We start from the raw sequence: 56,104 nt of genomic DNA on the forward strand, positions 1-56,104 counted from the left end.
ACCAGATAACAAAAAGGTATGATAATTATGAATCAATTAGTTAAAAAACAAATTTCCGCAAAAACCGTGGTAGGAGTGGCGGTCGCAGCGGCATTGGGCATGCTGTCATTGTCGGCGTTTTACACCGTCGACGAAGGCCATGTCGGCATTGTGAAACGCTTTGGGGAAGCCCAGCAACAGGTCAACCCGGGATTGCACTTTAAGATCCCGGTGGCCGATCAGGTGCAGAAGCTGGAGATTCGAACCCGCAAAAACGTCGAGAAACTCAAAGCCGCCACCCACGAACAGATGCCGGTGGACATCGATGTCTCCATCAACTGGACGGTGATCCGCTCGGAAGCCTTTGAGCTCTATCGTAACTATGGCGGCCTGGATCAGTTTGAAAACCGCATTCTCGACCCGCGCCTGCGCTCGGCAGCCAAGGATGCCATCGCCCGCTACAAAGCCGAAGAGATTGTTCAGAATCGCGGTCAGGTGATCGGCAAAATCGAGGAGATTGTCATCCAAACCATGAAGGAGTTCCCGGTCAAACTGGACAGCGTTCAGATAGAGAATCTGGGGTTGCCGCAGAAGTATCTGCAAAGCATTGAAACCAAGCAGACAGAAAAAAACCTGGCGGCGGCGGAGAAGCACCGTCTGGAACGTCAAAAGCTGGAAGCGATGCGGGAAGTCAACACCGCTGAAGCCAAACGCGATGCCGAGAAGGCCCGGGCCGACGGTAACGCTTACGCCATTACCACCGAGGCCCAGGCGGAATCGGAAGCGATTCGTATCAAGGGCCTGGCGGAAGCGGAAGCGATGCAGAAAAAAGCCGAAGCCATCAACCAGAGTCCGCTGCTGGTGGAGTACGTCCGGGCGCAGAACTGGGACGGCAAGATGCCCTCCACCATGATGGGGGCCGACCAGAACGTGCTGTGGAATATGCAGAGCGTTAAACACAATCCATAAATCGACCAATGGCCGCCGTTCCAGCCGGAACTCCCCCTGGAACGGCGGCCATTTTGGCGCATTTATTAACCAAGTTGTCACCCATTAGGCATTGTGCCTTACCTAACGGCCAAGATTCGGTATAATCCGTCAAATTAGTTGCAAACGGTGACCTGTACTCACCCCGTTGTAGGCACGCATGACATTTAAGACCGATGAATTACGGACCACGCTTCTGTGCAAGGTGATTTCCCCTGCCGAGCTGGCCAAAGAGTTTCCCTTATCCGATCCAGCCGCCGAAGCACTGCTCAGTGCCCGTCGCCAGGTTGAGGCCATTCTCAGCGGTGAAGATTCCCGCCTGCTGGTCATTATCGGCCCCTGTTCCATTCACGACGCTGACGCCGCGCTGGATTACGCCAAGCGCCTGGCGGTACTGCAGCGTGAACTGGCCGATGATCTGATGATTGTCATGCGTGTGTATTTCGAAAAGCCCCGCACCATCGTCGGCTGGAAAGGCCTGATCTCCGATCCGGATCTGGACGGCAGCTTCAGCGCCAACAAGGGCCTGCGTCTGGCACGAAAACTGCTCACCGACATTACCGAACTGAAACTGCCCATCGCCACCGAGTTCCTCGACATGGTCAATGGCCAGTACATCTCGGACCTGATTACCTGGGGTGCCATCGGCGCCCGCACCACCGAAAGTCAGATCCACCGCGAAATGGCGTCGGCGCTGTCCTGCCCTGTCGGCTTTAAAAACGGCACCGACGGTGGCATGCAGATCGCCATCGACGCCGTCCGCGCTGCCCGGGTACCACACATCTTCTACTCGCCAGACAAAGATGGTCAGATGTCGGTGTACCGCACCCATGGTAACCCGTTCGGCCACATCATCCTACGCGGCGGCAAGACCCCCAACTACGATGCCGAACACGTCATCGATGCCAGTAACAAGCTGTCTGAAGCGGGCATCAGCCCGCGTTTGGTGGTGGATTTTTCCCACGGCAACAGCCAGAAAGATCATCGCCGCCAGCTGGACGTGGCCGCCGATATCATGGCGCAGATGGAGCAACCCCATGGCGGCATGATCGCCGGCATCATGGCGGAAAGTTTCATCAATGAGGGCAACCAAAAAGTGGTCGCCGGTCAGCCACTGACCTACGGTCAGAGCATTACCGACGCCTGCCTGCACTGGCAGGACAGTGAAACCCTGCTGCGGAATCTGGCCCAGGCCAGCCGCCGCCGTCGCCAGCGCTGCCCCTGATTCCCCGTTTCTCAGATCCGATCAGAAGGGGCCGCCATGCGTGCCCCTTTGTTTTTGATTAAAATTTGCATAAAGTAGTGGCACTATAATTACAAGGACCTACGCCGCCATGGATCAGCCTGACCGCTCAATCATCATCGCCGACGATCACCCCCTTTTTCGCCAAGCGTTGAAACAATCATTGAGTCTGTTCATGGCAGACACCCGGTGGCTGGAGGCCGAAAGTGCCGATACCCTGGAGCACTGCCTCAACCACCACCCCGGCATCGACCTGATTCTGCTGGATCTGCAGATGCCCGGCAGCCACGGCTACTCCACCCTTATCCACCTGCGCAGTCACCACCCGGCCATCCCGGTCATGGTGATATCAGCCCATGAGGACAGTCAGACGGTGGCCAAGGCGATGCAGTACGGTGCCCAGGGCTTTATTCCGAAATCGGCACAGCCGCAACAACTGGCGGAGGCACTGCAGCGGGTTCTCGAGGGTGACATCTACCTGCCCCAGGGGATGGAAAACCTCAATGAAGCGCAGAGCAGCGATGATGACATCGGTGCCAGGTTGGCCGAGTTAACCCCGCAACAATACCGGGTGCTGCAGATGTTTGCCGAAGGTCTGCTCAACAAGCAGATCGCCTATGAACTGGAGGTGTCTGAAGCGACCATCAAAGCCCACGCCACCGCCATTTTTAAAAAGCTCGGCGTGCGCAATCGTACCCAGGCCGTCATCGCTCTGCAGGGGCTGGACATGGACAGCCGTCCGGTCTGATCGGGCTGGGAGTGCCGGTGGCGTCCATTGCCACTATGTGATATCCCTGATTTTCACACTCACCTGAGTGAGGCGCCCGGTCTGCTCGATGACATTCTGGCACTGCTGCCATCCATGGTCGCGCAAAACCTTTACTGGCCCTGGCCTGGCTCAGGGCGAAGACTCACTGGGCGGTGGTGCCAAACCACTGCTGCAACTGCTCCGATGCCCGCTGCCAATGGGCACTGGTGACATGAGCGGCCACCGTGGCCAATGCCACCGTCAAGGCGCCCAGATCATCGCTGAAGCCCACTCCGGGCGTCAGATCCGGAATCACGTCCAGGGGCAAAATCAGGTACCCCAGCGCCGCCACAATCACCGTCTTTGCCTGGGTTGGCGTATGCGGGTCGGTCAGACAGAAATAGAGCACCAGCGCCTTTTCCACCGCTTCCCTTCCTATACGAACGGCATAACGGCGCAGGGTGTCCCAGAATGAGTCTTCATTGAAGTACTTGCCATAATCGTCCATCACTTGCCTCAGGGTTCACACGTTACTGCCAATACAAGGTATACTACGCTATTGCGACGGAAGGTGGCAGCGCCCGTGCCCTTTCTCCGGCCCACAATCTAAGGTAACACCATGAATTTGAAACAAGAGCTCCAGCAACTGAACAACCGGCTGGATAAAGTCCGTCGTAAACTGAATGCCGCCCACGAGCGCGGTGACGTGGCGATGATCGACAAGTTCTTTGAAGAGAGCCAGGCTCTGACCAAACAGATCGAGAACGTCAAGAAAACCCAGACTCGGCAAATCAGCCAAAAAGGGAACAAGGTCAGTAACCTGCCCTTTAAACGCGTGCTGACCAAAGAGGAGCAGGCGGACATGGGTAAGCTGAAAAAATCGGTCCGCGGGATCGAGGTGGTTCACCCGATGACCGCCCTTGGCCGCGAAATGGGCATCACCGAAGTCACCGGTTTTGCACCAAAGAAGTTCTGATTCCAGAACGACCACAACCCGCGCCGGCTGAATGCCGGCGTGGTTGTTTCTGGGCCGGGAATCGGCTTTCCGGGCACCCCGCCCTCTGCGCAACGACTCCAAACCCCCCCGTAGACAACGGTTCCCATCGGCGCATTCAATACCTGACAGCACTTATAACACCATCTCTCCCCGGTTATGACCCGGTAGACAATCGCACCGCAATGCCACACCCTGAGCCCTTGACCTGACTCATTGAGACCCCGCCATGTGGATCGCCTTTACTCTGCTCGCCGCCTTTGCTCAATCGTGGCGCAACGCCCTGCAGAGTCAGCTCAGCAAAGAGGTTAAGGTCGCCGGAGTCACCCTGGCACGGTTTCTGTATGCCGGCCCACTGGCGCTGCTGTACCTGGGGACACTGCAGTTATGGCGCCCGGCACCGCTGCCCCCCCTGTCTTTGACATTGGTCGGCTACGTTGTGGGCGCGGCGGTGATGCAGATAGTGGCGACCGGCTTGATGGTGCGGCTGTTCCAGATGAAAAACTTCTCGGTCGGCGCCGGACTGGCGAAAACCGAAGCACTGATGGCCGCCATTCTCGGCACCCTGCTGTTTGGCACGCCCCTGTCGGGCCTGGGCTGGCTTGGGGTCTGCATCGGCGCCGTCGCCGTGGTGCTACTCAGTGGCCGGGGCCACTGGCGCCGGTTGTCGGGGGCGACCCTGGTTACCGGCCTGGCCTGCGGCACCACCTTTGCGCTGACCTCGCTGTGGATTCGGGAAGCCAGCCTGGTACTGCCCCTGCCCTTCCCCCACCGGGCCGCCTGGGTACTGGTGCTGGTGATCGGCCTGCAAACCCTGCTGTTACTGGGCTACCTCGGTTTGCGGGACAGGCCCACGCTGCTGGCTTTGTGGCAGCGCCCCAAAGCCACCTTTCTGGTCAGCCTGTGCAGCTGCATCGGCTCCATCGGCTGGTTCTCCGCCATGGCGCTGAACGCGGTTCCCTACGTCAAGACTCTGGGCCAGATAGAGGTATTCTTTACCCTGGCCATCGCCGCCCTATGGCTGAAACAGCAGGTGCAATTGAAAGAAGCGGCCGGACTGGTACTGATCGCCGTGGCCGCCATCATGGTGATGTGGAGCTAAAGCAGCAGCCGCACCTCCACCCGGCGGTTACAGCCAAGTTTGTCGTTATCCGCACTGCTGCACACCGGGCTGCCTTCGCCGTACCCCACCGACTCAAGGTGGAGATCCGGACGCACCTCGGCGATAAACTCCGCCACCGCGCCGGAGCGGCGCCGGGACAAACCGAGGTTGTACCCCGAACTGCCCAGACGATCGGCGTGCCCGGCTACGCCGATGCCCAACTTGCCCTCCTGCTCCACCATCACCAGCAACTCAAGCAGCGCCTGTTTGTGCTCCAGAGACAGCTGGAACCCGTCCAACGGGTAGTGCAGTACCAATGTCAGCCGCTGCGGATCAAAGGCGCAGCCCTGGGTAAGCGACTGCTGCTCGGAGGTTTCGGCCACCGTTGCCACCGGCGTCACCGCCAGCAGTTGACCACGATCATGGTGACTCAGTTGATAGGCTGCCCGTTCGCGGCTGCTCTGCTTATACAGCGCCAGGCTGTCCATGCAGCCTGCCAACGCCGGGGCACTGGTGATGGCGGCCATCAGCACGCCGGCGGCCAAAAGGTGCGTCGATATTGTCATTCCAATCGTCCCGTTTCTTCATTCAGCATCTGCAAAATGTACTTGTATACGTCCGGCCCCTGACTGGCGTGATAGATGTTGCGTTCGCCCACGCAGTCGTAGAAACCGTTGCTCTCTTTATCCAGCAAGAAGTCCACCCCGATGACCCCGGCCTTGACCGAAATCGCCTCGCCATGACGGCCGGTTTTGCCGCGCATGTTGTCAAACAGCTGCTGGCACAGCCCCGCTCCCACCAGCATCTTCAAGTAACGATTGGTCTTAACCCCGTTGTAGGTTTTGGTATTGTCATGGCCATCGGAGAGTACGATGAACACTTGATCCGGGTTGAGGTTGGTGGCTTCATCGGACACCACCGCCGCCCGCAGCATCCCCTGCCAGGAGTAGGTGCCGGCATTGCGGGCGTTGGCGGTCATGGTATCCAGTTCGGCAAGGAAATGGTCATAATCCTCGGTCAAAGGGATATCGTGAAAATTCTTCGGGTAGTAGTAGCTGTATGACTGGTAATAGTTGGAGGCCGCCGGCTTGTCCTCAAACATGTGGGCCACGGTTTCATTGATGTTGTCGTAGATGTCCATGTTATACAGGGTGCGGGTGCCACCGACCTTACGCACACTGAAGCGGTTAAAACCGATCAGGGCGATGCGACTCTTCTCCTGATTATATTTGTTGTACAACTTCAGCTGATCCACCACCCGCGACAGGGTATCTTTAACGATGGCGTATTTCGTCTGACCATCGGTCCAGGCCCAGCTCATCGAGTAACTGAAGTCGACAATCAGGTACACATCCACCGGCTTGGGCAGGTAACGCTTGGACAGCGAGCCGCCCTTAAGCTCAAACTGCTCCTTGATGCCGATGGCGTCAAAACTCAGCCAGCTGTCGTAACGGGAGTGCACCTGCACATCCGTCTGCATCGATGGTGCCAGTTCACCCGCGTCCTGCATGCAACCACTGGCGTAGGTGCAGGCGTCCTGACCAACCGTCACGGTCAGGGCACCGACGTTGTCCTTGATATAAAAATCGACCACCTGCTGCGCCAGCTGCTCCGACTGGGACTGGGTGGCTTCGTGCTGGGCCGCCACCGCCAGGCTGGCCACTTCGGCCGCTTCCAGCAAGCGGGCATGGGCCAGCATCTGCTGAGCCAGATGCATGGCAAAAGCAAACAGCATCATCATCACCGGCAACATGCCGACAAAGACGATCATCGCCGCCCCTCGCTGTTTGTGTAATGCTGGACGTTTCATCAAAACCTCGCGTATGAGATGGAACTGGCGACGATGTTGAACGGGTCGCCCTGCGCCACGCCAATGAGATTAAAGTCGGTCCGGTAACAGAGCGACACCTGATAGACAGGTAATTTTCGAGCCTTGGAGGTCAGTGGCGACAAGTCGTCCATGGCACTGTTATTGATGGAGGCAAACCCACAGCCATCAACGTTGCCGCTGCTGCGCACCGCATAGGAGGCGGCTGGCGGCGCCGGAATGTACTCCTCCACCACCACCACCAGAGCGCCGGCGTCAAAACTGGCCATGGAGCGCGCCAGGCCGGCAGCCACAATGGCCTCGATGTCACTGACCAGGCTGGCGCATTTGCTGGCGTCGTTGCCGTTAATGCCACACATCTGCCCTTCGTCATCAAAGAACTGCCGCCGCTCCGACACCAGGGTCACCGCCGAGAAGGCCGCCCGGTCCAAGGCCCCCTTTTTGGCCACCGCAATCATGTAGTTCACCTGCATGGCGAAGAAGCCGGATAACACCAGCAACACCATCGCCAGCTCAACGGTAAAGACCCCTTTGCTGTTACCCATCGCAGCCATCCCAGTACTTAAACTTGCAGCGCTGATACTCCTGCACCGCCACCACCTCGCGGTGCACCCTCAGCTCCGGCAGATAGACGTTAAACATCGGCTGGTAACGGTAATCCACCTGATACACCGCCACCGCCGCATTGAGGCCGGAGCTGGAGGCCAGAGCGCAGCTTTGCAGTTCACCGCCGCCCTGGCTGCACTGGGCCAGTGCCGACAGATCGCGGAAATAGACCACCTCCGCCCGCACGGCTCCCAACTCCTCGCTGCTCATCCACCACTGGATGCCGTTCTCCCGCAGGGCCTGCAGCAGAGCGTACTCGTAATCCGCCACCACGGTTGCGCTGAGGCTGCCCTGTCGTTTGGCGGCATTGACCGCGGTCGCCAGGGCATGGTCGGTGGCAGCCATGGCGTAGGTCAGGACGCAAAATTCCAGCCAGGCCAGCACCATCAGGATCAGTACCGGCAGGCCCAGCGCAGCCTCCACCGCCACGTTTCCCCGCTGGCGTTTCACAGCGCGGCCTGCTGATGACAGCTGGACTGAGTTACCACAAAGGCACCGGGCTCACTCACCTTAGACAGAAACTGGCTGGCTTCGCCGACGGTATCGAAATCACCGACACAGTAGCGATACCGAGACTGGGACTGCTGTTCAAACAGCGAGCCGTAGCGCTGGATAAAATCACGGCGCATACGCTGGCTCAGGGGCCGATCCCAGGAGGTCACCTGAATGCAGAATCGCTTGTCCTGGCCTGCACCGGGCAGGGTGCAGGCGGCGGGGCCATCGCCGGGCTCGGTTCGCCCCTCCGGTTGCGACGGTGCCGGGGCGGCGGACTGAGGTTCGGATAACGCCTTTGGCGGCGCCTTGCGCCACAGCACAGGCTGACTGTCGGCTGGCAGTACCCCGGCCATCAACGCCTGCAGCTGCCGCTTGGCCTGCTGCTCGTCGTCGTTCTGACGCAATACCTCCAGCGCCACTAGCGGCCGCTGCGCCTGTATCGCCGCCACGATCAGGTTGGCGCGAATGCCGCCATCCTCCGGGTGCCTCAGGTACAGGGGTTGCAGCAGCGCCAAAGCCTGCTGCGGACGCTGCTGCATCAGGTGCACCACCGCCTGGTTGTTCAACACCTGCAGATCACTGGCTCCGAGACGACGGGCCTCCTCAAACTGGTCGATGGCCAGTTCAAAGTGCTGCTGGGCGGCACTGGCCCGCCCCAACAGCAGCAGAGTCTGCACCGGGTCACCACCGGCCTGCCGGTACTGTTGCAGCTGCGACTCACACTGCTGCCACTGTTGCTGCAGGCACTGTATCCGCGCCAGCGCCAGTCGTGCCTGAGGCTGTTGCCGCTCCTGTTCGCTCAGCAGGGTGGTGTACAGCTGGGCCGAACGCAAATCCTGCTGATCCAGGTAGAGGCTGATCAGCCGTTGTTTATACTCTGGACGCTGGTTCAAGTTGGCCTTGTAGTGCGCCACCAGGCCGGCATGATTGCCCGACGCCAGCAACAGCGCTTCGCGGGTCTCCAGCGGGTCCTCGGCGGGACGACTGGCACAGCCGGCCAGGATCAGGGTCAGCAACAGCCCGGTTACGACGTTATTCATGGCTCCACCTCATGGTTAACTCATCATCCGGACGATGCCCGGTGCGGCGATCAGCACCACAATGGGCACCATGATGAACAGGATCAGCGGAATCGACATCTTGGCACCCAACTTGCCGATCTTCTCCTCCAGGTTCATCATGTTGATCTCTCGGATGTCCGTCGCCAAAGACGACAATACCGGCCCCACCGACGAGCCATACTGCAGGCTCTGCACTATGGTCATCACGAAACTCTGGGTTTCACTGGTGGGCACCAGCTCATAAAATTCATTGATCGCTTTCTCGATGCCGACCACCTTGGATCGCTCCACCGTCACCCGCACCACCCGGGCCAGATGAGGATCCACCATCACCAACTCACCGGCCAGATGCGCCAGCGACGCTTCGATGGTCATGCCGGTGTGAACACACACATTCATCAGATCCAGCAGGAAGGGCAAACGACCGCTGATCTGGCGGACCAGGCGCTTACCCCGCATCTCCAGATACAGATCCGGCATCACCAGAAAGCCCACCGCCGATAAGCTGATCAACAGCACAAACCGGGTCGAGCTCAAATGGCCCCGCAGCACCAGATACAGGGCAACGGCCAACACCACGACAAACGGGATAAACTTCAGGAAGTAGTAGCTCTGTGCCACCCAGCGCGGATAGATGCCGGCGGCATTGAGTTTTTTCTCCACCTCGCCCTGATTGAAGCTGAAAGGGGACACCAGCCGATCCCACCCCTGGCCCCGGCTCCGCTCTGAACCGCTGCTGCCCAGCAACGAGTTAACGCTCCAGCGAATGGCAAACCGCTCCCAGACCCGGACTCCGACCCAGGCCAGCAACAGCGCACACAGCAGCGCCACCAGGTAGAACCCGTAGGGAGGCAGGCTCGCCATCTACTCCACCCCCCGCAAAATCCAGGCGATGCAGGCAAAGCCGATCAGTTCGCTGATCAACACGTAGTAGAAGATCGGCTTGCCGCCCTCTTCAAACATCACGAAGTGGTAGTTCTCCGGACTGGTGTACTTGAGGATCAGCAGGAAGATCAGTGGCAGCGCCGCCACAATTTTGGCCGACGCCCGCGCCTCGGAGGTCAGGGCGCTCTTTTTCTTATCCAGACTGCGGGCGTCGAACATCAGGCGGTTAATGCGGTTGATCACCTCCTTGAGCTGGCCGCCGCGACTCAGGTTCAGGCGAATGGTGGAGACAAAGAAAAAATACTCCACATAGGGAAACGACGCGCCGCTGCGCCGCAGCACGTCATCGGGGTCCTCGCCAATCAGCAGTCGCTCCGACATCAGCTTAAATTCGCGCCCCACCTCATTATCCAGCTGCTCACCCACATACTCGAAGGCGTGCACCACGCTCTGGCCTGCCGACAGCGCGCCGGAGAGGATGTTGAGGGCATCGGGAAAGTCGTCCTGGAACCGCGATTCGCGGCGCTTTTTCAGTTGCAGTACAAACACCACAAACGCCAGCGGATACCCCCAACCCAGCACCAGCACCAGGCTTTGATGCAGCAGCATCTCATTGATGGCACCCAGTCCCACGGTGGCCGCAACGACAAACAGCAGCATCTTGACCCCGGGCTTGGGAGCCATCAGTTTCAGCAGCGCCTGCCAGTGCAGACGCAAACGGGTCTTCAGGCTGGCATCGAAGCGAGAGGCATCGATCACCATCCGGGCCACCTCCATCGGTTCGCCGCCCCGCTCCAGGCCAATCAGCTGATTGACCCGGCGTTCGCTGCAGCGGCGGCGCCACCACAGCCACAACAGCGCCAGCAGCACCACGATGATGGCCAGGCGGATCATTCAAAGATCTCCCGCAGCTCATTCTCCAGGCCGAAGAAGCGGGCCCGCTCATAGATCACCGAACGGGTGGACAAGCCCGGAGTGCGAAAATCGCCCTTAATCCGGTTACCGGAGAAGCCATCAATGCCGGTCTCAAAGCGGAAGATGTCTTCAAGCACCACACTCTCGCCCTCCAGCCCCACCACTTCGGAGATGTACATCACCTTGCGGCTGCCGTCGTGCAGGCGCTTAACCTGAACAATCAGGTCGACGGCACTGACGATGGAACGGCGGATGGCCGCCAGAGGCAGGCTGGCGGTGGCCATCATCACCATGCTTTCCACCCGGGCAATGGCATCTCGGGGGCTGTTGGCGTGCAAGGTCGACATCGAGCCATCGTGGCCGGTGTTCATCGCCTGCAGCATCTCGAACGCCTCACCGCCGCGACACTCACCGACAATGATGCGATCCGGGCGCATCCGCAGGGCGTTGATCACCAGTTCACGGGCATCCACGGCGCCGGTGCCTTCCACGCTGGCCTGGCGGGTTTCCAGACGCACAATATGGGGTTGCTGCAACTGCAGTTCGGCGGCGTCCTCGATGGTCACCACCCGCTCCCGCTCACCGATGAAGGCCGACAACGCGTTCAGCAGCGTGGTTTTGCCCGAGCCGGTGCCCCCGGAGATCAGCACGTTGCACTTACAGTGGGACGCGATGGAGAGCAACTTGGCCATCTCCATGGTCAGGGCGCCAAACTCCACCAGGTTCTCCATCTTGATCTTCTGCTGCTTGAACTTGCGAATGGAGATGGAGGTTCCGTCGATGGCCAGCGGCGGAATCACGATGTTAACCCGGCTGCCATCCTCGAGGCGGGCATCGCACAACGGTTTGGCCTCATCGATGCGCCGGCCGACGTTGGAGGCGATGCGCTTGGCGATGGTATTGAGCTGCTTTTCATTGACGAACTGCACCTCGGAGCGCTCGACCTGGCCGCCAATCTCGATAAAGACATCGTTGGGGCCGTTGATCATGATGTCGGAGATGTCATCGTTCTCCAGCAGCACCTGCAGTGGCCCCAGGCCTTTGAGTTCGGCAAACAACGCCCGCACCAGCTCCATGCGCTGAATGTTGGTCACCTGCAGTTGACGCTGATCCACCAGCAGATCCACCGACAGCCGCAGCTGCTCCTGCAGCTCTTCGTGGCTGACGTCGGCGATGCTGGCGGCATCGATGGCATCGAAGATCTCATCCCGCAGATCGATGTAAATTTTCTTAAGCACACTCATCGCGACAACCATCTCAGGCCACGACCGCCATACAGGCGCTTGCCTGCCAGCTCATCGACGATCACCGCCAGGCTGCGCAGCAACTTGCGTGAACTCCAGTACGCCTCGCCTTTCTGAATCAGGCCCTTTTCCAGGCCCGGTTCATAGGCCAGCACCAGCGCCGACTCCATCTTGAGCTTGTCTCGGGCGTCGGCCAGCGACAGGGCATAGTCGCCATTGGGGCGGGACTGGTTGAGGATCACCTGATGGGGCACCTTGTCCAGTTTGCGCTTCATCTGCTGGTACGCCCGCAGCGCCGACACCGAGGGGTCCAGCACCAGAAAGATGCGGTGATAGCGCTCCACAAAGCCCGGGTCATTGATCTCGTCAAACAGTGGTGCCGGTACCGAATCGACAATGAAGTTGTAATCCTGGGCCAGCTGCCTCGACAGCTCCAGCAGGTTGGCACCGTGAAAACCGACGCAGCTGTTGACGCTCTCCAGCATCAGGCTGTCGGCACGGTCATTGACCCGGTTGAGGTAGGTGCGGGCGATGGAGGCGTCAATCTCCTTATGGCTGAGGTCGGCGCTGTTCTGACGCACTTTCAGCCCCTCGATTCCCAGGTAAAGATCGCTGCTGATGGCGCCGTTATCATGCTCCACCAACAGGGTGGGCAGACCGGCCTTGGCTGAAAACAGATGCACCAGGGCACTGCTGATGCAGCTGACACCGACGCCCCCCTTGCAACCCAGCACCAAAATCCGTTTGGCGGTACGGGCCCGCACTCCGGCGGCGCTCGGGCCCGGGCGCCTGAGCTCACCGATACAGTGAATCAGGCCATTGAGGTTGCCCTCCCACAGCAGGTAACGGGCTCCCTGGGATTCCACCCAGTTTTTGAGCCTGATGGAATCCATCAGCCCCAGAATCACCACATTGATCTGCACATCCAGCTGAGTGGTATTAGCTTCCACCACCAACCGCAGTTCATCCTCATCGCAATGGCGCAGGTCCAGCACCAGGTTGCGGTTGCCGGTCTCTTTATCGGCCCAGCCCCGAATCGACACCAGCGCCGACTGGGTCTGCGGCTTACCAAAGCCCTCGATGGCATAGGTTTCGGTGACCTTTTCCAGCAGTTCGCTGTCGGCGGAGATCACCAGGTCGCCGCATTGACGGACGGTTTTCTTCTCCGCCGCACCGGCTTTAAAAATGCTGCTCAGATTCATGGCCGCAGCCTCCGTGGCAGGGGGTTAACCAGACTATTGACCCGGTTATGCTCCAGCGAACAGCCAAAACGATAGTGTTGACCGGATTTGAGGCTGATCACGCCGCACTGCTGGCCTTCGATCAGCAGGTAGTCGGCGTCAATGGTCAGGGCATCGGCCCCGCCGGCGAACAGGGGCACCAGGGTCACCGATCGTGGCGACAGGCCGGCATCGATGGCCGCCTGCTTCAGGGTCTGTGCCAATGGCCGGGCACCGGGGCCGAATGACAGCCTCAGGGTCAGATGATCGCTGTGCTGGCGCAGTTGAGCCAGAAATTCACCGGCCCGCTGAGGGGCGCCGGGCAACCGTGCCGATGCCAACTGCAGCTGGCTCTCCATCTGCCGGACGGTGACCCGGTTAGGCTCGGACGTGGGCACCGAGCAGCCGGCCAGCAACAGTGCCAAAATCAGTATCACGGGTTTCATCTGAATCCTCCCTCGGTCAACAGCGGTTGCAGGGCCTGGCGCTCAGATGCGTTAAACTCCAGCCCCAGCAAGCGCTCAATGTCACTGCTGGGTTGCATCATCGGCAGGCGAATCCGCTCCGGCGAGATGGGCTGCACCAGGTTGACGGTGGCGACGATGATCAGCTCAGTTTTGCTGTAATCGGACTCGGTGCGACTGAACAGGCTACCCAGCACAGGAATGTCCCCCAGCAGGGGAATCCGCGACAACAGCTCGCGTTCCTCGGAGGTCAGCAGTCCCGCCAGCACAAAGCTCTGGCCATCTTTCAACTGCACCGTGGTGTGGGCGCGACGGGTTTTCAGGGCGGGAATGTTGGCCAGGGTGCCCTCATAGGAGTTCTTGGCGTCGACGGAGCTGACCTCGGGCATCAGCGACAGACGGATGTTGTCCGAGTCCATCACCTTGGCGACGATGTTGAGTTTGATGCCGTACTCCTTATAGGTGACGGAGACGGTGTCATCGGTACGCACGGCGATGGGGATCTCGCCCCCCACCAGGAAACTGGCGGACTCGCCGGAGATCACCGACAGGTTGGGCTCGGCCAATACCTGCCCCAGAGTCTCGTCCTTCTTGGCATCAATCACCGAGATGATGTCCTCGGCGGAAAAGTCCAGCAGGTAATCCACAAACTGTCCGGTATCGGCACCGGCGGAGCCATAGCTGACCCCCAGTTGGCTCAACAGGCCACTGGACACCTCAGCCACGGTCAACTTGACATTGATCTGTTCGGTGGTCAGCACCTTGAGGTTGTTGATCACCCCCCGAAAAACACTGGTGCGGCCGAACTCCAGATTGGCCAGCTCATGGCCATTGCTGTCGTTGACCACCATCTCGTTAACCTGAACCTCTTTGCTGAGCATCTCCCCCACCAGCTCGTACACCGATTGCTTCACCGATTCACTGGAGACCGTACCCTCGAGTACCACCTGCTCCAGCACGTTGCGGATGGTGATTTTTTCATCCGGGTAATGAGCCGAAATCAGCTGTTCCAGCACCACCGGATTCAGATTGACCACCAGGGTATGGTTGGCCAGCTCATTGCCGGACTCGTCGTACAGGATGATGGTAGACAGGCCCGGACTGACGCCAAACACCACCACTCTGGAGTTATCCACTACCTTGTAGTCAGCCACCTTGGCGTTGGACACAAACACCGTATCGATGGCGGTGGTCGACCGCAGCGTGGTGGCCGCGCCCTGATCCAGATTGAGTGAGCCCGCCAACACCTGCCACGACAGGGCGGTCGCGACGATGGCCATTATGCTCATGTGCCAACTGAATCTCATTGTGCCTCCCCGGCCCGCATCTCGCGCACGCCACTCAACCGCTTAATAATGTCGCTGCTTTTGACCGACAGGGTTTTGCCGGTCAGGTGCGACGGCACCAGGGTGATGTCACCCAGTTTGCCGGCCATCTCCAGATGCAGGATCTGCTCCACCGTCAGAGCGATCAGCAGGCTGGCACTGCGCGATTCCGATTCACCGGCCTCCCCCGGAGTGCTGAGCACCTGAATCACCTTGGCGCCATCGACAATCACCCGACTGGTGATGTCTGCCATCTCGGCGTAACCGGCTTCCTTGATGTTGTGGGTCGATGAGGTAGTGGAGACAAAACTGACGCGATCGCCAACGGCAATGGGCACCGTTTCGATTATTTGATTGTCGTTGGACGAATAAAAATAGGGAACAAACTTATCCCCGATGGACAAAGCCAGATAGCCGGCATCACCAGGATTAGAAACCATTTCCGCCGATAGGAATTGCCCTGACTTAAAGTTACCCGTAAAGACACTGCCCTTGGTGAGGTTCAAAGACTGTGCTGTTGAGATGTTTTTACTCAACACCTCTTTTTCATTCAGTGATAAAAACTCTACTGACTCCGAAGAGATCGACTCTGCCCGTGAGGCATCACGGGTTAACCGCGCAACTTCCACTACTCTGATCGGTTGTTCCGCTGCCTTTGGTTTCGACTCTGGAGCAATTAACATTCCCTCTAAAGAGAAAATGGTAAACAGTACCACCCCAAATATCATCAAAAAAATTAATAACCTACTCATGGCATCTACTAAAAAGGAGGGACAACCTCCTCTCTGCTCTTATTCGATATTTGGTTCGGCTGCCGGCAGACTGTTTAAATATCTAAACAGTCTGCCGGAACCACCTGCGCCGAAATGATGGACGGACGATAATTTTTTGACAACGTTAATTAGTTGGCGGTACCGGCCGAGGTCATGTTGCCCTGGATCGAGGTGATAGCACTGGTCAGCGCCGTTTTCAAGGAGCCATCATTGAATACAACCAGAATGATCGCCGACATGGCAACCGCAATAATAGCGTATTCCACTGCCGTCACACCACGCTCATCCTTAATATACTGACCGAAAGAAAGGTAAAATTTAGACTTGATGAAATCGAACATAATCAGGTTTCCCGAATTTAATTTGGCTACAGTTAGTTAGTATTGCTTTGCCGTTCCAATACTAGGGTTTCACCCCAAATCTGACATAGCAATTTATGCTTATATTTTTATAAGAAAAAATGAAAAAGAAATGTTAAAGTCCGGTCTGCCTTGGCCGATAGGGTTTTGATTGGCATTATTTCTAACGGGGGTGGAAAAGTGTGGTTATTTGCTTTAGGGGTTTTTAGCCTGATGGTCATGGCTTCTGACTTCAGAGAGAGAAAAATACCAAATATAACAGTGGCTTTAATTGGAGTAATCACTGTAATTATTACACTGCTGTCCGGTTCAGAAACGCTTGAACAGCAACTGATACAGACAATAATTACAATTACTGTCGGCTTCTTGTTAACCATTCTAAATATATTCGGAGGTGGCGACAGTAAATTACTGGCCGCCTACGCCCTTGGCATCTCCCCGGCTCTCTACCCCGGTGTGCTGTTTGTAGTCTGTGTACTTGGTGCCCTGGTTGCCACTGGCTTATGGCTGCTCAACCGTCAACAGGTACGCCAATACGGTGTTCCTTACGGACTGGCCATCGCCCCGGTCGGATTGACGGCGGTAGCACTGTCTGCCATGGCCTGAGCCCGGCGCCCCACGATTAAGCAAAAGCCCAATTTTCGCTCTAAAATCAAAGGGAGACTCAGGAAGGGTCATGAACAAGGGTAGGGAAAACACAACCATCAGTACTGGTCTAGGCACCGCCTGCGGTGGCGGCGACCGCGGTCAGCGGGGCGATAGATGAAACACTCCATCGATATTAAGTTCCTGAAAACTTTCGCTTGTGTCGCCGATAAACGCAGTTACAGTGATGCCGCTGCCACCCTGTTCATGACCCAGCCGGCGGTGTCTCAGCACGTCAAAAAAGTCGAGCAGCATTTCGGAAAGCGGTTGCTAGAAAAGAGTGCCGGCCTGCGCCTTACCCGTGAAGGACAGTTGGTGTTCCTCTATGCCCAGAAAGCGCTACGACTGCAGGATGAGATGATGAGTGAATTTGCCAAGCTGGGTCAGCAACAGAGCCTGAGTATCGCCATCGATGATGGCCTGAGCCCGGACCTGGTGGTGGCCATCGCCCGGGAACTGTCCGACTTAAGCAGCCTGAATCTGACCATCCGCCGTTTTAGCGCACCACGCCGTGCCGGCGCCGAGGAAATGGACCTGGTGATGGGGATCGGTCGCCCTGCCGACCAGATACCGGCCCGCGATGTCTTGCATGAACAGCCTCTGCTGATGCAATACAGCGCCGCTGAAGATGGCAGCGACACCATCTCCCGAATCTTCTACTCCAGCGCCCTCGAGCAGCAAGAGGTCAACGCCATCGCCGCCGATCAGGCGTTGGTCATCAGCGACAACTGCCTATGGGTACAGGCCGCCGCCGCACCGTTGCTGGAAGACGGCCACGGCCGCCCCGAACAGTTGCTGATCGCTCCCCCGTGGTCACTGCCGTCTCGCCAGCATGCCACCGAGATCGCGGATTACCGTGCCAGCTTTTACCTGCGGGCGTCACAGCAATTCAGGAAGCACTTTGATATGTACGATCTCACCGATCGGATCGGGACGGTGGTCAAGCAGCACACCGAAGGGCAATAACAGCCTACATCAGCGCAGTATGCCCCGTTCAGCCAGGGCGCGGGCGTACAGATACAACAGCAGGGCAACAATGAAAATCACCGCGGTAAACCCCAGTGAAAACGGGTCCCCCATCACCGCCATGCCATTGCTAAATCCGTAGTTATGCACCGTGGTCACCACCATCGCCAACCAGGACACCAGTAACACCCCCACGGCGCGCCGGGAACGCAGCAACATCAGCAGCGCGCCGAGTACGCCGCCCCACACTGCCATCGCCCAGCAGGCGACCACCCAAGAGGGTAATCCGTAGAAAAATGCCCGCTGCTCCGGGGTAAACTGGGCCATATATAGCTGATGCCGGGTCTGGGTCATCAGGTAATCAAAGGCGCCACCGGCGGCCCACAGCAGTGCAAGAATGGCTACCAGCCACAGCTGCCAGGGTGATGTCGAACGTGGCATTACCGCCCCTCCCTAGTCGTATCACATTTCAGCCTGCGCCCATCAGGTCGCCAGCCAGTCGTTGGCCAGAGCAGCCATCATCACCTTGTCCATAAAACGGCCATGGCGAAACCCCGCCTGGCGCAACACCCCTTCGTGGACATAGCCAGCTTTTTCATAGGCTCTCACCGCGCCGGGATTATTGGCAAAGGCGGTCAACTCTATGCGGTTCAATCCCAGTTGCCGGAAGCCGTATTCGGTCACCAGCCGGGTCACCTCAGTCCCCACTCCCCTGCCCCAGTGACGCTTATCACCGATTAGAATGAAGTACTCGCCGCAGCGGTTGAGCTGACTGATGCCAACGATGCCGGCATAACCAATCAGCTCACCGGAGTTTGTGCACTCGATACCCAGCGAGATGCTACCCCGCTCGTCATTAACCTGGGCCAACCACTGGGCGTACTGCGCCTGGGACTTGGGCAGGGAGAAGCTGGACAGGCTGTATTGCACCACCTCCGGGTCGCAGGACCAGCGGTAAAACTCGGCGGCGTCTTCCACCCTCAGGCTTCGAAGACGCACACAATCACCTTGAATCATCATACTAATCTGTTACTCCCAAGCGATTGTCACCCACCGAGCAAGCCACCACCCGCGACAGGCTGGCCAGGGGCAAACCACTCTCGTCCTGCCAGCAGTTAAAGGCAGCCTGGGCCTGCATCTGCCCCCGTTTAGAGTTGGGCGACGCATCCAGCAACTCGTGGGCTTTGAGGTAGGCGATAATATCGCCGGTCATCAGAAACGTGTCGATGCCGACGCTGCGCAAAAAATAGGGGCCGGTGTTGCCACCAAGCCGGCTGCCACGACGCTTGAGCTCGGCCCACAGGCCGATGACATTGCGGCTGTCCCACTGCTGCAACCATTGACCAAAGCTGCCGTGCTCCTCGGCCAACTCCTGCACCATCAGCGCATTGTCCATGATCGCCTGCATCTTCTTGCCATGGCGGATCAGGGCCGGATCGCTGGCACGCTGATCCAGCTGCTCCGGCGACATCAGCAGCAGCTTCTGCGGCTCAAAGCCCCAGAATGCTTGCTCAAACGCCGGCCACTTATTTTCTACCACCCGCCAGACAAATCCGGATTTAAAGATTTGGGCACTCATGGCCGACAACAGCGCGGCATCACTGAGACGCGCCTGTCCGCTGTCGGCCTGGGGCAGTAAGGCCGTCAGCGCCGCATCGCCGCCTTTGCGCCCGGCGGCTCGCTGCCAGATGGCGTCAAAGTGTTCCTGTTTACTCATTCTGTTTATCCGCTTCCTGTTCCAGCCCCCGCCGATATCGTCGGTCAGTCGAGGGCAAATTAATGCTGTTCCGAGACCAGCGCCGACACCATGGCCCGAAGCGCCGCCGGTTTCACCATTTTGGCCATGTAGCGGTAACCCCGCTGGGCCACCTCCTGCTTGAGCTCCTCGCGGGTATCGGCAGTGATCAACACACCCGGCACCTCGTCGCCGTAACGGCGGCGAATCTCATCCATGGCATCCAGGCCGTTGCGGTTATCATCCAGATGATAGTCCGCCAGCATGATGTCCGGTTTGAACCCCTTCAAGCCCATCTCGATGATCGCTTCCTCCAGGCTTTCGGCCAGGGCCACCTCGCACTGCCAACGCTCCAGCAAGGTGGACAGGGCCGCCAGGATCGCCGACTCGTTGTCGATGCACAGCACCCGTACTCCCTGCAGCGGACTCAGAGACACCAGCTTCGGCGCACTGCGAGCCGGTACCGGTGCCGAGGTTACCGGCAAGGTCACCGAAAACATCGACCCTTCACCCAGTGAAGAGCGGACTTTCAGGGTATGGCCCAGCACCTTGCTGATGCGATCCACAATCGCCAGCCCCAGACCGATGCCCCCCACCCGGGCATGCAGATTGAGCTGTTTAAACTCGTAGAAGATCTCCCCCAGCTTGTTCTCGGCAATGCCACAGCCGTTGTCCCACACCTGGATCTCCAGCATGCCTGCGTGCAGTCGGGTGCCCATCACCACCCGGCCTTTGGGGGCGTATTTCAGGGCATTGGTCAGGAAATTCTGCACAATTCGACGCAACAGATTGGGGTCGGTATTAATGCTGCAGGAGCGCAGATGGGCGGAGAAGCGCTGGCCATTACTGGTGGCCAGCGCCGAAAACTCGGTCACCAGCGGCTCAAGAATGTCCATCACATTGACGTCACTGCGGTTGACCTCCATGGTGCCGGACTCCAGCTTGGAGATGTCCAGCAGATCCGCCAGCAGGTCTCCGGCGGTGTGCAGAGAGCCGGAGACATTCTCTACCGTCGGCAGCAGCGCCCTGTCCAGGTTCTGGTGCTGAGCCAGCGCCGCGGTGAACAATCGGGCGGCGTTGAGGGGTTGCATCAGATCGTGACCGATGGCCGCCAGAAACCGGCTCTTACTCTGGTTGGCTTCCTCTTCCGCCTCCTTGGCCAGGCGCAGTTTCCGGTTCAGGCTGGCCAACTCCCGGGTGCGTTCCTCCACCCGGGCTTCCAGGGTCACGTTCAGCGCCTGCAACTGCGCCTCCTGCTGGCGAAACTCGGTGATGTCGGTAAAGGTCATCACAAACCCCCCACCAGGCATGGGATTACCCCGAATGCTGATTACCCGCCCATCCTGACGACGACGCTCGGAGCTGTGGGCACTGCCCTGGCGCATAAAGTGCACCCGCCGGTTGACGTGCTCCTCAATGCTGCCTGGGCCGCAATAGCCGCGCTGGGCGTTAAACTCGATGATCTGCTCCACCGACATCCCCAGCTGCAAGAAGCCGTCCGGGTAGTGGTACAACTCCTGGTAACGCTTGTTCCAGGCCACCAGTTTCAGATCCTGATCCACCACACTCATCCCCTCATAAGCGTGCTCGATGGCGCCGCGAAGCATGTCCTGGGACAGCAGAATCTTGGCACTGGCCTCGTCCATCAGCGAGAACACCTCGTCCAGGGCCAGATCCCGGCCCCGCAGCACGCTGTCCATCACCAGATCCGCCGACGACGCCCCCAGAACACTGGAGAGCAGCCGTTCGGTGTGGGCGATCAGCTCCATGGGCGCACTGCGCCCCCAAGAGCGGGAATCCACACTGGAGGGGCTGAAATCGGAGAAGCTTTGGTAGGCCCGGGTCGGACCTACAAACCGCGACGCCAGCAGCAGCAAGTCGTGCTGCGTGACCACTCCCAGCAACTTACTGGTGACCCGGCGCTCCTCCGGCAGCAGCACAAAGGCGCTGGTCTGAATACGCTCGGCCACTCCGGCCCGGAACACCATCGAACCCACCACGTAGAACAGACCATTGGCCAGCAGTGCCAAAAACAGGTTCAGCACCGTCTGGCTGACCCCGAACACACTGGTCTGCTGCCCCAGCTCCGGCTGCAGCATCACCACAAACCACAGGATGAAACCGATGGTCAGGCCGCTGAGGACGCCATTGCGGTTACCGCCTTTCCAGTACAGCCCCCCCACCAGGCCGGGAGCCAGCTGGGCAAAGGCGCCAAAAGCCAGCATCCCCAGTCGCGCCAACGACTCCTGAGAGGTGATGCTCTGGTAGGCCAGCAACCCCGCCAGCAACAGCAGAATAATGGTGATACGACGGGTGTTGAGCAGCAGGTTGGAAAACTGGGAGAAGTTCTGGCTGCGAATGCGGCCGGACCGCAACAGCAACGGCACCAGCCACTCGTTGGACACCATGATGGAGATGGTCACCACCGCCACAATCACCATGCCGGTGGCGGCCGAGATGGTCCCCAGCAGCGCCACCACCGCGGTCCAGAAGTGACCGGTGGCCAGCGGCAGGCTGATCACCATGGTGTCGGCGGCGGCGCCGTCCGGCAACAGCAGGCCGCCAGCCAGGGCCAGAGGCACCACAAACAGGCTAAATATCACCAGGTAGCTGGGGAACAGCCAGCGGGAGCGTTCCACCGCCCGGGGTTTATCGCACTCCACCACCATCACATGGAACATGCGCGGCAGGCATAAAAATGCCGCCATGGACAATACCGTTTCCGGCAATAACTGCTCCAGATGCAGATCGTGGGAGGTGTCGGTCATCAGTCCCTGGGCCCGTGCCTGTCCCAGCAAATCTCCCAGGCCATCAAACAGGCCGAACACCACCAACAGGCCGACGCCCACAAAGGCGGCCAGCTTTACCAACGACTCAAAGGCGATGGCCAGCATCAGCCCAGGGTTGTGTTCGGTGGCATCCAGCTTTCGGGTGCCGAACAGAATGGCGAACACCGCCAGTACCGCCGAGATCAACAGCGCCAGGATATCCCCTTCTATGGCGCTGGTGTCTGGCTGAAACAGACTGAAGCTGAGCACCATCGCCTTCAGTTGCAGGGCGATGTAGGGCATGATGCCGAACACCGCAATCAGGGTCACCAGGGCCGCCAGCAGCTGAGACTTGCCGTAGCGGGCGGCGATGAAATCCGCTACCGAGGTGATGCTCTGCTGTTTGGAGACGGTCACCAGTTTTCGAATCACCCCGAAGCCGACGGTAAACAGCAAGATGGGGCCGATGTAGATGGGAATGAAGCCCCAGGGATCGGTCGTGGCCTGGCCGACGGTGCCCAGAAAACTCCAGCTGGAGCAGTACACCGCCAGCGACAAGCCGTAGACCCAACGCTTGACCCGGCCCGGAATCTGGCGGATATAGCGGTCGCCTCCCCAGGCGATCAGAAACAGCAAGCTCAGGTAACACAGGGCGGCAATGCCGATCAGCAGGGTCGAATTCATGTTGTTATTCTCGTTATTCCTTCAACGCTTATCATGCCAGCTCAACCAGTTAGCGCAAAGTCGCAGCAGGCAACTATGCTCAATTAGCTAGACCAATGTCTAATGGTTGAACCCCGGCCATCTTGCAAAACTCACAGTCAATACGACATGAATCAAGAGAAGGATTCCTCGATGAGCACGCAGTCTCTCTATCCGGTGAATGCCGACTTCGCCGCCGGCGCGAAAGTAAACGAAGAACAATACCGCCGCATGTACCAGGAATCGGTGGTCAATCCCGAGGGCTTTTGGCGTGAACACGGCCAGCGCATCAGCTGGTTCAAAGACTACACCAAGATCCGCAAAGTCTCCTTTGATGACCACAACCTGTACATCAAGTGGTTCTACGACGGCACCCTCAACGCCTCCTACAACTGCCTGGACCGTCACCTGGAAAGCCGCGGCGACCAGCCCGCCATCATCTGGGAGGGAGACGACGCCTCCGAACAACTGACCCTGACCTACAGCCAGTTGCACCAGCAGGTGTGTGCCTTTGCCAACGCCCTGCGTGGCCAGGGCGTCCAGCGCGGTGACGTGGTCACCATCTACATGCCGATGGTCCCGGAAGCGGCGGTGGCGATGCTAGCCTGTGCCCGCATCGGCGCCATCCATTCGGTGATTTTCGGTGGCTTCTCCCCCGACTCCATCGCCAGTCGCATCATCGACGGCAAGTCCAAGGTGGTGATTACCGCCGACCAAGGGGTTCGCGGTGGCCGCATCATTCCGCTGAAAGCCAACGTCGATGCCGCCCTGGACAACCCGGACGTTTCCACGGTCGAGCGGGTAATCTGCCTCAAACGCACCGGCGGTGACATTCAGTGGCAGCAGGGCAGAGACATCTGGTGGCACGAACTGATGGCCGTCAGCTCCCCCTATTGCCCCGCCGAAGAGATGGGCGCCGAGGACCCACTGTTTATCCTGTACACCTCCGGCTCAACCGGCACCCCCAAGGGCGTGTTGCACAGCACCGGCGGCTACATGGTGTACGCCTCCATGACCCACGAATACGTGTTTGATTACCGCGATGGCGAGATTTACTGGTGCACCGCCGACGTGGGCTGGATCACCGGTCACTCCTACATGGTGTACGGCCCGCTGGCCAACGGTGCCACACTGCTGATGCACGAAGGGGTGCCCAACTGGCCCAGTCCGGCACGCATGGGCGAGATCATCGATCGCCACAAGGTCAACATCGTCTACACCGCTCCGACACTGATTCGGGCTCTGATGGCCGAAGGCGAAGCCCACTTCGACGGTTTTGACGGCAGCAGCCTGAGGGTGCTGGGGTCGGTGGGTGAACCCATCAACCCGGAAGCCTGGCGCTGGTATTACGACGTCATCGGCAAAGAGCAGCACCCCATCGTCGATACCTGGTGGCAGACCGAAACCGGTGGCATTCTGATTTCACCCCTGCCCGGGGCTACGGATCTGAAGCCCGGCAGCGCCACCCGCCCCTTCTTCGGTGTACAGCCGGCGCTGGTGGACAACATGGGTAACCTCATCGATGGCCCCGGCGAAGGCAACCTGGTGCTGCTGGACTCCTGGCCTGGGCAGATGCGCAGCGTCTACGGCGACCACGACCGCTTTGTTCTGACCTACTTCAAGACGTTCCGCGGCATGTACTTCACCGGCGATGGGGCCCGCCGCGACGAAGACGGCTACTACTGGATTACCGGACGGGTGGACGACGTCATTAACGTCTCCGGGCACCGCCTGGGCACCGCCGAAGTGGAAAGCGCCCTGGTGGCTCATCCGGATGTGGCCGAAGCCGCCGTGGTGGGTTACCCCCACGACATCAAGGGTCAGGGGATCTACGCCTACGTGACTCTCAACAAAGGCACCGAGGAAACCGAAGCCCTGCGTCAGACCCTGCGCCAATGGGTTCGATCCGAGATTGGCGCACTGGCCACGCCGGATCTGATTCAATGGGCCCCCGGCCTGCCCAAGACCCGCTCCGGTAAGATCATGCGTCGCTTCCTGCGTAAGATCGCTGCCAACGAGGTGGGCAGCCTGGGTGACTCCTCCACCCTGGCGGATCCAACGGTCATCGACAGCCTTATCGAAGCCCGTCTGAACCGTACCGAATCCTGATAACGGCGCGCCGTTGCAGTTGCCCGGCCCCACTTAGGTGGGGCTTTTTTTGCCCAAGTCATCAAGGCTGGGGCTGATGGGACGGATGCTGATCAAGGTTTCCAGGCTACCCATAGGTGGTGCTGGTGGTTGGCTTTCTCTTCAGCGGCGCCGTTCAACCGTGCCACTCAATCTGGCTGAGGGTAGATCTTGCACTTGCGACAGGGGGCGTCGGCGTAGCCCAGAGTGAACTTACAACGGGGACAGGGGCGCTGCTGGGGCGGCTGCACCACCATTTGGGGTTTCACCGGCGTCAACACCCGCTTCACCCCCACGCCCAACGCCAGGGCAACGACCGCCAGGGCGACTCCCATCATCCAATCCATACTGCTTCACTCATCGTTGTCGTGGCCAGGGCCGCTTGTCTGTGCGGCTCAGGGTAGCTCCCTTGCCCCCGGCTGTCTGTGACCCGTGGCTAATGGCCAAAAAAAACCCCGCCGAAGCGGGGCATGGGAGTGAGGGCGATCAATCCAGGCTGGCGCCGGAGGCCAGCTCGACCCGGTTTCGACCCAGCTCCTTGGCTCGATACAACGACTGATCAACCCGCTTAATCAGTTGGTTGAGCCGTTCACCAGGTAAGGTCTGCGCCACCCCGAAGCTGGCGGTCACCGAGGTCGCCATCGGCATCTGCTCAATCAACACCCGCAGTTTTTCTGCCAGCAGGCCGGCACTGGCTTCATCGGTACCGGAGCAGATCACCAGAAACTCCTCGCCCCCCCAGCGCCCCAGGTGATCCACCTTGCGAACATTCTCTTTCATGCTCTGTGCTACCTGCATCAGGACTTCATCCCCGACCTGGTGCCCCAAGGTGTCGTTGATGGCTTTAAAATGATCCAGATCCATCATAATCACAGAGAAAAACTGCTGGTAACGCAGATAGCGCTCCATCTCCGCCAACATCAACTGGTCAAGGCGGCGACGGTTATGAACATTGGTGAGCACATCGGTGACCGACATCTTTTCAATGGCTTTACGGTCTGTGATGTCAGTGGCCACCTGGGAGAAACCGATAACCTGACCTTTAGCATCTACCTCCGGGGTGATCACCGAGTCCACCCAGTACTCCTGCCCCTCTTTGTGCAGGTTCCGCAACTCTCCGCGCCAGCTCAAGCCGCTGGACAACGCCTGTCGAATCTCCTGGCGTTGCTGCATCGGGTTCTCGGGATGACGCACCACGGCGTGAGTTTTCCCCTTCAGCTCCCACAGTTTGTATCCGGAGGTCTCACAGAAAGCACTGCTGGCATGGGTAATGCAACCTTGGGCATCAGCGCTGCTGGTGATCACATGCTGATCCAGACGCGCCGTGGTGCGCCGCAACTCACCCAGAGTATCCTGTAGCCTATTCTGAAGATGGGCCGGAACCACCGCTGCCACCCAGGACAGGGGGAAGGAGATCAGAATGACACTGCCGGCAATCAGCAGTGCCGCCAAGGTATTGGCTTCCATCATTTGGGTCAGCGATTCCCGGGTCGGTGTCATGATCACTTTCAGCTTTTCGCCGTTATGGAACAGCTCATCGATGCTGAAGCTGTGCACCTGGGTATTGCGGCTATCGCTGCCAGCCAGCAATGCGGGCGCCAGCGCCGGCATCATATCGAACAGGGTGTTACGATCCGGCAGATAGCGACTCCAGGAGTTGGACGCATCCGGGCTGACCAGCACCTCCCCTTCGCCATCGACCACCAACACTTCGAAATCCACCGCCCGGGTCAACTCCTTCAGCATCAACTTAGCTTCGGTATTGATGATCACCATCCCGGCAAAGCGGTTGTCCAGGTAGATGGGGGTCGCCACCCGGAACGTCGGCCGAATCGGCCTTTCCAGGGCACCGTTTTCCCTGTTCAGATCCAGTTTAGAGTGCCAGTGCTGGCGAGCAGGAAGGCGGCGGGTTTCGGTAAAGTAGTAGCGAAGGCTCTTATCCTGCAACCGTTCCGGGATGACCAGAGCCGGATTGATGTCGCCGCGCTGGCGATCCACCCGAACCCGTTCCATGCCGGTGCGATCCAGGTAGCGAACCTGCATGTATTCCGGCTGAGAGCGGGCCGCCATCAAAAACAGGTTGTTCATGGCCTGCAGCCCCCTCTCAGACGGCGCATGGATGTACGCCAGGGTCAACGGGTTCTCCGCCAGAGCGGTCACCATAGACTCCAGCGACGCCACCGAGGTGCGCAGTTTTTCCAGTTTCAGGTTCTTTTCCGCTTCAAACCTGTGCTCTACCGACTGATCGATGTTAGTGGATTGCAGGCGATAGTTGATCAGTGACGACAGTAAAGCCACGGCAATACCGAATACGATGAAGCACACCGACAGCAGCAGGTAACTGTTACGGTTACTCAATGACCGCTTGCTCAACCAACGGTTTAAAAAGCTCTCTCTACTCATGAATCAAAAAACAGTCCACAGCGCCTAATAAGGAGGCATGCTACCGCAATCTCAGCCGGCTGACAGTGGTCCGCTGTAGGGCCGTTTCCGCACGAGGCACCGCCCCCACCGGCGCCCTACCCGATTTCTGACCAAAGCAACAGTCCCCTATACGCAGATTCCTACGGGCTTTTTCCCCAATTTTAGGGAAGCACTGTCGCTTCCCCGCCCATCCAAGCGGGAAATTCAAAAAAAATTAAAACACGATCACAGCTTGGCTACAGCCGCATCCCGGCTGCTATCGACCAATTGTTGGACACTCGAGGTACCAAAGCAGCCAGCGAAGAGAACCCCGATTGATAATTACCCGCCGGGGGTGTAGAAAGAGAAACACGATTCTTCGAAGGCGAATTCGCAATGTCCAAAATCAAAAACGAAAAAGCGTTACTGAAGAAAGCGATGCAGATCGGTGAAGCCTATGCCGTCAAGGCGGGATACCACTCATTCAGTGCCACCGATTCGGCCGATCAGAAGGTGGAATGCATCTACCGTTTACTGGTGCACGACAAGCTACTGACCCCCCTGCCTCAGGATCAGGAGAATGGCGTCAACATGAAGCATCGGCTGGTGAAATGGATTGCCGGAAAACTGCCCAAAGACCACCCCCTACTGCAATAATGTTTCAGGGTGCGGCCTACCGCACCCTTCCCTTTCCATCGTACGGCCAGCAGATTGATGCAACTTCGCCCCTACCAGCACGCCTCAGTTCAGGCGGTAATTCGCCACTTTCGTCAACACCAGAGCCCGGCGGTACTGGTGCTGCCCACCGGTGCCGGCAAAAGCATCATCATCGCCGAACTGGCCCGGCTGGCCCGGGGCCGGGTGCTGGTGTTAACCCATGTGCAGGAGTTGGTAGAACAGAATCACAGCAAGCTGGTGGCCATGGGCCAGGATGCCGACATCTTCTCCGCCGGGCTGGGCAGGAAGCAATCCTGTGGTAAGGTGGTGTTTGCTTCCATTCAGTCCCTGTCCGCCTCCCCCCAGGCCTGCAACCAGTCTTTTTCCATGGTGATCATCGACGAGTGCCACCGGGTCAACCTCAGTGGCGACAGCCAGTATAAACAGGTGGTCGACGCCCTGACCGGGGCCAACCCGCAGCTGAAATTACTCGGCCTGACGGCCACCCCTTACCGACTGGATCAGGGCTGGATCTACCAGCAGCACAGCAATGGCACCCTGCGCAGTGCCGAACCCAAGCCCTTTAAAACCTGCATCTTCGAGCTGCCTATCGGCCAACTGATCAAAGAGCAATTCCTCACTCCCGCACGCATCGTCGACGGTGCGGTAGCCTCGCTGCTGCTGCCCAGCGATAATGACGACCCGGACACCATGCTGATCAACCAGGGCCGCGCCACCAGTCTGATCTGCGAGCAGCTGGTCAAACTGGGGCCACAACATAAAGGGGTGTTGGTGTTTGCCGCCTCGGTACGCCATGGCGAGGAGATTCTCGGCAAGCTTCCCGCCGACGACTCAGCCCTGATCACCGGCGCCACTCCCGGGGCGGAGCGGGACGCCATCATTCAACAGTTCAAGCAACAAAAGCTCAAATACCTGGTCAATGTGTCGGTGTTAACCACAGGGTTTGATGCACCCCATATCGACCTGATCGCCATCCTGAGGCGCACCGATTCGGTAGCACTGTTCCAGCAGATGGTGGGGCGGGGATTGCGGCTGTACCCCGGAAAGACCGAGTGCCTGGTGCTGGACTTTGCCGGCAATGGCTATTCGCTGTTTTCGCCGGAAGTGGGCGAACCCAAGCCCAAAGCCGACACCAGTGTGGTGGAGGTGCCCTGCCCCAAGTGCGGTCACCACAACCACTTCTGGGGCAAGGAGGATGACAATGGCTGCATTCTTGAGCATTTTGGTCGACGCTGCCAGGCCTTAATCGACGACGGCAACACTCAGCCCCGACAGTGCGATTTCCGCTTTCGGTTCAAAGAGTGCCCCAACTGCCTGGCTGAAAATGACATCGCCGCCCGTCATTGCCACCAGTGCGACACCGCCCTGGTGGATCCGGATAAGCGCCTCAAGGAGGTGCTGAAACTGAAAGATTATCTGGTGCTGCGGTGCGCCGGCATCGCCTTAAGCCCGGTTCAGCTCAAGTCCGGTCAGGCGGGCATCAAAATCAGTTGGTACGATGAAGATGGTACCGAAATCAATCAGCATTTTGGCTTTTCCACACCGGGTCAGAAAGGCGCCTTCTACCACAACTTTGCCCGCATGCACCTGCGTGCACCGGGCACGCCACTGCGACTGCCGAATGTTGAAGCGGTTCTGGCCTCGGCCTCGCTGTTTCGTCACCCGGACTTTGTGGTGGCCCGTAAGGAAAAATATGGCTGGAAGGTAATCGAGACCCTGTTTGACTATCGGGGCCGCTACCGAAAAGCCGATAGCGCTTATTAATCATACCGATTAATCAGTTATAACCCTATATAAAATAACGAAAATTGACTTCTCACCGTAAAAAGACCGATTTAGCGTTAACCGCCATTTATGGTATAAACTAATCAGAATTTTGATGGAGAACCCCATGTTTGTTGTAATTTTTGGCCGTCCTGGCTGCCCCTACTGCGTTCGTGCCAAACAGATCGCCGAAAACCTGACCGAATCCCGCGAAGATTTCAAATTCCGCTATGTGGATATGCACGCCGAAGGCATCAGCAAAGAAGATCTGGAAAAGACCGTCGGCAAACCGGTTGCCACCGTGCCTCAGATCTTCATCGATCAGGAACACGTTGGCGGCTGCACCGAATTTGAAGCCTACGCCAAGGAAAACCTGGGCCTGTACGCCTAACTCTGCATACAGTTCGGCTCCGGAAGCCAGACAGTTTCCAGAGCCGATGCTGCCACAAACTAGAATTTCAGTTCTACCCCAAAGCTGAATTTTGCATCATCACTATTATCTGACCCGCCAGGTGCAAAACTTCCGGACACTTCAGTACGAGAATATTGCCCCTTAAAGTATACAAAAGCCGCCTTCCCCAAAATAGTGCTATTCATACCCTGTGTCCAACACACATCATAAATCTCTATCTCAACACCAGAAAATGAACGGCCACCAAACATCTCTATAAAAGTAAAATGTGTATCATCCCAAGGGTGCAGGATATACAGATTCAAACTCGAAAGCTGGCTGTGGTTACCACCACCAAGTTCATCTGGAACCATTGCCCTAATTGGATTTTTTTTATCAAAGTCAAGATAGCTGTAATTTAAGCTAGGAAAAAACTGAGTCTTACTATTATTGGCGGTGATCGGTAAAATGTAACCAATAGTACTCATCAGGGAAACATCGTCGGTGTAGATAAAGTCTCCATACACCCCGCCAAAACGACTGTCAAAGTTCGCGAAACGAAAGCGGCCATCATTTGAGTCCATTTTATAGTCCAGCTGGAAAACCCCTTGATTTTCGCTGCCTTCATACCAGTTAGTATCACCACCACCAACAATGAATTTGAGCTCGCCCTTTTCGTCAACCTCAACCCCGACTTTGGATGTGGGGTTACGGGGATCTTTACTGTGAAGTTCTTGTGACAAAGCGACAGGCGAAACAAAAATAAGTAAAGCCAAGGCTGCACCAATTATTTTATGCATTATTATTCATCCCTAAGTTTATTTATCATGTTTAAATGACCCTAGAGTTAGGGTCATTTATTAAAGGCTAACAATTATTTAATTCCCACATACTTCTTATAAATACTTGGCGTGGGTGCCACCGCCTCTTTAATTGTTTTTTCAGGCACGGTGATATTCATTGCCTCGGCATACTGTCGAAGCCGCGCATCCAGGATGTGATACACCTTTACACAATGTTCAAAAAAGCTGCTCTCTCCCGCGTCATAATGAACCGCTTGCGCCAGTTCCCTGTCTCCCACGGTGTTGGCCAACCACAGTTCCAGTTCGTCAAAATCCACGCCAGGAACCGACTTCTTGTTGGGTTCGAACAGGATGTACAACGATTCGACTGAATTCACCAGCATCGGCGCCATTCCTCTTGGGCGGATAACGATCGACGCCATCATCGCCTCCTCAAATTTCACCTGACGCAGATAATGTTTGGCCTGGGCTCCGGTAAGTTGAATCATCGACGCAATCCCTCCTGACCCAGCTTGCCGGCCCGGGCCAGGCGATCGGCGACAAAGGCCATATCCAACGCCTCCAGCGTCTCACGGGTTGGCCAACCGCTGCTAAGATCCCAGCCTTCGAGTCGATAGTAGTGGTCTTTCCAGTGTTCCACCCCCTCTCTATCGAGTTGGCGCCCCACCGTATCTTCAAAAGACCATTGACCCTTGTCATCCGTTGATGGCCAGCTGTAGGTGCCCAGCTTGGAATGGTCATACTTCTTGTCGTAGATGTAATCTTCGAACTTCACCAGATCACGATGGCGCCCCTGCAGAACCCAGATGGCATTGTCGAGGTTATAGACCTGGCGACCGCGCCGTATCCCCTCCTCGAAAGTGATCGCCTCACCGGTGACGGCTTTCCAATACACCTGTTCACCCACCTCGGGGTCGGCGGTGGCGCCACGGAAGTCGGGGCGATTGAGGTTGCAGCAATCGGGCCAGCGGAAGTCACACATCAACAGCGAATTTTTATAGAAGCGGTTGTAGTGCATCTGCCACTGCACCGCCCGGGCCAGGTTTTCCGAGTACATATTCTTTTCTGAGAAATCCAGTGCCTGGGGCCGATCATTGGCATAGGGAATCATCTTTTCCGTGTAGCATCTGGCCATGGTTTCCGCGTCGACAGGGTGGTCGATTCCGGCGGCAATTTCATAATTGACGTTCCAGAAGATCCAGTTATAGCCGTGGTCATTGATATCGCGACTGTCCATCAGGGTGGCATACCCCCAGGTCAACTCCGCCCGGGGATCATAACCATGCTCGGGTATGCCCCAGTAGGGGTACTGCAGAAACTTGCCATTTTTCAGATCCTCCTCCCGACCAATGGCTTTAGCCGCCTCGACAAACCCTTCTGCGACCAATTCACCAATATCGGTCTTATAAGCGATGGCCTCACAGAAAGCCTTGCAGAACTCCATGGTGCCAAACTTGTCCCAGGGCAGGTTGGACTTAATTTGCTTATCGGGACCAATCAGTCCGTACTGCGCCAGGGCTCCCAGCCATAGGCAACCGTCCGTGAGCGGATAGGAGTTGATGCCCAGGCGTTGGATGGTTTCTGCAGCGTACATCATGGTTTCGGTGACATCTTTACGTTCATCGAACAGGGTCATCTTTAATGCCGCTTCGCCGCGCGCTGCCAACAGTGCCGGCGCCAGATACCACACCGTAGTCTGACAGTGGGACTCGTTACCATAGCCGTCACGGCGCTGCTTGCAACCGTTGACGCAGCCATGACAACCGACACTGCGGTGATTCTCGTCTATTTGAGCGAAAAGGAGTGCTCTCGATGCACTGCCCAACGCATGGGCTCCCACCTCTGAATTAAGGCGTACGTTAGCCGCTTCCGGGTTGGTGGGAGTACCGAGAAGGGTGAGGTTATCGGCATCGTTAGCATAGAGCTCCCGGGTCTTAAAACGGGCATTGACCAACGCCATGGGATCGGCCACATCAACGGCACCGGTACCAATGACACTGATCGCCTTAAGGTTCTTCGAGCCGAAGACGGCGCCGAACCCACACTGGCCGGAACCGTGGCCGGCACCATGGATAAGAGAACCAAATATCGACTGGTTTTCTCCCGCCGGGCCAATGGCAACGACGGCGGCCTTCTGGGTGGTGCGGCCGATGTCACGGTTGTCGAGCTGGGCGCTCCATCCGGCGGTCGCCTCAACCTTGGCCACCTCGTCCTGAATCAACTGCTGGGTGTCGTAGGTGTCTTTCCCCCACACCTCGACAGCATCCTGGATGACGACCCGGTCATTACGGATATCCAGGTACACCGGGTGCGGTGCAGCACCGGTTATGGTGACCGCATCCCAACCGGCGTGTTTCAACATGGCACTGAACTGGCCGCCAAAGTTTGAGCGGGCAAACCAGTTCTTAGGTTTCAAGCCGGTGCCGATGCCGGTCACCTCACAGCGCCCTCCGGCGGAGGGCACATTGGTACCGGAAAAGGGTGACGCCGCCAAGGTAACCACGTTTCGAGGATCCCGGCCATCGGTGATGGATTCAACCTCCGGACACAGATCCCAGAACAGGGCGGCGCCGAGACCATGGCCACCGCCCCAGCGCTGATACTTGAGTGTCGGAATGACCGAGGTGGTTAAGTTCGTTAAATCAACATGCAGAATTTTTCCAGCGAAGCCTTTCATCATCATTGTTTTAATCCTCGATGGTTTTGCCGGTGAGAGCCCAGCTTTCATTGCGTAGATTGACCACATAGCGGTCGTCGGGCGCATTGGCCCCCGGCAGTTCAGTCACAAAATCGATGGCAGCTACCGGGCACACCCGTTGGCAGGCACGAACCCCCTCGGGGCCACCCTCCTCCTCCATAAACGGCGTGTTGACACAGAGATCGCATTTTTGGGCGCTGCGGGTTTCGGCATTCCACTGCACCCGTTTTGGGGTGTAGGGGCAGGCTTCGATGCATTGCATGCAGCCAATGCAGCGCTCCGGATCGATATCACGCACAAACCCATAGTCTTCGTTGGCCTTATTGGCGTTGACCGGACAGGCGCCGACACAGGGGGCATCCTCGCACTGGTGGCAGGTCGCCATCTGGATGTCGCCCGGGAAAGGTGCAAAGGAGTCCTGCTGAATCTGGATTCGGGCCAGCGACATCGACGCCTTGCCATGGTGAGTCAGAGAACAGGTGGTCATGCAGCTGCCGCACCCCATGCACTTTTTCAGATCAACCACCAATGCCCCGCCGGCACTCTTGATGTAGATTTTGTCGTCACGCAACACATAGGCACTACCACTGAGGCCAATCAACATGCCTGCGCTGCCCAGTGCGGTAAGAAAATGGCGACGGCCACTGTCCATTTCGGTATTGCTACCCTTATTTGTCATTGCTGAGACTCCTGCTGCTGTTGCTTCTGTTCCAGTTCTCGAAACCACAAACTGTGATGCTGCCTGGCGTAATCACGACTGACATAACCGGTCACCATGCCAACCAGGGTGTTCCAGGCCCAGGGAGCCACCCCCCCCAGCAGGGCATGGACCGGAATGAGCAACAGCATGACGAGCGCCGCCCAACCGTGCCCAAAACTGATCATTTCAATGATGACCGGATCGAGGTCGACTCCCCGGGCAACCAACTTGCCAAACCCGGAAACAATCACCACCAGGGAGGTAACGATGATCACCAAGCCGGCCAGCCGTCCTGAATGGTGATATTTGGGAGCAGGAATGTGGTTAGGGGTTAGACCCAGCATGTGGGTGTAATGCAGAAATGACTTCTTCACCTCTATCCATAGCGATTCATCCGGCAGATGACTGCGCAGGCGGTGAGTATCCACCAGTTGGTTGCAGGCCCATAAACTGCAGCCAAACAGGAAATACAGGGCACCGATAAAATGAAGGTTAAACATCAGAGCCGTGGCGCCGGCACTGGTCACCAAGCGTGGAAACCAAAGAAAGCCCAGTACAACGCCGGTGACCAGCAGCAGCACACAACCAAAGGCGCTGGTCCAATGGGTTAACCGGGCCACACCGTCGTGGCGAAGGACACGGTCCTGCTCCAGGCGATCACCGGTCCTGCGCAATTTGGCTGAGCAAAACACCCCTCCAGCGGTCACAAACAGCAAGAAATAGGAGAGGCTGTCAAAGAACAGGATGGCGTTGCTCCCCTGCTCACCGCGGTATGAGGACACCACAATGGCAATGGCACACAAGAGCAGTGCTATCCCGAATCCAAGCAGCCAGCCTAGAAAGTTATTCGATTGGTTATTCATATTGGCTCCTGACATGAACATTGAATGTGTTTTCGGTTTTTGGAGAGAGTAAAAACCGATGGCCGGCAGTATTTCTTAGAAAGGGAATCAAATCTGACCCAGTTAAAGTTCATAAATGAGACACCCATCAGCATCGTTGTGGGTTGCTAACTGATAAACAGGCTAAATCCGAACAACTCTGGAAATAAACACCGAAAAAAGAACCATAAATAACCCCGAATGGGGCATCACAAATGACTCATGGTACAAAGGGACGCAGTATGGCTTACGGGTTGGGGCTACAACGACCTGGCAGCAGAAAGCCTGAACTCGCAGATTATCGGCCCAAAGGTCAAAAAAAAACCGAAGCAAGCCGCCAATTTCGTGATGTAGCGCAAACTGGGTGACCAATGCGTGAGGTAGTCTCATCCTCAAGCTTTGAAGATGACAAACCTGAATTCTAATTTAGATCGATAACTATAATAATATGACGCAACTTGATTTAAACCTCGTAAGATACCTGTTAGTAGTCAATGAATATCGGACTACTCATGCCATTGTCAGACACCTCGAGATCAGCCGCTCAACGCTCAATCGCGGCTTGGCCCAACTGCGAGCCCATTTTGGTAATGAGCTGTTTATCACCAGCAACGGTCGTTATGAGCCGACAGCATTCACTTCGAATCTTATTCAGCTGATTTCACCTCTTCTTCAAAATCTGGACGACTACATAAAACACTCCAGCGAAAGCTCTATTGAAAATATTGAAGGCAGCCTCAGCGTATACGCTCCGCTTTACATCACCGAACACATTATGTTTGACCTGATGGCCGGCTTGAAACAGCACCACTGTAAGTTTGATTTAAAATTCCACGTTTGGCCGACGGGCAATCTTCCCGATCTGAACCAAAATGACTTTGCAATTGGAATCAATTATTTTCCTTTTGATATTGATCGCCGGTTTATCCAGAGGCGTCTTGGCAGTGTTCAACTCGGCGTTTATCTGCGTGCCGACAACCCGCTGTCGATAAATCAAGAAATTGATATAAAGGAGTTACAAGAGATCAACTCCGTCAGGCTAGACCCCGGCTGCAATGTTCCATTCCTGGAAAGGGTCATGCTCGAGGAGTATGGCATAGAACTTAAATCGGACATCACCGTGCCCTCCATCCAGGCGGCGCTTCGTTGTGCAGAGCAACTGAATTACTCTGTTTTTTCTACCAACGCCTATCCGGAACATCTTTCGCATAATTTAATTTGGCGACCGGTAATCAACGAGGGTAAGCCAGTCAATTTTGAGTATGGTTTTATCTGTAATCGCTCCTGGTATCAGCATCCTGCCATGAAGACTCTCGAAGATCTGTTGAAAACCAGTTTTCAGCACGCAATTAAAACCATACTGGAGCCATAACCGCGAACCCCTGCCGGGATCCGGATAGCCAATTTCCTTCAGTGCCACCCTGCCGGTTTGCTGATGATCATCGGGGCGCTTCGCCGCCTCCTCCCGGAGGGGTCACCGCAGATGACAACAATTATCATTTGCATTAAGTGTCGATTCGGGCGACACTAGCCCCTCTTAACCATCACCGAGGAATCGTCCGCAGTGCCCCACGTCGCCACCCAAGTCAGTTCTGAGCGATTACTTAATCTCAAACAGGCGTTTTTCAATGGTATCCTGGCAACGCTGGCCAGCATCGGCCTGGGGTTTGGCTTTAAACTGTGGTTGGCCCAATGGGTCGCCAAATCGGATCTCGCCCTCTATAACACCGTTATCGACGTCATCTCCCTGTCTCTGATCCTGCTGACCGGATTCCGGTCATCGATGATGGTCAGCTACAGCCAGACCCGCAAAGATCGTGACATCATCAACATCTTTCGCATCAGCTTGATTCTGATGGTGCTACTGACCTGGGGGATGGTTATCCCCTACATCAAGCACCAGCTCAACATCGATGTGGGCTACGTTGAACTGATGGGAGTCATCATGGCCATGGGCCTCAAGGTGTACGCCAACAACCTGCTGGGAATGTACCGCCTGTATACCCTCACCAATCGCTTTACCTGGATCGAACCCCTGGCCAACATCGGCTTCTTCCTGGTGTTGTGGTTCGGGCTGCAGTTGAGTGCCTTGCAGGCGCTGTTCTACAGCATGATTCTCTCCAGCGGCAGCGCCGCCATCTACATGCTGCGACAACGGCGCAAGGTCGTTGCGACCCAACCCCTGAGCAAAGTCCAGATGGAACCGGCGATGGTGGCCTACGTGAAGAAGAGCTTTACCGCCGCCCTGGAGGCCGGTGCCAGCATCCTGATGGTCTATATCACGGTGTTGCTGACCATTCGCGACTTCAGTATCAATGAGTTAGGGGATTTTCAGGTGGTCGTCCGGCCGATCCTGACCTACATGACGCTGCTGTTCGTATTTCCCATCTACCGCTTTGTGCTGCCGGAATTGGCCCAGTGTCTGCGAGACGACGCTCACCATCAGGTCGAGGAGATCAAACGCTGGATTTTCCGGTTGGCGGGCACGGTCGGTGTGACGTTTTTTGCCATCACCGCCCTATTTGGCGATCCCCTGATCCGCTGGCTGTTTCCCGAGGAATACGCCCAGGCAGCCCCGGTGCTGACCCACGTCGCCCTGTTCTTTGTCTTTATGATGCTGAACGCCTACCAACTGGCTTACATCAAGGCCAACGGCAGCTTTACTCTGAGCCTGGGTATTCGAGTGACCGGTATCCTGACCCTGCTGATCAGCTACAACGTCCTGGAACTGCTCACCGACAACGTGGTAGCAGTGGTCATTGCCCAGGGCTGTGGTTACGCGATGATGTTCATTCTGTCGATGTTCGCCGAACACCAGTTGCAGAGACGCCACCACGGCTCCGAGCTACAAACCGCCTAGCCTGGCAAGATCCAGTGACTTCCCGGGCTCAGCTGCGCTTGATGCGAACCACCCTCATCACCTCGACCTCAAACCCGGCGACGGTCTCCACGTCGACATAATAGGTCAAGTTGACCCGGGCGCCCTTCAGGCTCTGGTAGCGCTGCTTACGCTTGTATTTAAATGCCACCTGATGTCCATCCAGCATCAGGGTGTTGTTCACCCAATCGCCGCTGTCCCTTTGCACGTGAGACGCCACTTTCTGATACTCGGAGTGAACCAGTTTCTGATGACGCTGAATCAGGGCATCGGGATCGGAGGCTTTCATCATCAAACCTTGGCCAGTTGATCTGCCAGCGTCAGGCAGTGGCGGCGCAGAGTATCGATCACCTGGGGATCGATGTCGGTTTTTTGCTCCAGTTCGGACTTCACCACCGCCGCCTGCTGTTGCAACGCCTGCCCGGTTTCAGTCAGGGCGATCACCTTGCGGCGCTCGTCCTCACTGCTGACGGTACGCGTCAGCATCCCTTTACCTTCCAGACGCTTAACCACCGGGGTCAGGCTGCCAGGATCGAGCCGGGTTTGTCTGGACAGCTCGGTCAGACTGACTTTGTCCTCCAGCCACAGCGCCTGCATCACCAGATACTGACCATAGGTCAGGTCAAACCTCTCCAGCAGAGGTCGGTACGCCCGGGTCAGCGCATTGCTGGCGGTATAGAGGGCAAAACACAGGTTGTCAGACAGTTGCGGTTTCATAATTTCTCCAGAATGAAACTGCATCATACCTTCACCCGGTCATTTCTCAAATAATTAGCGCACAAAACATTTGCGCACAACAATCTATTCCGATACAGTGCAGCCAATTAGTTAGCGCGCAAATCAATAGCGCATCAACCATTGAGGACAAATCATGAACAGCCATGTCATTACTCTGGCCTGCCGCCCGGTAGGCCTGCCTACCGCCGACAACTTTCAGCTGCAATCACAGGCACTGCCGGCACTGCAACCTGGGCAGGTGCTGGTCAAAAACCTGTGGATGTCGGTCGACCCCTACATGCGCGGCCGCATGATTGACCGCAAAAGTTACATCGCCCCGTTTCAACTCGGAGAGCCACTGGAAGGCGGTGCCATCGGCGAAGTGATCGAATCCCGACATCCGGATTTTACTGTCGGTAGCCACGTCAGCAGCATGCTGGGCTGGCGCAGCCACTTCATCAGCCGTGGTGACGACCTGACCCGCCTGCCCGACACGCCGCTGCCTCTGCAGAGCTTCCTCGGTATTATGGGCATGCCCGGCATGACCGCCTGGGTCGGACTCAACCGCATTGCGGCGCTGAAAGCCGGCGACACCGTCTTTGTGTCGGCGGCATCGGGTGCCGTGGGCAGCGCCGCCTGCCAGATTGCCAAACTGGCGGGCTGTACCGTTATCGGCTCCACCGGCTCGGCCGGAAAAGTGGACCAGTTGAAACAACTTGGTGTCGATGAGGTAATCAACTACAAACAGGTGGACTCCCTAAGCGATGCCATCGCCACCGCCGCGCCCCAGGGCATCGACGTCTACTTTGAAAATGTCGGCGGCGACCACCTCGAAGCGGTGCTGAACCACATGAATGACCATGGCCGCATTGCGGTGTGCGGCATGATCGCCCACTACAACGACACCGAGGCGCAGCCAGGGCCGGCCAACCTGGCCAACCTGATCATCAAAAAGCTGAAGATGGAAGGCTTTATCGTGTTTGATCACTGGGAACATTACGGCGAGTTCGCCGCCCAGATGGGCCAGTGGCTGGCCGAAGGAAAGATTCAGTCCCAGGAAACCGTCTATCACGGCCTGGAGCAGGCCGCCGATGCCTTCATCGGCCTGTTTGAAGGCAAAAACAGCGGCAAGATGCTGGTTAAACTGGGTGAATAACCGACGCTTCTCCGGGGTTGGCGCCACTCCCTTCCGGCACCAACCCCAACTCGGTGTTATGCTTACTGGTACTGGTCAGGGAGCATCACGCCAGTGAGGAGGGAGTTGTGCATCACCACGCGTTGATCAATGCCTTAAAAGCCAGCCAAAACTGGATAAACCAGTTCAATCACGGCAATCTCGACTACTGCGTTGCCAGCTATACCGAAGGGGCCCAGCTCGAGGTGATCCCCATGGGCCGCTTTGAGGGACGCAAGGCCATTCGCGAATTCTGGCAGGGCATCATGCAGTCGGGCGCGGCCGATCTCTGCTATCGAAAAACCTGGCTAAAACTCATCGATGACAACAACGTTCAGCTGGGCAGTGAATGGTCGATGAACATCGGCCACGGCGTCATTACCCTGGAACAGTGGCAACGTCAGGCCGACGGCCACTGGAAACTGACCCACGATGCTTTTGAGATACTGGAGCAATATTAGCAACGCAATCCGCCCTAAAGTTGCAACTTGCTTCAGCTGTAGCTAATTTAAAGGGCTGACGCTTCGATGAAGGATGGACATGGACAGTTTGCAATTCACGCAAGTCGCCCCCCCCAATGACGGTGAGATCGCGGCACTAAAGCAGGGACTGACCGGCTTTAACGACGCGGTTACCGGCAGCCTGCAACATGAAAAAATTGCCTGTTTCATCAAAAACAGCAGCGATGACATCGTTGGCGGCATCGCCGGTGAAGTAAAGCTGGGCTGGTTGCACGTCGACGGTATCTGGGTTCAGGAGTGCCAGCGACGCCAAGGTGCCGGCTCCCGGCTGCTCGCCCAACTTGAGGGATACGCCCACGCCAAGGGCGCTCACGGGATTCACATCAAGACCACCAATTTCATGGCACTGGAGTTCTACCAGCAACACAGCTACGAAGTCTTTGCCAAGCTGGAAGACATGCCACCAGGCTACGTCAGCTTCTTCCTGAAGAAGGAACTCAACGCCCAGATGTAACATCACCGCTACGACGACGGCCCGCAGTGATCGTCGTCTTTAGAGGGGCTCAGCGACCCGGTGCCCAACAACCAGTCGGTGAACGGCCAGGTAATGTTAAAGTTGATTCGGTTCATCCGCTTAGGGTGATGATGCAGACGATGGCGCTCACGCATGCTGGCGAAAAAGCCGATTCGAAACAACCGGTGAGTGGCAGGAAGGTGCCAGCAGAAGTGGCTGACCTCATACCACAGGTAGGCCGCCACGGTGGTGGCCAACCACAACCAACCGCTGTTGGCTCCCAACCACCTTCCCAGCCCCAGAGCAACCAGAGCATTGCCCAGGCTGATCACCAGGATCAGATACGGCGGAAACAATACCACCCGCCAATCGCGGCTATCCCGACACAACAGATCCTGATGGGTGAAAAAACGGTGATGATCACCACTGTGGCGCTGATAGAACAGCGGCAAGATCCGGGTCCGGCGGTGCCCCAGCCAGCGGTGAGCGACGTACTCCAACACATTGGCCACCAGCAGTGCCACTGCCACCGTCCACCATTGCCAACCGGATACCGACTCCAGCTGCACCAGGGCCAGCGCCATCACCCCGCTCCCAAACAGCGCCACCGCGGCCGCATGCCAAGGCCCCCGATAAGCGGGAGAAACCCCCTGCCGGTACCGCTGTTGGAAGGCCCGTTGACGCTCTATCCAGTCCATGATCGCGACTTCCTCTGGTATGCCTGACCACTCAAGCTAACGGCATCACCACCAAACTACAACAGCGGGGAAAACACCGATGAATAAAAACATCGTACAACAGGCGCCCACAACTCATTCATCCTCCGGCTTGAGGCCATTGCCAAAGTACACTCACCCATCGTAGTTTTCCGTGACACTATCTGTTCAAAATGCTCCGACAAAGTGACATAATACCCCACCAAAACGGCATCCAAATCAAAAATAAAACTATAAACAACAGATATTTAGAGCAATTCGCTAAGGCGTAAATTTCAGGTGGCGCGGAGTCGTAATGGATTATCAACAAGTTGAGCTGTCAAAAGTACATCATACAGCCAAACAGTGGCTGCCCAGCCTGCAGATACTGGAACGCTCTCTGGGAGCCCACGCTCTGATCGCCTACCTCGATCACGACGACGCCCTGCAGCCGCTGGTAGCCTCCGCATCACTGTCTGCTGAAGAACAGCGCCAACTGCTGCACGAAGTCACCGCCAGGCGGATAACCGAAACCTCCTTTGCAAGTAACGCCGAACCGGCCACGGCTGATCTCACCCCTCAACGGATGATCGAGCTGTTCCTTCCCACTCAGGCTCTGTTTGGCGTTCTGTGTCTGTGCAGCGGCGATGACAGCCCCCTCCCTGAGGAAGCACTGATCCTTGCCGACAACCTGGCAGCCCGAATTCAGCGCGATCTGGCCCTGCTTCAGCAAGACTGCCTCAATGAGTTCAACCGGCAGCAAGGCCAACTTCAGTCCGAATCGTTGCCCAGCCTGCAGGCGTTCATCAACAGCATCGAAGGACATATCTGGATCAAAAACCTGGATGGCATCTATGTCTGTGCCAACCACAACGTTAGCCGCGACTGGGGCACCTCCCCCATCGGCAAAAATGACTTGCAGCTGTTTGGGGCTGAACGCAGTGCCATCTTTGATGCCGCCGATCGAAACGCCATCCGCAGTGGCAAGCCCATTGTCACCGAAGAGTGTGCCGATGCCGATGACCCGGATCAGAACCGCTGGCTCGAGACCATCAAAAGTCCGGTGATCTCCGAGACCGGCGAGGTTGTGGGTGTCATCGGCATGACCCGCAACATCAGTCAAAGAAAGGCGTTTCAGGACCAACTTTCCCTGGCAGCCACAGTGTTTGCTAACTCCGTCGAGGGTGTATTGATCACCGACCGCCACGGTACCATCATTGAGGTCAACAACGCCTTTACCGAAATTACCGGCTACCGGCGTGAGGAGGCGATCAGCCTCAACCCGCGCATTCTCAAGTCCGGCCGTTACGACAACGGCTTTTATGAGACGATGTGGCAATCCCTGACTCAGGAGGGCCAATGGCAGGGTGAGTTATGGAACCGCCGCAAGGACGGCAGCCTCTACCCTCAGATGACCACGCTCTCTGCGGTATACGACGATCACCGGCGCATCCGTTATTACGTGGCGGTGTTTGCCGACATCTCGGAGCAGAAGCAGGCGGAGGAACGCCTGGCCCACATGGCCTACCACGATCCGCTCACCGGGCTGCCCAACCGGGCTAAGATGCAGGCGGAACTCAAGCTGGCCATCGAACGGGCCGAAGAGCGACAACAGCAGATGGCGGTGGTGTTTGTGGACGTCGACCATTTTAAGCTGATCAACGACAGCGCCGGCCACCTGGTGGGTGACGAAGTGTTATGCGAAGTGGCCAACCGGCTGAAGCAACAGGTACGCCAGGTCGACACCGTCGCTCGCATTGGTGGGGATGAATTTGTGGTACTGCTGTCCGGTATTCCCGATAGCCAGGCAGCCACGGCTGTGGTCAGCAAGCTGATGGCCCTGTTTGAAAGACCCTTTGAGCTCGGCAGCGGCGATCAGTTACGCCTGACCTCCAGTCTGGGCATCGCCCTGTTCCCTCAGGATGGCCGCAACAGCGACACCTTGTTGAAACACGCCGACAGCGCCATGTACCGCGCCAAACAGCAGGGACGCAACAGCTTCTCCTTCTTCACTCAGTCGCAAAATGAACGGTCATTGGAGCACCTGAAGCTGCAGAGCGATCTCCACGATGCCATCGCCAACCACGAACTGCACCTGAACTATCAGCCCCAGTACGATCTGGCCTCAAACCGAATCGTAGGCATCGAAGCGCTGATCCGCTGGCACCACCCCAGACTCGGAGTACTGGGCCCGGCCCGCTTTATCAACATGGCCGAACGCATGGGGCTGATCACCGATATTGGCCTGGTGGTGTTAACCCAAGCCTGTCACCAGGCAAGCCAATGGCTGTCTCAGGGGCTGGAGTTTGGCCGGATCGCGGTGAATGTGGCAGGTCCGCAACTGTTGCGACGGGACTTTAGCGACGAAGTTCAGGCGGTGCTCAAGCAGACCGGCTGTCCGGCCAGTGCCCTGGAGCTGGAGGTCACGGAAAACTTCCTGATTCAAAACCCCGACGATGCCATCCGCAACCTGAATCAGCTCAGGGCACTGGGTATCCACATCGCCATCGATGACTTTGGAACCGGCTACTCCTCCCTCAGTTACCTGAAGCGACTGCCGTTAACCACACTGAAGATCGATCAGAGTTTTGTGCACGGCATCAGCGTCGATGCCGACAATCAGGTGATCGCCAAGGCGATCATCTCCATGGGCAACTCATTGTCTCTGAATGTCATTGCCGAAGGGGTAGAAACCAGGGAGCAGGCTCAGTTCCTGGCGGAAAATGGCTGTGAACAAGCCCAGGGATTTTTATTCAGCAGACCGGTCAATGACTCAGCCATACTGAAACTGTTAACGCAGCAAACCGATCCGCAGCCACTGCTGCAGCCCTAACACCACCGCGGTGTTTCTGTGTGGCGCCAGAAACCGTCCAGGCAGGGACAACACCACATCGGATACGGGTCAGATGGTCAATTGGCTAGATCATGATGCCGACACTGCCTAAGGCAACAAACAACACTGACAAAATGAAGCACTCTCGAATCACTATCTTCATAATCTCTCCTCAGTCTGAATAGATAGCGCGGCGTCCTTGAACGCCATCGCTTAACACCAGGTCAATCGCCGGCTGGCAGTGCTGACTGGCCCTCGCAGGCCGGGAATCGATAGCCTGGCACCGGGAATGGGTTCCCATGGCTCTGCATACCGAGTATTCATACCCGTTGCCGAACGACCAACGCCTTCATGATGACACAAAAAATGGTTAGACTTCAAATTAAATCCAAGACCGAGCTGCATATAAATGCATCAAACCATAAATACAATCAATCAATTAACAGCAGATGTTGACTAAAGTCATGAATAACAGTCAAAAAGTTGATTCGACATCAAACCAAAAAAATGGCCCTTTTTGCCAATGAACAGATCCGTCAGTGGATCAAGGCTGCTTCACAGCAAATGGCGGCCAGTCGCAGCCCTTTTAGCGCCCGGAAGCCTCTGCTGCCAATTATGTTAAACGACGGCGGCCGCTTCGATGATGTCAATGAAAAGCGATCTGTCGGAGAACCCTGATGCGGGCCGGCAAAGCCGTTAACCCGGGGGGAGTACGGTGCAGAAGGAAAGACGGGCATCAGCAAGCATCGGCCGAAGCCCTTACCATCGGGCCACTAACGGACGCTGCGGCTGTAGACCTCCAGCCCCTGACTCAGCGTCGACAGCCAAACCGTCAGAGACTGATGACCCCGCATCAGTTCCACCTCGACGCTGGCCCCTTCGGAGGCCAGGCCGGCCAACTTAAGATCTTCGCGGTTGAAGGCGCGCTGGCCATCAATAGCCAGAATCACATCGCCGGGCTGAACCCCCTGACGGCTGGCTTCGCTGTTGGAGTAGACACTGCCCACATACAACTGATTCGGCAACCCGGCCCTGGCCAGGGCGTCACCATAGGCCTGACTGGATACCGATTGCCGTGCCTGTTGCCAAATCGCCAGCCGCTGGCGCTTCAGAGATGCATCGAAGGCCCAACCTTCCGACAGCGCCTGATGCTGCAACGCCTGATCCAACGTCATCGCTTGCTGAATCTGGGCCAATGCCCGTTCGGCCATCGCGACCTCCTGGGCAACGGACACCACGGCCTCTGTGGCGGGAGACGAGTCTGCCGAAGCTTGGCGGGCATCCGCTGGGGCAAGGCCCGCCAGTGGAATGTCATGACGTTCGGCAATGTGGTACACCACCGCCATCAACAGCGCCAACTCCTGATTCAGCAACCGGTTTTCCTCCTGCAACTGACTCAATGCCGCAGGCTCAGGGACAGGGAGCTCAACCGCCGGTCCGAGCAAGGAGGCACCCAACGCCCCCACCAATACACCGGCCACTCCCCAGCTCAATGACTTGACTACCATCGGCCCTCCTTCGCCTACGGGTATTTAACCCCAGTAAAACAAAGGAGAAATCACATTACAAACGCAATTCGGACAAAAGAGTTCGAAGGAAAATCAGTGGCGGTCACGACTCAATCAGATGGGACAGCCTGGCTTGATCGCCGGATTCATCCAACATCACTTTACAGATCCTGAGGCGATAATGGCGAATCAGGTCGCGGTGGTGAGGATCTTCGGCGACGATACGCTTCAGGTGTTGGTGCCAGCTGTCGACATCCTGGATGCTTTGCCAAAAAGAGAGGCTGAGCAGCCGGTGCTCATCCATCATGCTTTGAAAACGTTCGATGGAGACCAGTCCCGGATGCTCATTAATCAGCTCCAAAAGCTGACTGGCCAGGGCCATCAACGCGCCCTTGCCAGTTTCGGTGGGGTACACCTCTAGAATTACCGTTATCATTGTCGCTCCCTGCCCGGGGGCACCCTGAGCTGCCCCCTGATCCCCGAGGCCGTTTCTGTCTGCCCGGGGCTAAATTCAGCGTTGCGCCGTCAGTTGGCACAACTTGACGATCACCTCGACCGCCTGCTCCATTCCCTCTAAGGTAATGAATTCGTGCTTACCATGGAAGTTAAAACCACCGGTAAACACATTGGGGCACGGCAACCCTTTGTAGGACAGCACCGCGCCGTCGGTACCACCGCGAATCGGCTTGATGTCCGGCTCAATGCCGCAGTTGCGCATGGCGTCTTCGGCCAACTCAATGATATGCGGGTGAGGCAGCACCTGCTCCTTCATGTTGCGATAGCCATCCTGCCACTCCAGCTCGCACGGCATTCCCTGATCGGTAAAGGCCTGGGCCTGGGCCTCCAGGTAGGCTTTGCGCAGGTCCAGGGAGGTCAGGCAGAAATCCCGGACAATGTAACTCAGGCTGGCTTCGGCAGTACCGCCGTTAATGGCCACCAGGTGATAGAAACCCTGGTAACCCTCGGTGTGTTCAGGTGTTTCGCTGATGGGCATCTGCTGATGGAAGCGGGTCGCCAGGGTCAGAGCATTGACCAATTTGCCTTTGGCGGTTCCCGGGTGAACAGAGTTGCCGGTAAACCGCAGCGTGGCACTGGCGGCGTTGAAGTTTTCATACTCCAGCTCCCCGACCGGACCACCATCAATGGTGTAGGCCCACTGGGCACCGAACTTGGCCACATCAAACTCACTGGCGCCACGACCGATCTCCTCGTCCGGAGTGAAACCGATGCGAATATCGCCGTGGGGGATCTGCGGGTTGGCCTTAAGCACCATCATGGCGGTGATGATCTCGGCAATACCCGCTTTATTGTCGGCACCGAGCAGAGTCGAGCCGTCGGTGGTAATCAAGGTCTTCCCCTTGAGAGTGGACAGCACCGGGTACTGGGCCGGATCCAGCCGGTCACCCTGCTCGCCCAGGGCAATGATGCCGCCATCGTAGTCCCGAATGATCTGGGGCTTCACGTCTTTGCCGGAGGCATCCGGGGCCGTATCCATGTGGGCCACAAACCCGATGCAAGGCACCGGGGTGTCGACGTTGGCCGGCAGGGTCGCCATCACATAACCATGCTCATCCAGGCTGACGTCACTCAGCCCCAGGGTCAGCAGTTCGTCATGCAGTGCCCGGGCCAAAACCCACTGTCCCTCGGTACTGGGCAGTGACTCACTGGCGGCATCGGATTGAGTATCGAAGGTAACGTAATGCAGGAATCGATCTAACAGCTTTTCCATAAGGACTCTAATCTGGCTAAGGGCAAACGCCCATTATGCCAGCGCTCGAGAGTCACTGGGGGTGCGTCAGATCACGTCTGTGCCAACGCAGCCTAGTCTGACCGGGCCCGAACCTGCCTCAGGCAGCGCGCCATGACCTCATTGTTGTAGTGGTGGACCACGTTCTGGGCATTAAACAGCTGTGGCAACTCCAATAACAGCACCAGGGCAATCACTCCCCAGCCCCAGGGCTGCGGCAGCACAAACAACAGCAGAATGCCCAGCAGCATCAGCGCCAGATTAAACATTCCACGGCCGGGACGCCCCAGGTAGAAGTGGTGCAACCCGGCCACAAAACACCAGTTCAGGGCCGCATAGGTATCGGGGTCTTTCACCAGTCGGCGCTCCATGGCGTAGTAGCGCTGTCGCTGAGGGTCGCTCAGTGTCCGAATCTCCTGCCTCAGTTGCTCCTCCTGCTGGCGCAACTGTTCACTTTGCTGACTCATTGGTTCTCCCTGGGAATGGGGTCATGAATAATATGGGGACAGTCCGGATCGCTGCAGCGGCGAATCCGCTGCCAACCAAGAACAATGCCGCGACAGGCGCCGAAGCGCTCTATCGCCTGGCGGGTGTACTCCGAACAGCTGGGGTGAAAGTTGCAGCTGATATTAAAATAGCGCCGGGCACCGCCGCCCCGTTGATAGCGGCCAATCAGGGCAAGGCACAGCCGTTGCCCCCAGCCGGGTGCCTGCTTCAACGATTACGGCCCAGAGTCACGATAACCGCTTCCCGGTCCCAGAACAGCATAAAGCGCTTACGCTCGATGACCTGGAACACCAACTGCCACCCGGCGGCGGCTTCTTCATTGAGGGTCGCTTCCACTTTTTTCAGCGGCAGGCCACTGGAGCCCAGCAGCAGGGTTCCGCAGCCGCCTTCGGCGATGTGAATGACTTTGTATTCGGTAAACTGAGACATTGCATTTCCAAACTAAACCATGATCATGGTTTAAATTACTCGGTTCAAAATACAAAAATCAACTTCAATAACAAATAATTACACAACATCAGCTACGAGACAGAAAAGAGGCCCGATACAGGCCCATCTCCCTGGTGAACAAAGGAGGTTCGCTGACACTCTCCGTCCCATTAATGGTGGCAGCGCCAATGGTAGAAATGCCGCATTGATGCCCGTTCAGCTAACCAGCTGCAGATCCGCCAGTTGCTTATACAGCGCGTTTTGAGCCACCAACTCCCGGTGGGTCCCCACTGCGGCGATGCGGCCCTGCTCCATCACCACAATGCGGTCGGCGTTGACCACGGTGGCCAGACGGTGGGCGATGATCAAGGTGGTTTTTCCCTTCATCAACTCATCCAGCGCCAGTTTCACCTGCTGTTCACTGGCGGCATCCAGGGCACTGGTGGCTTCATCCAGCAGCAATACCGGCCGGTCGGCCAGCAGGGCACGGGCGATGGCGATGCGCTGTTTCTGGCCACCGGACAGGCGTACGCCCCGCTCGCCAAGATCGGTGTCGTAGCCGTTGGGCAAAGCCTCGATGAACTGATGGGCCCGGGCGGCGCGACAGGCCGCGTGCACCTCCACCAGGGTCGCCTCGGGACGGCCATAGCGCACGTTTTCCAGGGCACTGGTGGCAAAGATCACCGACTCCTGGGGCACCAGGGCAAACTGCTGCCTCAACTCGGTGGGCGCCAGTTGCTGAATGTCGATGCCATCCAGCAGAATCCGCCCTTGCTGGGGAAGATAGAAGTGCTGCAGCAGCTGAAACAGCGTCGACTTACCGGCGCCACTGGGCCCCACCAGCGCCACCCGCTCACCGGGCTCAATGGTCAGCGCCAGATCCGACAACACCGGCAGATTCGGGGCACTGGGGTAAGCAAACCCCAGGCCCTGCAGGGTCAACTCTCCCCGCACCGGCGAAGGCAGCGACCGCGGCGAAGCCGGGGCCACGATGGAGGGCTGAGTATCAAGCAGCTCCATCAGCCGCTCGGTGGCCCCCGCCGCCCGCTGAACCTCACCAATCACCTCGCTGATGGTGGCCACCGCCCCGGCGACCATCACCGCATAAAACAGAAACGCGGTCAGCTCACCGGCGCTGAGGCCGCCACTGAGCACCTGCAGCGCGCCCAACCAGGCCACGAGGGTAATGGCACCGATACTCAGGCTCATCACCAGCGCAATCAACAAAGCCCGGTAGTAGATTCGGGAGGCGGCGGCGTCGATCACCGCCTCGACCCGGCCCTGGAAGTGAGTTCGATCCACCTGCTCATGGGTGTAAGCCTGCACGGTGTGAATCTCATGCAGGGTTTCATCGACATAGGCTCCGATGTCCGCCACCCGATCCTGGCTGTCACGAGCAAAGGTGCGCACCCTGGCTCCCAGGACTTTGATGGGTACCAGCACCACCGGCACGGCAATGGTGACATACAGCGTCATCAGCGGACTGGTCACCAGCATCATCACCAGCCCCCCCACCAGGGTCACCGACGAGCGCAGCGCCATGGACAGACTCATGCCCACCACGGTCTGAATCACTGTGGTATCACTGGTGAAGCGGGAGATCACTTCACCGGTACGGGTCGACTCGTAAAAATCCGGCGACAGAGTCAGCAGGTGTTGGTAGACCCTGGAGCGGATGTCGGCACTGACCCGCTCACCCAGCCAGGACATCAGGTAGAAGCGAAAAAACGCCGCCGTTCCGCCCACCAGATTGATGCCCAGCACCACCAGCATGATCTGGTTAAGCCGTTCACCGTTGCCACTGAGGAAGCCTTCGTCCACCAACAGTTTGACACCCTGGCCCAATGCCAGCCAACTCAGGGAGCCAAGCGCCAGGGCGACACAGGCTGCCGCGACCCGGCGGCGATAAGGTTTTAACAGAGTACCCAACCAGGGCACCACTGCAGCCACACGACTTTTCTTCATGCAATTCCAATCTATTCAATGGCATTCAATGCAGATGCGATTGAACCATCATAAACAAAAACCGGTCCCTGTTGGGACCGATCTCCTGTTAGTACGGTAAGAGACTGTGTCCGTCACGCACTGCGGGCATGCCCATGGCCTTTGCCATCCCCGGTCATCCAGCTGACGCGGTTCAGGTCTTTGCCTCCGATGGCAAACGCCTGGCCAAAACCTTTCACAAACAGGCCCTTACTGGGCTTTAGACAGTAGAGGTTAAAGTCCGTCAGCTTAGCCAAGTTCTCTGCAATCTCACCAAAGCGCTGCGTCAACGCCGCGATACCCTGGCTAAACACCGCAGTATCGCGCCCAATCAGTTCGGCGGTGACGTCAAAGGTCAGCCGTTTTCGGCCATAGATGGATTTGGCACTGACCTCGTCCTGTACCATCATCACCGACAGTTGCTTGTTGACCTTGAGGTTGATGCCATGGCGAGCGATGTCGCTGACCAGGATATAAAAGCCGTGCTCCCCCTGGGCAAAAGGCGCATAGCTGACATTCGGCTGCCCATCCACGTCCAGGGTTGCCAACATCAGGGTCTGACAGGCCGCTTTAAACTCTTCCACCTCCGGCAGCAGGCGCTCCTGCAACCGCTGTTGTTTCTGATTCTCCATAAGGGGTCGTTTCCTTTAGTTATACGGCCTTTGGTCACTCATAGGGCAGCGGCGACTGCCGCTGCGGTGTTACTCAGGCGGCAGTGACAACCTGCTGCTTCAATGCGGCAAATCGTTGTACCTGATCCGCCAGCAGCACCCGTTTCTTGTCTCTGCCCAGATAGATCTTGAAGATGATGGCACCATCTGCGTCGAACATCTGAATGCTGTGGCTGTCACTGCCCATAAACGGCTTACTCACCAGCGCCACCTGGGCCACCGCATCCAGTTTCAGATGCCCGTGCAGTCCTTCGCCCTTGGTCACCAGGTTGTAATAACCGTGTCCCGGCTTGCCCTTCGGGAAGCCGCCTTTAAATTCAAAGATGCTGCCGGCAACGCTGACAATGGTGGTCATCGGCCCCCATTCCGGCAGGTCTGCCATCAGCGAGTCCAACTGTTCCCGGGGCCATACCGTGCCCATGCCGTCCGGCAGTGAGGCCACGACCTCAAACTCGGACACGCCGAGCAGGTCGGCAATCTGGCCCGGCATGGTACCGGGGTTGTCGTGAATGATGTCGGCCACAGCCTGAGCCAATTCACTCATGCGCTTTTCTCCATAGAAAGGGGGTTAGTATCAAGGTAACTGAGCAGGCCATTACACAGATTGACCTGCCAGAAGCGGCCAGCCAGAGTGAAGGCCACCGCGGTGTCGGACACCTTGGCCAGCCCGCGCTGCTGCCACTGGGCAAACAGTGGCCGGGCATGCTCATAAAGATCACCCCCAAGCAGCCGGCGGGAAATCACGCCCTTGTCACAGGCGCCTACGAGCTGGCTCTTGAGGTGGGTTTCAGATTTAGGCAGCAACACCATTATTGGCCATCGCTGCTGTTCGATGCTGACCTGGTAGCGCTCCAGATCCCTGGGCTGCATCAGGGCGAATCCTCCCAGATTGCCGCCGGCTCCCGCCCCCAGGGGCAGAATTTCGGCCCCGGCTTTCACCATGGAGTTGTACAGACTACGCTCACGGTTGTCCTGGGACCAATGACAGCAACTGAGTCGCTGAAAATGATGCCTTTCCATGAAGTCATTGCCGTATCGGTACATCTGCGACTTGGTGGCCGTGTCTGCGGGTGGAGGCGCGCTGCCTTTTTCACACTGCTCCAGCATCGGCGTCCCTTTCAGGTCGATAAGCTGGTACAGATCGACGCCACTGACATTGGTGGCCAGCATGTCCTCGAGATCCTGCTGCCAGATGCTGGTGCTTTGGTGAGGCAGGCCAAACAGCAGATCAATCACTATGGGCGCCAGCCCGGATTGGCTCAACTCGGTCAGGCGGGCCATCACCGATTCACGGTCGTCCAGCCGTTTGGCCGCCTTACGCACCTGGGTATTGAAACTCTGTACCCCAAAAGAGAAGCGGTTAAAGCCCCCCTCCAGCGCCCCGTTGAACTTGGCGTCATCAAACTTGTTGATGCGGCCCTCCAGCGTCAGCTCGCAGTCGCTGGTCAGGGGAAAGTTGGCCCTCAGAGCCTGGCCCAGTTGTGTCAGTTGCAACGCAGACAGATCCGTCGGAGTACCGCCACCGATGTAGACCGCATGAAACGGCGCACTCTGTGCGTACTGAGTGCGGCCTTTACGCTCAATCTCCTGCAACAAAAAACCAAAATACTGATCGACCAGTTTGCGACTGGAGGCGTACTGGAAAAAGCTGCAAAAGGTGCAGCGCACCCGGCAAAACGGAATGTGCACGTACAAAGCCCGGCGTTTATCTGAAGTAACACCGGCACTCAACAGTGACGACAATCGCTGTTGGGCTTGCTCTGGCGCTAACGGTGGCCTGCCCGGCCCACCGGCGTGGGCACCGCGCTTTTGCTCAAACGCGTATTTCAACGGATCCGGCGTATCCTTGCCGGTCATCAAGTCATCCATGCTAGGGGCGAAAGTCATCTCAACTCCAACGAATTCAACCAATTAACATGCGGGCCAACCCCTACCGCCAGTGAGAGTAAGTGACTGACGTCAATGCTATTTCTTGGTTTAGGTAACTCAATGACCACGGACTCTACCGGAGAACAAGATTTAAATCAAATGCGAATCATTTTTATTTGCACTCTCAATATCATCCATTCTATTATCTGTGCACCCTCTGCTTAAGGATCCCAGGTCGTGACTCCCAATCGTTATCTCTTGTCTGCCGTTACCGCCGTACTCATTCAGGGCTCGGTCATTGCTGCCATGCCAGTGGAGTCCCCTGTGGTTAGACAATCGGGCCAGGTCACCTCCCAGATCAGTCTGTCTCTGGCAAAAGCGGTCAATACCGCCGAGCCCAAGCCGGAGTCCAAACCGGAGTCCAAACCGGAATCCAGGCCGGAACCCAAACCGGAACCCAAACCGGAACCCAAACCGGAATCCAGGCCGGAACCCAAACCGCAACCCAGGCCGCAACCCAAACCACAGCCCAAGCCAGAGCCTAAACCCGCAGCCAAACCAAAATCTGAGCCTGAGACGAAACCCAGGCCGGAGCCCAAGCCCCAACCTCAAACGGCTACGACTCCGGTTGCGGCCAAGCAGGGGGTGATGGCGCTACCGGAACTGGTCAATCAACCGGCCTTTCTGACTCCCCCCAAACCACCGCGTTACCCCAAGTCTGCCCGCAAACGCGGCCAGCAAGGGGTCACCCTAGTGGAGGTCTGGCTCGATAGCCTGGGGAAACAAGTCAAGCTGGAGGTGATCGAAAGCAGTGGCCACAACAGCCTGGATCAGGCGGCAGTGGCCGCCGTTCAAAACTGGCAGTTTGCCCCGCAGTCTCCCGGCTCAACCGCAAAAGCCTCCCGGGTCCAGATCCCGGTTCGCTTTGCCCTGAATTAACCGACAACCCCTTAGGAGTTCGCCCCCATGGCGCCGTTTGAAACCTACCTGAACAACCTGGGCGTCATGGCCTGGCCTCTGCTGTGCTGCCTGACTCTGACATTGATCATATTGATTGAGCGGCTCGCCAATGTGGCCATTAACGCCCCGTGGCGGGATCACTGGCTCAGGCAACTCGACTGCCAAAGTCCCCTCGACTGCCCGGCGCTGGAGCAACGACTCAACGGCCGTCGCAGCCTGTTGTCGCGAGGCACTCAGATGCTGCTGAGTCACGCCAATCAGGATAAAGCGTTGCGTGAAGAGATCGCCGGTTTGTGGCTACTGAAGCAGAAACGACGACTGATGGCCGGCCTCAAAGTGCTGATGGTCATCGGTATCATCAGCCCGATGATGGGGCTGCTGGGCACGGTATTGGGGCTTATCCAGATGTTTCAGGAGATCGGCGCCAGCAACGGTCCGGTGACTCCAGCCCAACTGGCTGACGGACTGGGGCTGGCTATGTACACCACCGCCGCCGGCCTGATCATCGCCCTGCCCGCCGTGGGCGGCGCCCATCTGCTGACCCTGTGGGCAGAACGTCAGCTGGGGAAGACCGAACACGTGCTCAATCGCATTAACCTGTGGCTATCCGGCATCACACCGCGCTCTCAACAGGAGATGACCGCATGATTCGGGTGCGCGAGTCTGCGGCAGACAGCCAAAGCAGCGGCGTCGACCTGACACCGCTGATCGACATCATCTTTATCGTTTTGGTGTTTCTGTTGTTGACCGCCAATACCCGTCTGCTGGCACTGCCGGTGGATGTCCCCGAGCAGGCGGAGTCCGCACTCAATCCAGTCCATGAAGACAAAACCCTGGCGGTCAACGTGTTGGCCCAAGCCCCCCATTACGCACTCAACCAAACCCCTTACCCAAACTGGGATGAGTTTAAATCCGCGTTTTTAGCGGCTCACAACCAGTATCCCGATTACACCGTGGTGGTGGCCGCCGATAAACAGGCCCCCATCCAGCCCTTGATGCAACTACTGGCGCTGATGCAAGCCAGGCAGATTGACCAGACCCAGATTCTGATGGAGGAATAACCATGAATCATCGCTTTCCCCTTACCACTGCTTCCCTGGTACTTGGCGCCTGCCTGAGCCTCTCTTCCGTGGCCGCCGAACGCGTAGTCAGCGCCGGGGCCGCCGTCACCGAACTGGTGGTGGCGCTGCAGGGCGCTGACAAGCTGGTGGCGGTGGACGTGACCAGCAAGGTACCGGAAGGGATGGAGGTTCCGATGCTCGGCTATCACCGTACCCTGTCTGCTGAGGGCATTCTGTCGATGAACCCGGATCTGCTGGTGGGCAGCGATGAGATGGGGCCGAAGGCCACACTCAACATCATTCGCCAGGCCGATGTGGAAGTCGCCAACCTGCCGGCGGCGGAAACACCGGAACAACTGCTGACCAATATCGATACTCTGGCCGGGCTGCTGGCCTCCGAAACCGCGGCACCGAAACTGAAAGCCAAAATCAATGAACAGGTGACCCGCATCACCGACGCCAAGAAACAACTGGCTCGCTCGCCCCGGGTGGTGTTTGTACTGCTGCGAGGGGATCGGGGCGCCCGTCTGGGCGGCCATCACACGCCCGCCGACATGCTGATCACCCTGGCCGGGGGCACCAATGTGGCCGGCTTTGACGGCTACAAA

60 protein-coding genes (1 of these 60 running past the window's edge) are annotated in these 56,104 nt (G+C 57.5%); 22 read left to right on the forward strand and 38 right to left on the reverse strand.

The genetic code is table 11. The annotated features are described in order from the left end of the window. Positions 1-27: 27 nt before the first annotated feature. The 3 genes from BLT77_RS04940 to BLT77_RS04950 all read left to right on the forward strand — a co-directional run bounded on the left by BLT77_RS04940 (position 28) and on the right by BLT77_RS04950 (position 2,957). Positions 28-948, forward strand: a complete 921-nt coding sequence (locus BLT77_RS04940) for an SPFH domain-containing protein (RefSeq protein ID WP_218126900.1) — start codon at positions 28-30, stop codon at positions 946-948. Positions 949-1,126: 178 nt separating this feature from the next. Then, a complete protein-coding gene (locus BLT77_RS04945; RefSeq protein WP_090362937.1) occupies positions 1,127-2,191 on the forward strand; it encodes a 3-deoxy-7-phosphoheptulonate synthase in 1,065 nt (354 codons plus the stop codon). Between the two features lie 109 nt (positions 2,192-2,300). Next, a complete protein-coding gene (locus tag BLT77_RS04950; protein ID WP_090362940.1) occupies positions 2,301-2,957 on the forward strand; it encodes a response regulator in 657 nt (218 codons plus the stop codon). A 163-nt stretch (positions 2,958-3,120) separates the two neighbouring features. Here the strand turns inward: BLT77_RS04950 and BLT77_RS04955 are convergent, their stop codons facing one another. Next, on the reverse strand, positions 3,121-3,465 hold the full coding sequence (locus BLT77_RS04955) for a YkvA family protein (RefSeq protein WP_090362943.1): 345 nt from the start codon (positions 3,463-3,465) through the stop codon (positions 3,121-3,123). Positions 3,466-3,576: 111 nt separating this feature from the next. On the opposite strand from BLT77_RS04955, the gene BLT77_RS04960 reads away from it, so the two are divergent. Further along, the gene (locus tag BLT77_RS04960; protein ID WP_090362945.1) at positions 3,577-3,933 is read left to right on the forward strand and encodes a YibL family ribosome-associated protein; all 357 of its coding nucleotides are present in this window, start codon (positions 3,577-3,579) and stop codon (positions 3,931-3,933) included. A 247-nt stretch (positions 3,934-4,180) separates the two neighbouring features. Further along, positions 4,181-5,053 carry a DMT family transporter gene (locus tag BLT77_RS04965; protein WP_090362948.1) on the forward strand — a complete coding sequence of 291 codons (873 nt, stop codon included), beginning with the start codon at positions 4,181-4,183 and terminating at the stop codon, positions 5,051-5,053. Here the strand turns inward: BLT77_RS04965 and BLT77_RS04970 are convergent. From BLT77_RS04970 to BLT77_RS05025, 12 genes are read right to left on the reverse strand one after another with little or no spacing between them, the layout of a single operon-like run. Continuing rightward, positions 5,050-5,619 (reverse strand): OmpA family protein, encoded by a 570-nt coding sequence (locus tag BLT77_RS04970; protein WP_090362951.1) that lies wholly within the window; start codon positions 5,617-5,619, stop codon positions 5,050-5,052. The genes BLT77_RS04965 and BLT77_RS04970 overlap by 4 nt on opposite strands. Beyond that, positions 5,616-6,863: a TadE/TadG family type IV pilus assembly protein gene (locus tag BLT77_RS04975; protein WP_143026562.1), complete on the reverse strand. Its 1,248-nt coding sequence runs from the start codon at positions 6,861-6,863 to the stop codon at positions 5,616-5,618. The genes BLT77_RS04970 and BLT77_RS04975 overlap by 4 nt, the downstream gene beginning before the upstream one ends. Beyond that, entirely contained in the window at positions 6,863-7,426 is a 564-nt protein-coding gene (tadF, locus tag BLT77_RS04980) for a tight adherence pilus pseudopilin TadF (protein ID WP_176819186.1), read from the reverse strand. Before tadF ends, BLT77_RS04975 begins: the two co-directional genes overlap by 1 nt. Beyond that, the gene (locus BLT77_RS04985) at positions 7,419-7,937 is read right to left on the reverse strand and encodes a TadE/TadG family type IV pilus assembly protein (protein WP_176819187.1); all 519 of its coding nucleotides are present in this window, start codon (positions 7,935-7,937) and stop codon (positions 7,419-7,421) included. The genes tadF and BLT77_RS04985 overlap by 8 nt, the downstream gene beginning before the upstream one ends. Beyond that, on the reverse strand, positions 7,934-9,022 hold the full coding sequence (locus BLT77_RS04990; RefSeq protein ID WP_090362962.1) for a tetratricopeptide repeat protein: 1,089 nt from the start codon (positions 9,020-9,022) through the stop codon (positions 7,934-7,936). The genes BLT77_RS04985 and BLT77_RS04990 overlap by 4 nt, the downstream gene beginning before the upstream one ends. A gap of 15 nt (positions 9,023-9,037) precedes the next feature. After that, positions 9,038-9,907 carry a type II secretion system F family protein gene (locus tag BLT77_RS04995; RefSeq protein ID WP_090362964.1) on the reverse strand — a complete coding sequence of 290 codons (870 nt, stop codon included), beginning with the start codon at positions 9,905-9,907 and terminating at the stop codon, positions 9,038-9,040. Beyond that, on the reverse strand, positions 9,908-10,822 hold the full coding sequence (locus tag BLT77_RS05000; protein WP_090362967.1) for a type II secretion system F family protein: 915 nt from the start codon (positions 10,820-10,822) through the stop codon (positions 9,908-9,910). It lies immediately after the preceding gene. Beyond that, a complete protein-coding gene (locus BLT77_RS05005; protein ID WP_090362970.1) occupies positions 10,819-12,087 on the reverse strand; it encodes a TadA family conjugal transfer-associated ATPase in 1,269 nt (422 codons plus the stop codon). Before BLT77_RS05005 ends, BLT77_RS05000 begins: the two co-directional genes overlap by 4 nt. Next, a complete protein-coding gene (locus BLT77_RS05010; RefSeq protein ID WP_090362973.1) occupies positions 12,084-13,289 on the reverse strand; it encodes a CpaE/TadZ family protein in 1,206 nt (401 codons plus the stop codon). The genes BLT77_RS05005 and BLT77_RS05010 overlap by 4 nt, the downstream gene beginning before the upstream one ends. Beyond that, a complete protein-coding gene (locus tag BLT77_RS05015; RefSeq protein WP_090362975.1) occupies positions 13,286-13,753 on the reverse strand; it encodes a hypothetical protein in 468 nt (155 codons plus the stop codon). Before BLT77_RS05015 ends, BLT77_RS05010 begins: the two co-directional genes overlap by 4 nt. Next, positions 13,750-15,078, reverse strand: a complete 1,329-nt coding sequence (locus BLT77_RS05020; protein WP_090362978.1) for a type II and III secretion system protein family protein — start codon at positions 15,076-15,078, stop codon at positions 13,750-13,752. Before BLT77_RS05020 ends, BLT77_RS05015 begins: the two co-directional genes overlap by 4 nt. Continuing rightward, entirely contained in the window at positions 15,075-15,536 is a 462-nt protein-coding gene (locus tag BLT77_RS05025) for a hypothetical protein (protein ID WP_143026563.1), read from the reverse strand. Before BLT77_RS05025 ends, BLT77_RS05020 begins: the two co-directional genes overlap by 4 nt. An 82-nt stretch (positions 15,537-15,618) precedes the next feature. Between BLT77_RS05025 and BLT77_RS19980 the strand changes: the two genes are divergently transcribed. Continuing rightward, entirely contained in the window at positions 15,619-15,966 is a 348-nt protein-coding gene (locus BLT77_RS19980) for a hypothetical protein (protein ID WP_143026564.1), read from the forward strand. 31 nt (positions 15,967-15,997) lie between these two features. On the opposite strand, the gene BLT77_RS05030 is transcribed toward BLT77_RS19980, so the two are convergent. Beyond that, entirely contained in the window at positions 15,998-16,210 is a 213-nt protein-coding gene (locus tag BLT77_RS05030; RefSeq protein ID WP_028113610.1) for a Flp family type IVb pilin, read from the reverse strand. A 198-nt stretch (positions 16,211-16,408) separates the two neighbouring features. On the opposite strand from BLT77_RS05030, the gene BLT77_RS05035 reads away from it, so the two are divergent. Together BLT77_RS05035 and BLT77_RS05040 are read left to right on the forward strand one after the other, a co-directional pair. After that, the gene (locus tag BLT77_RS05035) at positions 16,409-16,834 is read left to right on the forward strand and encodes an A24 family peptidase (protein ID WP_143026565.1); all 426 of its coding nucleotides are present in this window, start codon (positions 16,409-16,411) and stop codon (positions 16,832-16,834) included. 156 nt (positions 16,835-16,990) lie between these two features. Continuing rightward, positions 16,991-17,839 (forward strand): LysR family transcriptional regulator, encoded by an 849-nt coding sequence (locus BLT77_RS05040; RefSeq protein ID WP_090362987.1) that lies wholly within the window; start codon positions 16,991-16,993, stop codon positions 17,837-17,839. A 9-nt stretch (positions 17,840-17,848) separates the two neighbouring features. On the opposite strand, the gene BLT77_RS05045 is transcribed toward BLT77_RS05040, so the two are convergent. Genes BLT77_RS05045 through BLT77_RS05060 form a run of 4 tightly spaced genes read right to left on the reverse strand, consistent with a single transcriptional unit; the run spans position 17,849 to position 23,026 of the window. Next, entirely contained in the window at positions 17,849-18,280 is a 432-nt protein-coding gene (locus tag BLT77_RS05045) for a hypothetical protein (RefSeq protein ID WP_090362990.1), read from the reverse strand. A 42-nt stretch (positions 18,281-18,322) separates the two neighbouring features. Next, a complete protein-coding gene (locus BLT77_RS05050; protein WP_090362993.1) occupies positions 18,323-18,859 on the reverse strand; it encodes a GNAT family N-acetyltransferase in 537 nt (178 codons plus the stop codon). Between the two features lies 1 nt (position 18,860). Then, on the reverse strand, positions 18,861-19,556 hold the full coding sequence (locus BLT77_RS05055; RefSeq protein ID WP_090362996.1) for a DNA-3-methyladenine glycosylase I: 696 nt from the start codon (positions 19,554-19,556) through the stop codon (positions 18,861-18,863). A 59-nt stretch (positions 19,557-19,615) separates the two neighbouring features. Further along, positions 19,616-23,026: a hybrid sensor histidine kinase/response regulator gene (locus BLT77_RS05060; protein ID WP_090362998.1), complete on the reverse strand. Its 3,411-nt coding sequence runs from the start codon at positions 23,024-23,026 to the stop codon at positions 19,616-19,618. Positions 23,027-23,197: 171 nt separating this feature from the next. On the opposite strand from BLT77_RS05060, the gene acs reads away from it, so the two are divergent. Continuing rightward, complete coding sequence (gene acs / locus BLT77_RS05065) at positions 23,198-25,153, forward strand: acetate--CoA ligase (RefSeq protein WP_090363001.1); 1,956 nt, start codon at positions 23,198-23,200, stop codon at positions 25,151-25,153. A gap of 167 nt (positions 25,154-25,320) precedes the next feature. On the opposite strand, the gene BLT77_RS05070 is transcribed toward acs, so the two are convergent. Both BLT77_RS05070 and BLT77_RS05075 read right to left on the reverse strand, forming a co-directional pair. Next, positions 25,321-25,518, reverse strand: a complete 198-nt coding sequence (locus BLT77_RS05070; protein WP_143026566.1) for a hypothetical protein — start codon at positions 25,516-25,518, stop codon at positions 25,321-25,323. A gap of 139 nt (positions 25,519-25,657) precedes the next feature. Then, positions 25,658-27,529 carry a sensor domain-containing diguanylate cyclase gene (locus BLT77_RS05075; protein WP_176819188.1) on the reverse strand — a complete coding sequence of 624 codons (1,872 nt, stop codon included), beginning with the start codon at positions 27,527-27,529 and terminating at the stop codon, positions 25,658-25,660. A gap of 441 nt (positions 27,530-27,970) precedes the next feature. On the opposite strand from BLT77_RS05075, the gene BLT77_RS05080 reads away from it, so the two are divergent. The 3 genes from BLT77_RS05080 (at position 27,971) to BLT77_RS05090 (ending at position 30,407) form a co-directional block, all read left to right on the forward strand. Further along, a complete protein-coding gene (locus BLT77_RS05080) occupies positions 27,971-28,231 on the forward strand; it encodes a DUF5062 family protein (protein ID WP_090363009.1) in 261 nt (86 codons plus the stop codon). 57 nt (positions 28,232-28,288) lie between these two features. Next, positions 28,289-30,016, forward strand: coding sequence for a DNA repair helicase RadD (radD, locus tag BLT77_RS05085; RefSeq protein WP_090363011.1), 1,728 nt, complete (start codon positions 28,289-28,291; stop codon positions 30,014-30,016). A gap of 127 nt (positions 30,017-30,143) precedes the next feature. Beyond that, positions 30,144-30,407 carry a GrxA family glutaredoxin gene (locus BLT77_RS05090; RefSeq protein WP_090363014.1) on the forward strand — a complete coding sequence of 88 codons (264 nt, stop codon included), beginning with the start codon at positions 30,144-30,146 and terminating at the stop codon, positions 30,405-30,407. A gap of 59 nt (positions 30,408-30,466) precedes the next feature. Here BLT77_RS05090 and BLT77_RS05095 read toward each other — a convergent pair whose 3' ends face one another. The 5 genes from BLT77_RS05095 to BLT77_RS05115 all read right to left on the reverse strand — a co-directional run bounded on the left by BLT77_RS05095 (position 30,467) and on the right by BLT77_RS05115 (position 35,471). After that, positions 30,467-31,207, reverse strand: coding sequence for a hypothetical protein (locus BLT77_RS05095; RefSeq protein WP_090363017.1), 741 nt, complete (start codon positions 31,205-31,207; stop codon positions 30,467-30,469). Between the two features lie 74 nt (positions 31,208-31,281). Continuing rightward, complete coding sequence (locus BLT77_RS05100) at positions 31,282-31,698, reverse strand: hypothetical protein (RefSeq protein WP_090363020.1); 417 nt, start codon at positions 31,696-31,698, stop codon at positions 31,282-31,284. Then, entirely contained in the window at positions 31,695-33,893 is a 2,199-nt protein-coding gene (locus BLT77_RS05105) for an aldehyde ferredoxin oxidoreductase N-terminal domain-containing protein (protein WP_090363022.1), read from the reverse strand. Before BLT77_RS05105 ends, BLT77_RS05100 begins: the two co-directional genes overlap by 4 nt. A 4-nt stretch (positions 33,894-33,897) precedes the next feature. After that, on the reverse strand, positions 33,898-34,587 hold the full coding sequence (locus tag BLT77_RS05110; RefSeq protein ID WP_090363025.1) for a 4Fe-4S dicluster domain-containing protein: 690 nt from the start codon (positions 34,585-34,587) through the stop codon (positions 33,898-33,900). Further along, the gene (locus BLT77_RS05115; protein WP_090363027.1) at positions 34,584-35,471 is read right to left on the reverse strand and encodes a cytochrome b/b6 domain-containing protein; all 888 of its coding nucleotides are present in this window, start codon (positions 35,469-35,471) and stop codon (positions 34,584-34,586) included. The genes BLT77_RS05110 and BLT77_RS05115 overlap by 4 nt, the downstream gene beginning before the upstream one ends. A 466-nt stretch (positions 35,472-35,937) precedes the next feature. Here BLT77_RS05115 and BLT77_RS05120 point away from each other — a divergent pair, with 466 nt between their 5' ends. Both BLT77_RS05120 and BLT77_RS05125 read left to right on the forward strand, forming a co-directional pair. Next, entirely contained in the window at positions 35,938-36,861 is a 924-nt protein-coding gene (locus tag BLT77_RS05120) for a LysR family transcriptional regulator (protein WP_090363030.1), read from the forward strand. A 192-nt stretch (positions 36,862-37,053) separates the two neighbouring features. Further along, positions 37,054-38,349 carry a lipopolysaccharide biosynthesis protein gene (locus BLT77_RS05125; protein ID WP_090363032.1) on the forward strand — a complete coding sequence of 432 codons (1,296 nt, stop codon included), beginning with the start codon at positions 37,054-37,056 and terminating at the stop codon, positions 38,347-38,349. Between the two features lie 28 nt (positions 38,350-38,377). On the opposite strand, the gene BLT77_RS05130 is transcribed toward BLT77_RS05125, so the two are convergent. Both BLT77_RS05130 and BLT77_RS05135 read right to left on the reverse strand, forming a co-directional pair. Then, on the reverse strand, positions 38,378-38,659 hold the full coding sequence (locus tag BLT77_RS05130) for a hypothetical protein (RefSeq protein ID WP_090363034.1): 282 nt from the start codon (positions 38,657-38,659) through the stop codon (positions 38,378-38,380). Continuing rightward, positions 38,659-39,084: a MarR family winged helix-turn-helix transcriptional regulator gene (locus BLT77_RS05135; protein WP_090363038.1), complete on the reverse strand. Its 426-nt coding sequence runs from the start codon at positions 39,082-39,084 to the stop codon at positions 38,659-38,661. Before BLT77_RS05135 ends, BLT77_RS05130 begins: the two co-directional genes overlap by 1 nt. Positions 39,085-39,238: 154 nt before the next feature. Between BLT77_RS05135 and BLT77_RS05140 the strand changes: the two genes are divergently transcribed. The 3 genes from BLT77_RS05140 to BLT77_RS05150 all read left to right on the forward strand — a co-directional run bounded on the left by BLT77_RS05140 (position 39,239) and on the right by BLT77_RS05150 (position 41,233). Then, complete coding sequence (locus BLT77_RS05140) at positions 39,239-40,240, forward strand: NADP-dependent oxidoreductase (RefSeq protein ID WP_090363040.1); 1,002 nt, start codon at positions 39,239-39,241, stop codon at positions 40,238-40,240. A gap of 107 nt (positions 40,241-40,347) precedes the next feature. Then, on the forward strand, positions 40,348-40,719 hold the full coding sequence (locus tag BLT77_RS05145) for a YybH family protein (RefSeq protein ID WP_090363043.1): 372 nt from the start codon (positions 40,348-40,350) through the stop codon (positions 40,717-40,719). A gap of 79 nt (positions 40,720-40,798) precedes the next feature. Then, positions 40,799-41,233: a GNAT family N-acetyltransferase gene (locus tag BLT77_RS05150; RefSeq protein WP_090363044.1), complete on the forward strand. Its 435-nt coding sequence runs from the start codon at positions 40,799-40,801 to the stop codon at positions 41,231-41,233. A gap of 8 nt (positions 41,234-41,241) precedes the next feature. Here the strand turns inward: BLT77_RS05150 and BLT77_RS05155 are convergent, their stop codons facing one another. Beyond that, positions 41,242-41,931: a sterol desaturase family protein gene (locus tag BLT77_RS05155; RefSeq protein WP_090363047.1), complete on the reverse strand. Its 690-nt coding sequence runs from the start codon at positions 41,929-41,931 to the stop codon at positions 41,242-41,244. A 313-nt stretch (positions 41,932-42,244) separates the two neighbouring features. On the opposite strand from BLT77_RS05155, the gene BLT77_RS05160 reads away from it, so the two are divergent. Beyond that, entirely contained in the window at positions 42,245-44,761 is a 2,517-nt protein-coding gene (locus BLT77_RS05160; protein WP_090363049.1) for an EAL domain-containing protein, read from the forward strand. Between the two features lie 773 nt (positions 44,762-45,534). On the opposite strand, the gene BLT77_RS05170 is transcribed toward BLT77_RS05160, so the two are convergent. From BLT77_RS05170 to hutW, 10 genes are all read right to left on the reverse strand, one after another. Beyond that, positions 45,535-46,269, reverse strand: coding sequence for a PDZ domain-containing protein (locus tag BLT77_RS05170; RefSeq protein WP_090363054.1), 735 nt, complete (start codon positions 46,267-46,269; stop codon positions 45,535-45,537). Positions 46,270-46,372: 103 nt separating this feature from the next. After that, a complete protein-coding gene (locus tag BLT77_RS05175) occupies positions 46,373-46,705 on the reverse strand; it encodes an antibiotic biosynthesis monooxygenase family protein (protein ID WP_090363056.1) in 333 nt (110 codons plus the stop codon). A 75-nt stretch (positions 46,706-46,780) separates the two neighbouring features. Next, the gene (pepT, locus tag BLT77_RS05180; RefSeq protein ID WP_090363058.1) at positions 46,781-47,998 is read right to left on the reverse strand and encodes a peptidase T; all 1,218 of its coding nucleotides are present in this window, start codon (positions 47,996-47,998) and stop codon (positions 46,781-46,783) included. Positions 47,999-48,090: 92 nt separating this feature from the next. Beyond that, positions 48,091-48,483, reverse strand: coding sequence for a TM2 domain-containing protein (locus BLT77_RS05185; protein WP_090363060.1), 393 nt, complete (start codon positions 48,481-48,483; stop codon positions 48,091-48,093). Next, positions 48,480-48,734 (reverse strand): membrane protein insertion efficiency factor YidD, encoded by a 255-nt coding sequence (gene yidD / locus BLT77_RS05190; RefSeq protein WP_218126902.1) that lies wholly within the window; start codon positions 48,732-48,734, stop codon positions 48,480-48,482. Before yidD ends, BLT77_RS05185 begins: the two co-directional genes overlap by 4 nt. Next, the gene (locus BLT77_RS05195; protein ID WP_090363065.1) at positions 48,731-48,952 is read right to left on the reverse strand and encodes a DUF4177 domain-containing protein; all 222 of its coding nucleotides are present in this window, start codon (positions 48,950-48,952) and stop codon (positions 48,731-48,733) included. Before BLT77_RS05195 ends, yidD begins: the two co-directional genes overlap by 4 nt. Positions 48,953-49,168: 216 nt before the next feature. Further along, positions 49,169-50,917 carry an ABC transporter transmembrane domain-containing protein gene (locus tag BLT77_RS05200; RefSeq protein WP_090363068.1) on the reverse strand — a complete coding sequence of 583 codons (1,749 nt, stop codon included), beginning with the start codon at positions 50,915-50,917 and terminating at the stop codon, positions 49,169-49,171. A gap of 113 nt (positions 50,918-51,030) precedes the next feature. Further along, a complete protein-coding gene (gene hutZ, locus BLT77_RS05205) occupies positions 51,031-51,567 on the reverse strand; it encodes a heme utilization protein HutZ (protein WP_090363071.1) in 537 nt (178 codons plus the stop codon). Positions 51,568-51,640: 73 nt separating this feature from the next. After that, positions 51,641-52,150 (reverse strand): heme utilization cystosolic carrier protein HutX, encoded by a 510-nt coding sequence (gene hutX, locus BLT77_RS05210; protein ID WP_090363074.1) that lies wholly within the window; start codon positions 52,148-52,150, stop codon positions 51,641-51,643. After that, positions 52,147-53,493, reverse strand: a complete 1,347-nt coding sequence (hutW, locus tag BLT77_RS05215; RefSeq protein WP_090363075.1) for a heme anaerobic degradation radical SAM methyltransferase ChuW/HutW — start codon at positions 53,491-53,493, stop codon at positions 52,147-52,149. Before hutW ends, hutX begins: the two co-directional genes overlap by 4 nt. A 219-nt stretch (positions 53,494-53,712) precedes the next feature. Here hutW and BLT77_RS20190 point away from each other — a divergent pair, with 219 nt between their 5' ends. The 4 genes in view from BLT77_RS20190 to BLT77_RS05240 are tightly spaced (at most 27 nt apart) and all read left to right on the forward strand, a layout consistent with a single transcriptional unit that may run on beyond the window. Further along, on the forward strand, positions 53,713-54,414 hold the full coding sequence (locus BLT77_RS20190) for an energy transducer TonB (RefSeq protein ID WP_176819189.1): 702 nt from the start codon (positions 53,713-53,715) through the stop codon (positions 54,412-54,414). Between the two features lie 27 nt (positions 54,415-54,441). Continuing rightward, a complete protein-coding gene (locus BLT77_RS05230) occupies positions 54,442-55,083 on the forward strand; it encodes a MotA/TolQ/ExbB proton channel family protein (protein WP_090363081.1) in 642 nt (213 codons plus the stop codon). Then, positions 55,080-55,496, forward strand: a complete 417-nt coding sequence (locus BLT77_RS05235; protein WP_090363083.1) for an ExbD/TolR family protein — start codon at positions 55,080-55,082, stop codon at positions 55,494-55,496. Before BLT77_RS05230 ends, BLT77_RS05235 begins: the two co-directional genes overlap by 4 nt. A 2-nt stretch (positions 55,497-55,498) precedes the next feature. Continuing rightward, positions 55,499-56,104, forward strand: partial view of a heme/hemin ABC transporter substrate-binding protein gene (locus BLT77_RS05240; RefSeq protein WP_090363085.1) — the 5' portion only. Its footprint extends 243 nt past the window's final position; 606 of the gene's 849 nt are visible here — the first part of the coding sequence; its start codon is at positions 55,499-55,501; its stop codon lies beyond the right edge, outside the window.

The organism is Ferrimonas sediminum (assembly GCF_900100175.1).
In the GTDB taxonomy this organism is placed as follows: domain Bacteria; phylum Pseudomonadota; class Gammaproteobacteria; order Enterobacterales; family Shewanellaceae; genus Ferrimonas; species Ferrimonas sediminum.

Bases quoted from the DNA above. Each gene is read 5' to 3' on its own strand.
- BLT77_RS05155 (WP_090363047.1), bottom strand. From the start codon at position 41,931: ATGGACTGGATAGAGCGTCAACGGGCCTTCCAACAGCGGTACCGGCAG.
- hutX (WP_090363074.1), bottom strand. From the start codon at position 52,150: ATGAGTGAATTGGCTCAGGCTGTGGCCGACATCATTCACGACAACCCC.
- acs (WP_090363001.1), top strand. From the start codon at position 23,198: ATGAGCACGCAGTCTCTCTATCCGGTGAATGCCGACTTCGCCGCCGGC.
- BLT77_RS05000 (WP_090362967.1), bottom strand. From the start codon at position 10,822: ATGATCCGCCTGGCCATCATCGTGGTGCTGCTGGCGCTGTTGTGGCTG.
- BLT77_RS05100 (WP_090363020.1), bottom strand. From the start codon at position 31,698: ATGATTCAACTTACCGGAGCCCAGGCCAAACATTATCTGCGTCAGGTG.
- BLT77_RS04990 (WP_090362962.1), bottom strand. From the start codon at position 9,022: ATGAATAACGTCGTAACCGGGCTGTTGCTGACCCTGATCCTGGCCGGC.
- BLT77_RS05060 (WP_090362998.1), bottom strand. From the start codon at position 23,026: ATGAATTCGACCCTGCTGATCGGCATTGCCGCCCTGTGTTACCTGAGC.
- BLT77_RS05015 (WP_090362975.1), bottom strand. From the start codon at position 13,753: ATGAAACCCGTGATACTGATTTTGGCACTGTTGCTGGCCGGCTGCTCG.
- BLT77_RS05175 (WP_090363056.1), bottom strand. From the start codon at position 46,705: ATGATAACGGTAATTCTAGAGGTGTACCCCACCGAAACTGGCAAGGGC.
- BLT77_RS05070 (WP_143026566.1), bottom strand. From the start codon at position 25,518: ATGGATTGGATGATGGGAGTCGCCCTGGCGGTCGTTGCCCTGGCGTTG.
- BLT77_RS05020 (WP_090362978.1), bottom strand. From the start codon at position 15,078: ATGAGATTCAGTTGGCACATGAGCATAATGGCCATCGTCGCGACCGCC.
- BLT77_RS05140 (WP_090363040.1), top strand. From the start codon at position 39,239: ATGAACAGCCATGTCATTACTCTGGCCTGCCGCCCGGTAGGCCTGCCT.
- BLT77_RS04975 (WP_143026562.1), bottom strand. From the start codon at position 6,863: ATGAAACGTCCAGCATTACACAAACAGCGAGGGGCGGCGATGATCGTC.
- BLT77_RS05005 (WP_090362970.1), bottom strand. From the start codon at position 12,087: ATGAGTGTGCTTAAGAAAATTTACATCGATCTGCGGGATGAGATCTTC.
- BLT77_RS05025 (WP_143026563.1), bottom strand. From the start codon at position 15,536: ATGGTTTCTAATCCTGGTGATGCCGGCTATCTGGCTTTGTCCATCGGG.
- BLT77_RS04950 (WP_090362940.1), top strand. From the start codon at position 2,301: ATGGATCAGCCTGACCGCTCAATCATCATCGCCGACGATCACCCCCTT.
- BLT77_RS05130 (WP_090363034.1), bottom strand. From the start codon at position 38,659: ATGATGAAAGCCTCCGATCCCGATGCCCTGATTCAGCGTCATCAGAAA.
- BLT77_RS05170 (WP_090363054.1), bottom strand. From the start codon at position 46,269: ATGGTAGTCAAGTCATTGAGCTGGGGAGTGGCCGGTGTATTGGTGGGG.
- tadF (WP_176819186.1), bottom strand. From the start codon at position 7,426: ATGGGTAACAGCAAAGGGGTCTTTACCGTTGAGCTGGCGATGGTGTTG.
- BLT77_RS04955 (WP_090362943.1), bottom strand. From the start codon at position 3,465: ATGGACGATTATGGCAAGTACTTCAATGAAGACTCATTCTGGGACACC.
- BLT77_RS05040 (WP_090362987.1), top strand. From the start codon at position 16,991: ATGAAACACTCCATCGATATTAAGTTCCTGAAAACTTTCGCTTGTGTC.
- BLT77_RS05160 (WP_090363049.1), top strand. From the start codon at position 42,245: ATGGATTATCAACAAGTTGAGCTGTCAAAAGTACATCATACAGCCAAA.
- BLT77_RS05030 (WP_028113610.1), bottom strand. From the start codon at position 16,210: ATGTTCGATTTCATCAAGTCTAAATTTTACCTTTCTTTCGGTCAGTAT.
- BLT77_RS05120 (WP_090363030.1), top strand. From the start codon at position 35,938: ATGACGCAACTTGATTTAAACCTCGTAAGATACCTGTTAGTAGTCAAT.
- BLT77_RS04945 (WP_090362937.1), top strand. From the start codon at position 1,127: ATGACATTTAAGACCGATGAATTACGGACCACGCTTCTGTGCAAGGTG.
- BLT77_RS05010 (WP_090362973.1), bottom strand. From the start codon at position 13,289: ATGAATCTGAGCAGCATTTTTAAAGCCGGTGCGGCGGAGAAGAAAACC.
- BLT77_RS05135 (WP_090363038.1), bottom strand. From the start codon at position 39,084: ATGAAACCGCAACTGTCTGACAACCTGTGTTTTGCCCTCTATACCGCC.
- BLT77_RS04940 (WP_218126900.1), top strand. From the start codon at position 28: ATGAATCAATTAGTTAAAAAACAAATTTCCGCAAAAACCGTGGTAGGA.
- BLT77_RS04960 (WP_090362945.1), top strand. From the start codon at position 3,577: ATGAATTTGAAACAAGAGCTCCAGCAACTGAACAACCGGCTGGATAAA.
- BLT77_RS04970 (WP_090362951.1), bottom strand. From the start codon at position 5,619: ATGACAATATCGACGCACCTTTTGGCCGCCGGCGTGCTGATGGCCGCC.
- BLT77_RS05045 (WP_090362990.1), bottom strand. From the start codon at position 18,280: ATGCCACGTTCGACATCACCCTGGCAGCTGTGGCTGGTAGCCATTCTT.
- BLT77_RS05185 (WP_090363060.1), bottom strand. From the start codon at position 48,483: ATGAGTCAGCAAAGTGAACAGTTGCGCCAGCAGGAGGAGCAACTGAGG.
- BLT77_RS05150 (WP_090363044.1), top strand. From the start codon at position 40,799: ATGGACAGTTTGCAATTCACGCAAGTCGCCCCCCCCAATGACGGTGAG.
- BLT77_RS05200 (WP_090363068.1), bottom strand. From the start codon at position 50,917: ATGAAGAAAAGTCGTGTGGCTGCAGTGGTGCCCTGGTTGGGTACTCTG.
- hutW (WP_090363075.1), bottom strand. From the start codon at position 53,493: ATGACTTTCGCCCCTAGCATGGATGACTTGATGACCGGCAAGGATACG.
- BLT77_RS05110 (WP_090363025.1), bottom strand. From the start codon at position 34,587: ATGACAAATAAGGGTAGCAATACCGAAATGGACAGTGGCCGTCGCCAT.
- BLT77_RS05080 (WP_090363009.1), top strand. From the start codon at position 27,971: ATGTCCAAAATCAAAAACGAAAAAGCGTTACTGAAGAAAGCGATGCAG.
- BLT77_RS05230 (WP_090363081.1), top strand. From the start codon at position 54,442: ATGGCGCCGTTTGAAACCTACCTGAACAACCTGGGCGTCATGGCCTGG.
- BLT77_RS05105 (WP_090363022.1), bottom strand. From the start codon at position 33,893: ATGATGATGAAAGGCTTCGCTGGAAAAATTCTGCATGTTGATTTAACG.
- hutZ (WP_090363071.1), bottom strand. From the start codon at position 51,567: ATGGAGAATCAGAAACAACAGCGGTTGCAGGAGCGCCTGCTGCCGGAG.
- BLT77_RS05235 (WP_090363083.1), top strand. From the start codon at position 55,080: ATGATTCGGGTGCGCGAGTCTGCGGCAGACAGCCAAAGCAGCGGCGTC.
- BLT77_RS05115 (WP_090363027.1), bottom strand. From the start codon at position 35,471: ATGAATAACCAATCGAATAACTTTCTAGGCTGGCTGCTTGGATTCGGG.
- BLT77_RS05095 (WP_090363017.1), bottom strand. From the start codon at position 31,207: ATGCATAAAATAATTGGTGCAGCCTTGGCTTTACTTATTTTTGTTTCG.
- BLT77_RS19980 (WP_143026564.1), top strand. From the start codon at position 15,619: ATGTTTTTACTCAACACCTCTTTTTCATTCAGTGATAAAAACTCTACT.
- pepT (WP_090363058.1), bottom strand. From the start codon at position 47,998: ATGGAAAAGCTGTTAGATCGATTCCTGCATTACGTTACCTTCGATACT.
- BLT77_RS05195 (WP_090363065.1), bottom strand. From the start codon at position 48,952: ATGTCTCAGTTTACCGAATACAAAGTCATTCACATCGCCGAAGGCGGC.
- BLT77_RS05055 (WP_090362996.1), bottom strand. From the start codon at position 19,556: ATGAGTAAACAGGAACACTTTGACGCCATCTGGCAGCGAGCCGCCGGG.
- radD (WP_090363011.1), top strand. From the start codon at position 28,289: ATGCAACTTCGCCCCTACCAGCACGCCTCAGTTCAGGCGGTAATTCGC.
- BLT77_RS05050 (WP_090362993.1), bottom strand. From the start codon at position 18,859: ATGATGATTCAAGGTGATTGTGTGCGTCTTCGAAGCCTGAGGGTGGAA.
- BLT77_RS05090 (WP_090363014.1), top strand. From the start codon at position 30,144: ATGTTTGTTGTAATTTTTGGCCGTCCTGGCTGCCCCTACTGCGTTCGT.
- BLT77_RS04995 (WP_090362964.1), bottom strand. From the start codon at position 9,907: ATGGCGAGCCTGCCTCCCTACGGGTTCTACCTGGTGGCGCTGCTGTGT.
- BLT77_RS04965 (WP_090362948.1), top strand. From the start codon at position 4,181: ATGTGGATCGCCTTTACTCTGCTCGCCGCCTTTGCTCAATCGTGGCGC.